The 53,564-nt window shown below is 47.7% G+C and carries 40 protein-coding genes; 21 read left to right on the top strand and 19 right to left on the bottom strand.

Annotated features, from left to right (window positions below; translation table 11 throughout):
- Positions 1 to 250: 250 nt before the first annotated feature.
- Complete coding sequence (locus DWU89_RS10840) at positions 251 to 1,288, bottom strand: FecR family protein (RefSeq protein WP_244205891.1); 1,038 nt, start codon at positions 1,286 to 1,288, stop codon at positions 251 to 253.
- Between the two features lie 293 nt (positions 1,289 to 1,581).
- Here DWU89_RS10840 and DWU89_RS10835 point away from each other — a divergent pair, with 293 nt between their 5' ends.
- Positions 1,582 to 2,133, top strand: coding sequence for an RNA polymerase sigma-70 factor (locus DWU89_RS10835; protein ID WP_115499665.1), 552 nt, complete (start codon positions 1,582 to 1,584; stop codon positions 2,131 to 2,133).
- A 229-nt stretch (positions 2,134 to 2,362) separates the two neighbouring features.
- On the top strand, positions 2,363 to 5,170 hold the full coding sequence (locus DWU89_RS10830) for a TonB-dependent receptor (protein ID WP_115499664.1): 2,808 nt from the start codon (positions 2,363 to 2,365) through the stop codon (positions 5,168 to 5,170).
- Positions 5,171 to 5,280: 110 nt separating this feature from the next.
- Here the strand turns inward: DWU89_RS10830 and DWU89_RS10825 are convergent, their stop codons facing one another.
- On the bottom strand, positions 5,281 to 5,874 hold the full coding sequence (locus DWU89_RS10825) for a rhomboid family intramembrane serine protease (RefSeq protein WP_115499663.1): 594 nt from the start codon (positions 5,872 to 5,874) through the stop codon (positions 5,281 to 5,283).
- A 156-nt stretch (positions 5,875 to 6,030) separates the two neighbouring features.
- On the opposite strand from DWU89_RS10825, the gene cls reads away from it, so the two are divergent.
- Positions 6,031 to 7,476 carry a cardiolipin synthase gene (gene cls, locus DWU89_RS10820; protein ID WP_115499662.1) on the top strand — a complete coding sequence of 482 codons (1,446 nt, stop codon included), beginning with the start codon at positions 6,031 to 6,033 and terminating at the stop codon, positions 7,474 to 7,476.
- Here cls and DWU89_RS10815 read toward each other — a convergent pair.
- Genes DWU89_RS10815 through DWU89_RS10805 form a run of 3 tightly spaced genes read right to left on the bottom strand, consistent with a single transcriptional unit; the run spans position 7,448 to position 9,459 of the window.
- Positions 7,448 to 8,005 carry an RsmD family RNA methyltransferase gene (locus tag DWU89_RS10815; protein WP_115499661.1) on the bottom strand — a complete coding sequence of 186 codons (558 nt, stop codon included), beginning with the start codon at positions 8,003 to 8,005 and terminating at the stop codon, positions 7,448 to 7,450. The two genes, cls and DWU89_RS10815, sit on opposite strands and share 29 nt — an antisense overlap.
- Positions 7,993 to 8,820 (bottom strand): DUF3822 family protein, encoded by an 828-nt coding sequence (locus DWU89_RS10810; protein WP_115499660.1) that lies wholly within the window; start codon positions 8,818 to 8,820, stop codon positions 7,993 to 7,995. Before DWU89_RS10810 ends, DWU89_RS10815 begins: the two co-directional genes overlap by 13 nt.
- Before the next feature lie 9 nt (positions 8,821 to 8,829).
- A complete protein-coding gene (locus tag DWU89_RS10805; RefSeq protein ID WP_115499659.1) occupies positions 8,830 to 9,459 on the bottom strand; it encodes a hypothetical protein in 630 nt (209 codons plus the stop codon).
- A 93-nt stretch (positions 9,460 to 9,552) separates the two neighbouring features.
- On the opposite strand from DWU89_RS10805, the gene DWU89_RS10800 reads away from it, so the two are divergent.
- From DWU89_RS10800 to DWU89_RS10780, 5 genes are all read left to right on the top strand, one after another.
- On the top strand, positions 9,553 to 10,968 hold the full coding sequence (locus DWU89_RS10800) for an ATP-dependent DNA helicase (RefSeq protein ID WP_115499658.1): 1,416 nt from the start codon (positions 9,553 to 9,555) through the stop codon (positions 10,966 to 10,968).
- Positions 10,969 to 11,551: 583 nt separating this feature from the next.
- Positions 11,552 to 12,310, top strand: a complete 759-nt coding sequence (locus DWU89_RS10795; RefSeq protein ID WP_115499657.1) for a hypothetical protein — start codon at positions 11,552 to 11,554, stop codon at positions 12,308 to 12,310.
- A 13-nt stretch (positions 12,311 to 12,323) separates the two neighbouring features.
- Positions 12,324 to 13,028, top strand: a complete 705-nt coding sequence (gene rsmI, locus DWU89_RS10790) for a 16S rRNA (cytidine(1402)-2'-O)-methyltransferase (protein ID WP_115499656.1) — start codon at positions 12,324 to 12,326, stop codon at positions 13,026 to 13,028.
- 18 nt (positions 13,029 to 13,046) lie between these two features.
- On the top strand, positions 13,047 to 13,919 hold the full coding sequence (locus tag DWU89_RS10785) for a Cbp1 family collagen-binding glycoprotein adhesin (protein WP_115499655.1): 873 nt from the start codon (positions 13,047 to 13,049) through the stop codon (positions 13,917 to 13,919).
- Complete coding sequence (locus DWU89_RS10780; protein WP_115499654.1) at positions 13,916 to 14,611, top strand: YjjG family noncanonical pyrimidine nucleotidase; 696 nt, start codon at positions 13,916 to 13,918, stop codon at positions 14,609 to 14,611. Before DWU89_RS10785 ends, DWU89_RS10780 begins: the two co-directional genes overlap by 4 nt.
- 14 nt (positions 14,612 to 14,625) lie before the next feature.
- Here DWU89_RS10780 and DWU89_RS10775 read toward each other — a convergent pair whose 3' ends face one another.
- The 5 genes from DWU89_RS10775 to DWU89_RS10755 all read right to left on the bottom strand — a co-directional run bounded on the left by DWU89_RS10775 (position 14,626) and on the right by DWU89_RS10755 (position 19,858).
- Positions 14,626 to 15,768, bottom strand: a complete 1,143-nt coding sequence (locus DWU89_RS10775; protein WP_115499679.1) for a 6-bladed beta-propeller — start codon at positions 15,766 to 15,768, stop codon at positions 14,626 to 14,628.
- 135 nt (positions 15,769 to 15,903) lie between these two features.
- Entirely contained in the window at positions 15,904 to 17,484 is a 1,581-nt protein-coding gene (locus tag DWU89_RS10770) for a peptide chain release factor 3 (RefSeq protein ID WP_115499653.1), read from the bottom strand.
- A gap of 28 nt (positions 17,485 to 17,512) precedes the next feature.
- On the bottom strand, positions 17,513 to 18,379 hold the full coding sequence (rfbD, locus tag DWU89_RS10765) for a dTDP-4-dehydrorhamnose reductase (protein ID WP_115499652.1): 867 nt from the start codon (positions 18,377 to 18,379) through the stop codon (positions 17,513 to 17,515).
- Between the two features lie 7 nt (positions 18,380 to 18,386).
- A complete protein-coding gene (locus DWU89_RS10760; RefSeq protein WP_115499651.1) occupies positions 18,387 to 18,935 on the bottom strand; it encodes a DUF4924 family protein in 549 nt (182 codons plus the stop codon).
- Positions 18,932 to 19,858 (bottom strand): Mur ligase family protein, encoded by a 927-nt coding sequence (locus DWU89_RS10755; protein ID WP_115499650.1) that lies wholly within the window; start codon positions 19,856 to 19,858, stop codon positions 18,932 to 18,934. The genes DWU89_RS10760 and DWU89_RS10755 overlap by 4 nt, the downstream gene beginning before the upstream one ends.
- 98 nt (positions 19,859 to 19,956) lie before the next feature.
- Here DWU89_RS10755 and DWU89_RS10750 point away from each other — a divergent pair, with 98 nt between their 5' ends.
- Positions 19,957 to 20,784, top strand: coding sequence for an MBL fold metallo-hydrolase (locus DWU89_RS10750; protein ID WP_115499649.1), 828 nt, complete (start codon positions 19,957 to 19,959; stop codon positions 20,782 to 20,784).
- A gap of 24 nt (positions 20,785 to 20,808) precedes the next feature.
- On the opposite strand, the gene DWU89_RS10745 is transcribed toward DWU89_RS10750, so the two are convergent.
- Positions 20,809 to 22,542 (bottom strand): helix-turn-helix domain-containing protein, encoded by a 1,734-nt coding sequence (locus DWU89_RS10745; protein ID WP_115499648.1) that lies wholly within the window; start codon positions 22,540 to 22,542, stop codon positions 20,809 to 20,811.
- A gap of 196 nt (positions 22,543 to 22,738) precedes the next feature.
- Between DWU89_RS10745 and DWU89_RS10740 the strand changes: the two genes are divergently transcribed.
- Together DWU89_RS10740 and DWU89_RS10735 are read left to right on the top strand one after the other, a co-directional pair.
- On the top strand, positions 22,739 to 25,057 hold the full coding sequence (locus tag DWU89_RS10740; protein ID WP_115499647.1) for a glycoside hydrolase family 20 protein: 2,319 nt from the start codon (positions 22,739 to 22,741) through the stop codon (positions 25,055 to 25,057).
- Positions 25,058 to 25,070: 13 nt separating this feature from the next.
- Complete coding sequence (locus tag DWU89_RS10735; protein ID WP_115499646.1) at positions 25,071 to 27,539, top strand: S9 family peptidase; 2,469 nt, start codon at positions 25,071 to 25,073, stop codon at positions 27,537 to 27,539.
- Between the two features lie 97 nt (positions 27,540 to 27,636).
- Here DWU89_RS10735 and ahpF read toward each other — a convergent pair whose 3' ends face one another.
- From ahpF to DWU89_RS21215, 6 genes are all read right to left on the bottom strand, one after another.
- The gene (gene ahpF, locus DWU89_RS10730) at positions 27,637 to 29,223 is read right to left on the bottom strand and encodes an alkyl hydroperoxide reductase subunit F (RefSeq protein ID WP_115499645.1); all 1,587 of its coding nucleotides are present in this window, start codon (positions 29,221 to 29,223) and stop codon (positions 27,637 to 27,639) included.
- 4 nt (positions 29,224 to 29,227) lie between these two features.
- The gene (ahpC, locus tag DWU89_RS10725; RefSeq protein ID WP_115499644.1) at positions 29,228 to 29,794 is read right to left on the bottom strand and encodes an alkyl hydroperoxide reductase subunit C; all 567 of its coding nucleotides are present in this window, start codon (positions 29,792 to 29,794) and stop codon (positions 29,228 to 29,230) included.
- A 232-nt stretch (positions 29,795 to 30,026) separates the two neighbouring features.
- Entirely contained in the window at positions 30,027 to 30,932 is a 906-nt protein-coding gene (locus tag DWU89_RS10720; protein ID WP_115499643.1) for a cation diffusion facilitator family transporter, read from the bottom strand.
- A 91-nt stretch (positions 30,933 to 31,023) separates the two neighbouring features.
- A complete protein-coding gene (pflA, locus tag DWU89_RS10715; protein WP_187574932.1) occupies positions 31,024 to 31,764 on the bottom strand; it encodes a pyruvate formate-lyase-activating protein in 741 nt (246 codons plus the stop codon).
- Complete coding sequence (pflB, locus tag DWU89_RS10710; RefSeq protein WP_115499641.1) at positions 31,761 to 34,001, bottom strand: formate C-acetyltransferase; 2,241 nt, start codon at positions 33,999 to 34,001, stop codon at positions 31,761 to 31,763. Before pflB ends, pflA begins: the two co-directional genes overlap by 4 nt.
- A 799-nt stretch (positions 34,002 to 34,800) precedes the next feature.
- Entirely contained in the window at positions 34,801 to 38,160 is a 3,360-nt protein-coding gene (locus DWU89_RS21215; protein ID WP_147292112.1) for a DUF6383 domain-containing protein, read from the bottom strand.
- A 721-nt stretch (positions 38,161 to 38,881) separates the two neighbouring features.
- Between DWU89_RS21215 and DWU89_RS10700 the strand changes: the two genes are divergently transcribed.
- The 10 genes from DWU89_RS10700 to DWU89_RS10655 all read left to right on the top strand — a co-directional run bounded on the left by DWU89_RS10700 (position 38,882) and on the right by DWU89_RS10655 (position 49,507).
- On the top strand, positions 38,882 to 39,130 hold the full coding sequence (locus DWU89_RS10700) for a hypothetical protein (RefSeq protein WP_115499639.1): 249 nt from the start codon (positions 38,882 to 38,884) through the stop codon (positions 39,128 to 39,130).
- 627 nt (positions 39,131 to 39,757) lie between these two features.
- Positions 39,758 to 41,089 carry a hypothetical protein gene (locus tag DWU89_RS10695; protein WP_115499638.1) on the top strand — a complete coding sequence of 444 codons (1,332 nt, stop codon included), beginning with the start codon at positions 39,758 to 39,760 and terminating at the stop codon, positions 41,087 to 41,089.
- Positions 41,090 to 41,119: 30 nt separating this feature from the next.
- Positions 41,120 to 42,373: an imelysin family protein gene (locus DWU89_RS10690; RefSeq protein WP_115499637.1), complete on the top strand. Its 1,254-nt coding sequence runs from the start codon at positions 41,120 to 41,122 to the stop codon at positions 42,371 to 42,373.
- A 15-nt stretch (positions 42,374 to 42,388) separates the two neighbouring features.
- Positions 42,389 to 43,825 carry a di-heme oxidoredictase family protein gene (locus tag DWU89_RS10685; RefSeq protein ID WP_115499636.1) on the top strand — a complete coding sequence of 479 codons (1,437 nt, stop codon included), beginning with the start codon at positions 42,389 to 42,391 and terminating at the stop codon, positions 43,823 to 43,825.
- A gap of 25 nt (positions 43,826 to 43,850) precedes the next feature.
- Positions 43,851 to 45,092: a porin gene (locus DWU89_RS10680; RefSeq protein ID WP_115499635.1), complete on the top strand. Its 1,242-nt coding sequence runs from the start codon at positions 43,851 to 43,853 to the stop codon at positions 45,090 to 45,092.
- A gap of 4 nt (positions 45,093 to 45,096) precedes the next feature.
- Positions 45,097 to 45,816, top strand: a complete 720-nt coding sequence (locus tag DWU89_RS10675; protein WP_115499634.1) for a hypothetical protein — start codon at positions 45,097 to 45,099, stop codon at positions 45,814 to 45,816.
- 12 nt (positions 45,817 to 45,828) lie between these two features.
- Positions 45,829 to 46,983 carry a Rid family hydrolase gene (locus tag DWU89_RS10670; RefSeq protein WP_115499633.1) on the top strand — a complete coding sequence of 385 codons (1,155 nt, stop codon included), beginning with the start codon at positions 45,829 to 45,831 and terminating at the stop codon, positions 46,981 to 46,983.
- 9 nt (positions 46,984 to 46,992) lie between these two features.
- The gene (locus DWU89_RS10665; protein ID WP_115499632.1) at positions 46,993 to 47,697 is read left to right on the top strand and encodes a hemerythrin domain-containing protein; all 705 of its coding nucleotides are present in this window, start codon (positions 46,993 to 46,995) and stop codon (positions 47,695 to 47,697) included.
- A gap of 12 nt (positions 47,698 to 47,709) precedes the next feature.
- Positions 47,710 to 48,318: a response regulator transcription factor gene (locus tag DWU89_RS10660; RefSeq protein ID WP_115499631.1), complete on the top strand. Its 609-nt coding sequence runs from the start codon at positions 47,710 to 47,712 to the stop codon at positions 48,316 to 48,318.
- Positions 48,319 to 48,361: 43 nt separating this feature from the next.
- Positions 48,362 to 49,507, top strand: coding sequence for a Rid family hydrolase (locus DWU89_RS10655; protein WP_115499630.1), 1,146 nt, complete (start codon positions 48,362 to 48,364; stop codon positions 49,505 to 49,507).
- A 73-nt stretch (positions 49,508 to 49,580) separates the two neighbouring features.
- On the opposite strand, the gene DWU89_RS10650 is transcribed toward DWU89_RS10655, so the two are convergent.
- Positions 49,581 to 49,886 (bottom strand): nucleotidyltransferase family protein, encoded by a 306-nt coding sequence (locus DWU89_RS10650; RefSeq protein WP_115499678.1) that lies wholly within the window; start codon positions 49,884 to 49,886, stop codon positions 49,581 to 49,583.
- A 251-nt stretch (positions 49,887 to 50,137) separates the two neighbouring features.
- The gene (locus DWU89_RS10645; RefSeq protein WP_115499629.1) at positions 50,138 to 53,467 is read right to left on the bottom strand and encodes a DUF6383 domain-containing protein; all 3,330 of its coding nucleotides are present in this window, start codon (positions 53,465 to 53,467) and stop codon (positions 50,138 to 50,140) included.
- Positions 53,468 to 53,564: the final 97 nt, after the last annotated feature.

Raw genomic sequence — 53,564 nt, 5'->3', positions numbered from 1 at the left:
AATACCAGATTTTCCTAAATCTGGTATTGGATAAGATATCTTATCCAGCCAGCCATCATCATTTTTAGCCATACTTGTAATTATTGATTTAAGATTAAAATTTAGTCTGGAAATACAGACTCTTAATTATTTTGGCGAAGGAAATCACGAATATTTCTTCGTCAGACTCTCTACTTTTACATCCTTTTTCTCTAATTTATCTCATAAGCATTAAATTTAAGTTCAACATTTATATTCAGAAAACTTATTATCATTTCATCTTTTGAAGTACCACCAGTTCTCGTTGTTCGGACAAGCTGTCATCCGCCTCCATTCGCTTTATCGAATAATTAATTCGAGAAGATATCCGTAGATAATCCAGGACTTGCGGTAACTGCCGATTATTAAAAGTACCTGTAAAACGGTATGAATTAAGTACCGAGTCCCGAATTTCAAAATCCACGTCATAAAAGTTAGCCAAGCTTTTCAATACATCGGGTAGAGGTGTCTCTTTAAAAATCAAACGTCCCTCTTTCCAAGCAATCTCACTTTCAACATCCACTTTTATAACGTCCAAAGTGTTATTCGACAAATCATAAATAGCTTTTTCAGCCGGAGACAAATTTCTTTCAATTGTCTCCCCATTTATATTTTTCGTTTCAATGTTAACCGATCCTGTTACTAAAGTTGTCTGTATGATATTATCATTTTTATAAGCCTGAACATTAAATTCTGTCCCGAGGACTTTCACTTTCATCTTGTCTTCGAACACACTAACGATAAAAGGACGCTCCGCATCATGTTTTATAGAAAAATAAGCTTCCCCTGATAACATTACCCGCCTTTCTTTTCCATCATTGGATAATGGATAAGAAAGTGTGCTTCCGGAATTCAAATAAGCGATTGAGCCATCGGGCAAGTCCAAACAAGTTCGCACGCCTCTATTCGCACAAACCGTTATTTGTTGCGGTGTAAGCATCGAAGACTTATGCAACAAAAACGAAATGACTGTCGACATGGCCAAAACACCCATAAAGCAAGCAGCAACAACTGAAGCCCGATATAGCCACTGTTTTTTTCTTCTATTATCTATTCGTTTTTTAACCTTCTTATAAGCCCACAAAGAATTACGTGAAGCAATACGTTCTTGAGTTTGATTGGCATAATAGATGCGGGCTATTTGCAATAAAGTTTTCTCATGCTCCGGATCTTCTTTCAACCAAATATCAATTTGTACCCGCTCCTCTTCAGAAGCAGTATTCCGGATGTATTTCAAAATAGCAGAACTCCCCGGATTATCAACCGTCATAGATGTCTTTTCTGATCTCATTCTATATATACGACAAATGCCAAGAGGAGTCACCCTAAACAGTTTTGCAAAAATATTCCGGAATTTTTACTTTGACCGAATTATATCTTTAAAAAAAATAACAAATCAATAGAGGAATAGCCAACTACATCGATTTTAAGAAAAAATGAACGCAAATTTTGGTACTGTTGACCTGGAAGATATAACCCGACATGGTAATCTATCTGTTTTTTTCCTACATTTGTCCAAAGATTATGAAAAAACGTAATTTTTAATTCATATGGTAGAGGGATATGGAAGAGAATGATCTGATAACTTTATTACAAAAAGGGGATGAAGATGCTTACAAACAACTATTTGTCAAGTATTACTCACCACTTTGTGAATATGCCTCCCAATATATTTCCGATGATGATTCGGAAGAACTTGTTCAGGAACTCATGCTCTTCATCTGGGAGACGAAAGAAAATCTCGTAATTGAGACGTCCTTGAAATCTTATCTGTTTATTTCCACTAAACACCGCTGCTTGAATGCAATCAAGAAAAACCAGTATCATGAACGCATCCATAACCAGATTTATGAAAAAATCAAAGATCAGTTTGAAGATCCGGACTACTATTTTGTCAACGAACTGACTGCAAATATCAGGAAAGCCATAGACGACCTGCCGGAGACTTACCGGGATACATTCATACTTAGCCGTTTCGGAGAAAAGACAAACGCACAGATAGCCGATAGACTCGGTATATCCATAAAAACCGTCGAGTATAGAATATCACAGGCTTTAAAAATACTCCGTCACAGTTTAAAAGACTATTTGCCGCTTCTCGCTTTTATCTTTTAATCAGCAGGGAGTCTATTTTCGACACCCTCATAAATGTTTCCGACGCCCCCATCAATATTTTCGAGGGTGGCAAAAATATTAATGACGTCCTCATTAACAAGTTTCCTGCTGGCCGAATGAAACACTTATTCGTTAATAAATCAAAATCCGCCCAAGTCTTGTTAAACTTCCGGGAGGCTTCCGCGTCTATCTTTTCGTACTTAATATCAGATAAGATAAAACAAAAGTTATGAAACTGGGAAGGTATTTTGCAATTCTGTTTTTAATTCTGTTGACTATGCCGGCATACGCACAGCGCGGCGGCGTAGATATCACCGGAGCGGTGGTTGAGGAGGGGACTAATGAACCGATCGAACAGGCGACGGTTCGTTTGCTTAGCGTAAAAGACAGTTCGATGGTCGGAGGTGTCGCGACTTCACGTAACGGGGCTTTCACTCTTAAGAATATTAAAAACGGCAGCTATCTGCTGCACGTATCGTTTGTCGGATTCGATCCGCTTTATCAACCCCTGCAGATTACGGGAAAGACAAATCCGGTCAAATTGGGTAAACTCGCCTTGAGCGACGGAGCGATCCAACTGGGTGAAGCAGTCGTGATCGGGAAAGCCCCGGAAGTGACGGTGCGCAACGATACGATGGAATATAATGCCGACTCTTATAAGGTAACGGAAGGTTCCATGCTGGAAGATTTGCTAAAGAAAATGCCGGGCGTGGAAATAGACAGTGACGGGAAAATCACCGTCAACGGAAAAGAGATCAAAAAAGTGCTGATCGACGGGAAGGAGTTCTTCTCCGACGACCCGAAAGTAGCTTCCAAGAACCTGCCGTCAAAAATGATCGACAAAGTACAGGTATTGGACAGACTGAGCGATATGGCCCGGATGACCGGATTCGACGACGGCGATGAAGAGACCGTCATCAACCTGACTGTCAAGCCCGGGATGAAACAGGGCTGGTTCGGGAACGCTTTTGCCGGCTACGGCAGCGAGGACCGGTATGAGGGGAACTTCATGGTGAACCGCTTTATCAACAACGACCAGTTGACCTTGATGGGAGGTATCAACAATACGAACAATATGGGATTCTCGGATCTTGCTTCCACCATGTTTTCAGGAATGGGCGGACCGCGCGGCAGGCGGGGCGGTGGCGGAGCCGGCAACGGTATCACGACTTCCGGCAATATCGGCCTCAACTTCAGTAAAGAGTTCAATCCGAAACTGACCGTCGGCGGCAACCTCCGGTATTCCCATTCCGACAACGATGCTATCAGCAAAAGTAACCGGCAGAATATCTTGCCCGGCGACAGCACCTCTTTTTATAATGAAAACAACAACAGCAACACTCGGAGCGACAATGTGGCCGCTGACATCCGTATGGAATGGAAGCCGGACTCGCTCACCCAAATCATCTTCCGTCCGAACTTCAGCTACAGCAACAGCCATAGCCGCGAGGGAAGCCGCTTCAACACCTTGAACGGCCTGCGAGACACAGTCAACGTCGGCGAATCGGACTACCTCTCCGATGGCGAAGGCTACAATGTCAATGCCACACTCGAATTCAGCCGGAAGCTGAACAGTGAAGGACGTGTCTTCAGCGGCTCTCTCTCGGGAGGCGCAAGCGATTCCTATAATAAGGGACTGAACTATTCCAATACGGAATACATGATGATGGCCGCCGGACAGGAAAACGAATTGATTGACCAGCGTTTCCGCTACGACAATAAAGGCTACAACTACCGGGCTTACCTTTCCTGGGTGGAACCGATCGGGCATAACAACTTTATCCAGGCGACCTACAGCATCCGCCAGAACAAACAGGAGTCACTGAAAAACTCCTACACGCGGGAAGAGGGCAGCGACGACTATAATCTGCTCGATACGGCCTACAGCAAGAGCTACCGGAATAACTTCATCAACCAGCAGGTCAGCCTTGCATTCAAGGCAGTCCGTGCCAAATACGATTACACGGTCGGTCTGACAGTGGACCCGTCACACAGCACAAGTGAGAATTTCGTAGGTGACACGACACTATCCAAACTGTCGCGCAACGTTGTGAACCTCTCACCGATGGTTCGCTTCAACTACAAGTTCGACAAACGGACAAATCTCCGCATTAACTACCGCGGCCGGACCAGCCAGCCCAGTATGACGCAGTTACAGCCCGTTGCCGATATATCCGACCCGCTGAACACGACAATGGGTAATCCGGACTTGAAACCGACCTATACAAACAACCTGTCCGCCCGCTTCCAGAAGTTCATACCTGAGAAGCAAACGGCTATGATGATGATGTTGAACTTCAACTATATAATCAATGACATCGTCAACAAATCCGTCTATGTCGGAAATACCGGTAAGAAAATGACGACGTATGACAACGTGAACGGAAATTACAACGGTAACCTCCGCATCCTGTTCAACACCCCGCTCAAGAACCGGAAATTCTCGATCAACTCGATGACGATGGGCTCTTATGCCAACAGTAACGGGTTCATCAACGACGAAAAGAATACGAATAAGAACCTTGTTTTGATGGAACGCGCCGGTATCGACTTCCGTTCCGACTATCTGGACCTTGGACTGAACGGCAACATCCGCTACAACGGGACGCAGAACTCACTTCAGGGACAAAGTGATCTGAACGCTTTCAACTATGGGCTGGGGGGGACAACTACAATCTACCTCCCGCTCGATTTCAAGGTTGAAAGCGACATCACCTGGTCGACAAACTCCGGATATTCAGACGGATTCAAGCAAAAGGAAGTGCTATGGAATGCCTCCGCCTCCAAATCATTCCTGAAAGGGAAGCAGGCAACGCTTCGTTTCAAGATATACGATATCCTGAAACAACGCAGCAATATCTCTCGCAGCGTAACCGCCAGCTATACGCAGGATACGGAGTATAACACGCTAAGCAGCTACTTTATGGTGCATCTCATCTACCGCTTCAGCGTCTTTAAAGGTGGTGCCAGCATGAACGACGTACAGGGACCGGGCGGAAGAGGCCCGCGCCATGGTGGCCCGGGTGGAAGGTTCTAATAAATCCGTTTCAAAAAGATGCCGTCCTTTTCTCAGAAAGGGCGGCATCTTTTATATAAATGGACAGCATCTTTTTCGTCAAAGGACAGGACGTTTTCAATATGCCATTGTCAGAAGTGAGAAAGGAAAACCCGAAGGAGTGACGGCTCGAGGAGGACGGGATAAATCAAACCGTAGAGTGCACCGTAGAAGTGGGCATTATGATTGATGTTATCACCTGCCCGCTTCGCCATATACTGGCAATAGGCCAGATAAAGCACACCGAAGATAATACCCGGTATCGGCAGCACGGCAAAAAACAGAATCTTCCCCCAAGGGTTTAATAAGATAGAGGAAAACAGAACAGCCGAAACTGCTCCCGAAGCTCCTATCGAGACGTAATAAGGATCATTGCGACGGCGGATCAGGTCGTAAATCGAAGCTGCGACCATTCCACCGAAGTACAGTCCCAAGTAACCGCCCGTACCGAGTCCCATATAACGGAAAGCACTCTCCATATACGTCCCGAACGACCAGAAGGTAAACATGTTCACAAGCAAGTGTGTCATGTCGGCATGCACAAAGCCATGTGTGATCAGCCTGTACCATTCATGATTATGAACCGTGCGGTAAGGGATGAAAGCCAACTTCCGGAACAACTCCTGGTTGCCGAAGCAGATGTAGGACACGACAACCGTAATCCCGATAATAATATAAGTAATCATAACCTGTTCAATATTTAATGGCGGCAAAAGTAGTAAAGATTAAACAATGTTTCCCCTATATAGGTTACAAAAACAATGCTTTAGCATTTGCTATTTCCGTTTTAGCTTCCTATCTTTACAAATTACAACATACTGACAGAAACAGAAACATCCGGAATGCTGGCACTTATACACATACATATACAATGGATAGTGGGGATAATATTTATCATATTATATTGCGTCACTATTCTGGGACTGGTGCTGGTTATCATCACTGAAAACCGGAACCCGCTGAAAACGATTCCCTGGGTAGTCGTACTGCTACTTGCCCCCGGCGTCGGGATCATCTTCTATTTCTTCTTCGGGCAGGACAACCGGAAACAGCGTATCATCTCGCGCCGCACCTACAAGCGCATCATGAAACGGCCTCAGGGAGGGAAACTCCCACAGGACAGCTGCTCTGTCCCCGCCCCCTACCAGCCATTAGTCACGCTATTGACAAACAGCAACCAGTCGTCCCTGCTCTACGGTAGCAACATCACGATCTATACGAACGGGACGGACAAGTTTCGCGACTTGCTGGAAGAGCTTGCCAAGGCAACACATCACATCCATATCCAATACTACATTTTCTGCGATGATGAGATCGGGAACAAAGTAAAGACGTTGTTAATGGAAAAGGCACGGGAGGGCGTCGAAGTACGTCTCCTCTACGACGATGTGGGCTGCTGGAAAGTAAAAGATAAGTTCTTCAATGAGATGAAGGATGCAGGTATCGAAGTTAACGCCTTCCTGAAAGTAGCGTTCCCGGTCCTGACCAGCAAGGTGAACTACCGGAACCACCGGAAGATTGTCGTCATAGACGGCAAAGTAGGTTTTATGGGTGGCATGAACATTGCAGACCGTTACACGAAAGGAACGGATTGGGGAACATGGCGGGACACACATTTCAAGATCACAGGAAGAGGTGTACACGGATTGCAGGCTGCTTTCCTGATCGACTGGTACGTAGTCAGCAAGAAACTTCTGAACGATAAGATATATTATCCGCTCGTCCCGGTCTATTCGGATGACAACATCATGCAGATATGCACCAGCGGCCCCGTCGGGCAATGGCGCACATTGCTGCAGGCCGCCATCTTCACGATTGCCAACGCCAAGAAGTATGTATTTATCCAAACGCCCTATTTCCTGCCGACCGAAGGACTCAACCAGGCTTTGCAGATAGCAGCCTTAGGTGGCGTGGACGTACGCCTGATGCTTCCCAAACGCTCGGACACGCGCACGGCAAACATGGCAACACATTCTTTTATCGATGAAATGGTAAAGGCGGGCGTAAAGGTTTATTTCTATAAACCGGGATTCCTGCATTCAAAGTTGTTAGTGACGGACGATGCGCTCACTTGCATCGGTTCCGCCAATATGGACTTCCGCAGTTTCGAACACAACTTCGAGATCAATGCATTTGTTTACCAACCTTCCTTTGCCCGGCAGATGAAAAAGGTATTCATGCACGACATGCACAGCTGCGAAAGACTGGTCCCGTCACGCTGGCTCAAACGCCCGCGCAAGCAACGCTTAGCCGAGTCGTTTATGCGTCTCTTTTCTCCTCTTCTTTGATAAATATAGAAAAGTTCACCGAGCCATAGACACGGTGCTGGTAGAAGTAAGGCAAACCGGAGAAGTCATTTGTCTTCGGATGCTCCATCACGAAGACTCCTCCGTCACGCAACAAGTCACGTTCAAAAACCAATCCCGGCACTTCCGGCAATTCTTTTAAAGCATAAGGTGGATCGGCAAAAATAAAATCAAAGCTCTTTGCCGGGGCGGAATGCAGATAACGGAAGACATCGCCCCGAATCAGGTGCAACGATTCCGTTTTCAATTCCTTGGCTACTTTGGCGATAAAAGAGGCATGCGCATTGTTCTTCTCGACAGCCGTCACGCTGCGACATTCGCGTGAAAGCAGCTCAAACGAGATACTCCCCGTTCCGGCAAACAGGTCGAGCGCATCCAACCCTTCAAAGTCGATATGGTTGGAAATAACATTGAAGATATTCTCTTTGGCAAAGTCCGTCGTCGGACGGGCACTGAACGTAGACGGGACATCAAAACGACGCCGTCCGTATATTCCACTTATAATTCGCATAATGATAAGGCAATTAGATCCAACGGAGCCAGTATCACCTCCGGCCCCATAAGATAGGCTTCGGAAGGAATCTCCAGCGGATCAATATATTGTAAATAATTCCGCAACGTATTCGTGATATTGCTGCGCAAGGCTGCTTCACCGAAAAGGCGCAACTGATCTTTTTGCTGATCCATTCCGGTCTGCTTCCATACATATAATATATAATATAAAATATCGTCCGGATGTTCATACTCGAACGAGTTGACGAAAAGCAGGTTCCCTTGTGCATAGCATGCCACATCCATCCTCCGGCGATGCAACACGGCATACAACTGGCGTGGCAGGCGCGTACGGCTCTGCTTCTTCCACAAAGAAAGCAGCGGGGTGACATGATGAACGAAACGGGGGTTGATCAACGAGCGGGAACAAAACTCATAGACTTCCTCATCTACTCCGAATATCAGTTCGGCCTGCTCGTCTTTCAGTTCATTACTCAGACAATGCCCTTCCGGCGAGGAAAAAGTAAACGCCAACAACTCCGCTTTCTGCTTTTCCAGAAAGACTTCTTTCGGGACAAGCGTATATTGGGGAGATGCACAAAGCACATTGACCTGCTTATAAGACCAGGTCAGGAAATCATTCTCGAAGAAACATTCCTTCAGGGAAGAGAAATACGGTTTAGCCCGGTCAAACTCAACGTCTCTATACAAGAAACTTTCGCTCACCGAAGGACTGTATGCGGAAAAAGAAAGTCCACCCGACCGAAGCCGGATGGACATTATATAACTTTCCGAATAATCTGCTGTTAACTTATCAGATACGTCGATAGCCATAGGCTGTCATTAATCTTCCCAGTTACCTGCGTTGTTATTGATTTCTTCAATAGAACCGACACGCAGACCCGGATATTTGTTCATCTTTTCGGCTTTATCCTTCAAGTTGTAAACCAACTGTTTGTCCAGATCGCCCAGATAGTCGTCATACAGAACACCGCACTGGAATACTTTCACTGTATATCCGGAACCGGAAGTCAGTGTAGCCGTATCCATTGAGAACTGCACGCTTGTTCCCGGCACGTTACGCATGTCGTCTACATTATAACTGCTACCAAACAATGTATCCACTGCAGTTACCCAGTTGGTATCACGTCTGATCAAACCTTTCTTCACGGCTTCTTTTTCTGTCATACCTTTCTCGAGCTGTTCGTCAGTCAATACACCTTCCTTAATCAAGAACGGTATTTTCTCGTTTTTTAAGAACTTACTCAGTTCATCGAAATTTGCTGCGTGCACCTTGTGAAGGTTCTTATACTCGATCTGAGCCTTACGGATATCGATCAGGCGCGCCTTGATTAAAGTTTCACGACGATCCCTTTCTTCTTTAAACTCGATCGGACCCATAATACTTCTGTAACACATGTACACAAGCAGTAATACTGCCACAGCCAATAAAATCTTTAATGTAACTTTCATGGTTTATATTGTTTTTTGAATTTATTTCGTTCGGCAAATTTAAAAAAGAATATTTAATACACTACCTTTATCGCGAAAATTATTGCGATCAAAATGATAAATAGTTATTTAAGCCGCCAAATTACACAAAATTTCCCATATAATCCGACCGAAGACCAGTTTTTAGCATTAAACAGGCTGACTGATTTCCTGCTTTCGGAAGAGACGGATTCGCTGCTATTGCTAAAAGGATATGCAGGAACGGGAAAAACTTCGCTGGTCGGCGCACTGGTGAAGACGATGGCGGAACTCAAGCAAAAAAGTATTCTTCTGGCTCCGACCGGGCGGGCGGCAAAGGTCTTTTCCGGTTATGCCGGACAGAAAGCCTACACGATCCATAAAAAAATATACCGCCAGAAAGCGTTCTCCAACGAACCGACAGGCTTCCATCCGGCTGACAACCTGCACAAAGACACGTTATTCATCGTTGACGAAGCCTCCATGATCGCCAACGACGGGTTGGACTCGTTCGTCTTCGGAACGGGACGTCTGTTGGACGACCTGATCCAATATGTCTACTCCGGCGAGAACTGCCGGCTGATCCTGATGGGCGACGTGGCGCAGCTCCCTCCTGTCATGCAGTCCGAAAGCCCCGCTCTCAGCCGGCAAGTCCTGCAGGGATACAATCTGAAAGTAGAGGAAATCACGCTTACCCAGGTGGTCCGCCAAAGTGAAGACTCCGGAATCCTGTTCAATGCCACCCGCCTCAGGGACGCCTTACGGAACGATGCGGTGGAAATATTTCCCAAGCTCCGGCTGAAAGGCTTTACCGACTTCAGGAAGGTGAACGGAGACGAACTGATCGAAGAGATATCTTCCGCCTACAGCCGGGATGGAATCGAGGATACCATGATCATCTCCCGCTCCAATAAGAGGGCTACCATATATAATAACGGCATCCGTAACCGTATCCTCTACCGCGAGGAGGAACTTTCGTCCGGCGACCGCCTGATGGTGGCCAAAAACAACTATTTCTGGACGGCGGATTGCAAGGAGATGGACTTTATCGCGAACGGCGAGATCGTGCAGGTGCTCCGCGTACGAAGGACGTACGAGCTTTACGGTTTCCGCTTCGCAGACGTACTGGTCCGTTTTCAGGACTACGATCTCGAGATGGATGTCAAAATCCTGCTCGACACGTTGCAGACAGACGCGCCTGCACTACCGAAAGAGATGAACGACAAACTGTTTTACACCATCCTTGAAGATTACGACGACATACCGACAAAGGCGGGCAAGATGAAAAAGATGAAAGCCGACCCGCACTACAACGTCCTGCAAGTCAAGTTTGCCTATGCCGTCACCTGTCACAAGGCACAGGGCGGACAATGGATGAACGTTTTCCTGGATATCGGCTACATCACCGAGGAGATGCTGGGCGAAGATTTTTATCGCTGGCTCTACACTGCCTTTACACGTGCGACTCACCGGCTCTATCTGGTCAACTTGCCGAAAGAGTTCGAAGAATAATAAACGACGAAGCCCCGGAAGTGTTACCATCTCCCGGGGCTTGTTTTTGTTTCGGCAGAGTCTGTTTGGTATTTCCGTGTGCATCGAAGAACACCCCGTTAAATCATCATTTGTTTCACATCTGGCAAAAAGTGAATCAATAACGGGTAAACATCGGTCCTCTATTGCATGTCACAGCTGTATTCTTTTCATGTTACAATTGTCTTCCTTCTATGTTACAGTTGGATTTCTTTTGTTTCACGGCTGTAACATGAATAGCGGGTAGGTATGGAGGGGGCACACATCCCGCATCGTTCATTCTATCTGCCGGGTTATTCTTTCCTTTACGGCACTATAAACCCATGAAGTACTGCAATACCATTTCGCAGGCGATCTTGACGAGTCAGGACCTTCACGCTTGTTTAAGTTTTAAGAATATTTGAACCTATAAATGATGATTTGTCGATGTGCATACAACGAAAGAGCTGTGAAGGAATAACAATATTTCATACAATAAACGCGTTACATATATAAGAAATACCTATTTTTGTTGCAATATAAACGAAAGCCGGCTTATTGGTTTTCATGAATGGTAAAAAAAGGAATGGCAAATAAAGAAAAAATAGATTATCTGCTTCTGGATATTCGGGAGCTTGAAACGTTGGTTGCCGGAATGCGGGATGCAGAAGTGTACCCGGTGTCTTTCTTCAGCCAGACTTTCGATCTCACGCATAAGATTCTGAAAGACCTCCACTCGCTGGAAGCTGCTCAGATCGAGATGCTGCGCAAACAGATGGAAGAACATCAGGCTTTGATACAGTCCATCCCTCCATCGGTTGCCGCCCCGGCAGAAACGGCACAGGAGCCAAAAATTATAGCTCCCGAACCAAAAAATATCGTTCCCGAACCAATTTCCGCAGTAGCCGACCCGGTTATTGCCGAACAGCCGGAAGAAATAGAAGCCACTCCGAAAGAGGTTGTCACGGAAGCACCCCGCGAAGAAATTCCGGTGAAAGAGCCGGTGGCCGTCCAGCCCGAACCGGTCGTCGAACCGGCTCCGCCCACAGTAGAAATACCGAATAAGGTGACGACGGCAGAGCGTGGAGGATTATTCCTGAACGATATCCTGGAAAAGAAAAACCTTTCCGACTTCAGGAAAGCTTTCAGCCTGAACGACCGCTTCCGTTTCCGCCGCGAGCTGTTCGGTGGTGACGAAGCACGAATGAATAAGGCTATCAACGACCTGAACGAGATTCATTCTTACGAAGACTCGATTACATATTTGAATAACGAACTAAAATGGAACATAGAAGACGAAGCGGTAGCCGATTTTATCAAGCTGCTTGAAAAACGCTTCCTCTAAAGAATAAAGGATTATGGCAAAATTAACAGTAGTACCCACTCCCGTCGGAAACCTGGAAGACATGACTTTCCGGGCGATTCGCGTGCTGAAAGAGGCCGACCTCATTTTAGCGGAGGACACCCGTACTACCGGCATTCTGCTCAAGCATTTCGAGATACAGAACAGGATGCAGTCGCACCACAAGTTCAACGAGCATAAGACCGTGGAACAGGTGGCAGCCCGTATCAAGGCGGGCGAAAACATCGCATTGGTGTCCGACGCCGGAACCCCCGCGATATCCGATCCCGGTTTCATGCTCGTGCGCGAGTGTGTACGCCAGGGTGTGGAGGTGGAATGCCTGCCGGGAGCAACCGCTTTCGTGCCGGCACTCGTAGCATCGGGACTTCCCAACGAGAAGTTCTGCTTCGAAGGTTTCCTGCCCCAGAAAAAGGGACGGCAGACCCGATTGAAAGAACTTTCGACGGAACCGCGCACCATCATCTTTTACGAATCCCCTTTCCGGCTGGTCAAAACGTTGACACAGCTTACCGAGTTTTTCGGGAATGACCGCCCCGTTTCCGTATCGCGCGAAATATCCAAGATACACGAAGAAACAGTGCGCGGCACACTCGAAGAGGTAATCGCCCACTTTACCGTGAACGAACCGAAAGGAGAAATTGTTATAGTTTTAGCAGGCTTAAAAGATAAAAAGGACAAAGAGACAGGAACAGAAGTTTAACGTAACAACAAAAAGAAAATGAAAAAGGTATTAATTGCAACAACGATTTGCGCAGCCATGCTGTCTTCCTGCGGACAAAATTCAGCGGAATACAAGAAGCTGAAAGCAGAAAACGACTCTCTGAGAATTGAAAACACGAAAGCAAACTCCGAGATGGACGAGATACTCGGCACACTCAACGATGTAGAGGCTGACATCCAGTCGATCCGTGATGCTGAAAACTATCTCAATATCCAACAGCAAAAAGGCGATCTGAACAAGAGTAACCGCGAACAGATCAAAGAAAATATGCAGTTGATCAGCGAAACGCTTAAAAAGAATAAACAGCAGATCAGCGAACTGGAAGAGAAGCTGAAAAAGAGCGGAATCCAGTCGGCAGCCCTGCGCAAAACAATCAGCCGCCTTTCTTCCGAATTGGACCAGAAGGCTAACATGATCGTCACCTTGCAGGAAGACTTGGCAAAGAAGAACGTACGCATCCAGGAACTGGACGAAATGGTCGCTTCGCTGAACGAAGATGTGGAAGGCCTGGCAACAACAACCGCCGCACAGTCTGAAAAGCTACAGGAACAGGACAAGGCTCTTAACACAGCTTACTACTGCTTCGGAACATCCAAAGAGCTGAAAGACCAGAAGATTCTTTCGGGTGGCGGCCTGTTCTCCAAGTCCAAAGTGCTGCAGAGCGGCTTCAACAAGGACTATTTCATCTCCATCGACGTGCGCGAAGTGAAAGAGATTCCTTTGTTCGCCGGCAAAGCAAAACTGAAATCCAACCATCCGGAAGGTTCTTATGAGTTTGTAAAAGATGAAGACGGCAACATCACGCTGAAGATTACAGACGAAAAAGCGTTCTGGAGCTTAGGTAAATATCTGGTGATAGAAGTAGGATGACAAGATATAAAAGTCTTTTTATAGATTTGGACGATACCCTTTGGGATACGTACCACAACAATAAAGAATGCCTCGAAGAACTATATGCCGCTCACCACTTTGACCGGTATTATGCCTCCTTCGAGGCTTTCTTCGACATCTATTGGCCACACAATAACCTGCTATGGGAACAATACCGTAACAATGAGATAGACCGCATGACACTGATCGTCGAACGGTTCCGCTACATGCTCCGCCCGATGGGAATAGAAGACAAGGATGCGGTATTGGCAATCAACAACGACTTCCTGCAACGCACTACCCGCAAGACACGCCTTGTGCCGGGCGCAATCGAGCTGTTGGAATACCTGCGTCCCTCCTACCGCCTGTATATCCTGTCCAACGGTTTCCGGGAAGTACAGTTCAAGAAACTCAGCAATTCCGGCCTCGCGCCTTACTTCGAAAAGATGATTCTTTCCGAAGATGCCTGCATCCAGAAACCGCATAAGGGGATATTCGACTTCGCCCTCAAAAACACCAATTCCCGCCGCAGCGAAACCCTGATGATCGGCGACAGCTGGGAAGCCGACATCGTTGGAGCCCACAACTCCAGGATAGACCAGCTATGGCTTAACCCGGAAGGGCTGCCGGCAAAAGGATTTACGCCGACCTACACAGTACGCAGCCTGGAAGAAATAAAGAGTATTTTATAAGGTTCGCAAATTGATCATTTTTTGTATTCCACCAACATAACCACCGGATTGTCATCTTCATTCAATCTCCCTGCGATCTCTTTCAATTTACCATTCAGTTTGCTATCTTTATTGGCCTCTATCAAAGAAGAAGCATCCATTACCGTTTGATATGCAATCTTATTACTCAGATTACGTAAGAACATATCCTCCTTTCTATCTTTGAAATCATTGTTGAGAAGAGAGTATTGGTATATCTTCTTTTCTTGCCTATCATACATCAGATCGGTAGAAGGGAATCCTTCATCTTTCCCGAAATCATATTCTTTCTTTACCGTCTGCATAAAATAATAACGGTCTGTAAGAACACCGGGGAAAAGAAAGACCTCCGGCTCCATGACTTGCACAGAAGGGACTCTTGCCATAAAAGGACGAACACCATTATCCGGTTGATACAGATATATAGTATCAGCGGAAGGTTCTGTCAATACCCAGCCGTTTTGGAAAGGAACAATAAACCCGTTTGGGGGAAAATTTACAAGACCGTCTTTCGCAATCACCACTGATTTTCTTTTCCCGTAAGTAATCTCAATATCCTTTATACTCCCATCCTGTTTGGATAATAAGAAAAACGAATTTGCTGGCCCCTCGTTTCCAGGTACGCCAATCTCCTCTGATAAAAAATAGTCTTCATTATAATCATAAAAAACAAATGCGCCCTGCTTATTATATGAAACGGTTCTTTTATAATTACCTTCCAAATCATAGACTTGTATCCTACTGGAAAAAGGGTCGTTCACAAACAACTCGTTCTTATCCTCGTTTAAAAGGACACTAAAAGGTAAAACATACTCTTCTGGACCCTGCCCCCTATGGTTAATATTCTTTACTCCCTTACCGGTCGCTCTGTCAAAAAGCAAGACTTCTCCCTCCTTTGTATTCACCACAGTTATAAGATCCTTACCAACATCCATCACTCTGCCTTTCACAAGAAATTCGTCAGTAGTTTCCAAAGGAACATATTCCACATCCATGAAGTCTTGAAGAATCAATTCCTTTTCCGGATAATTTGCCGTAACATCAACCGTGATGAGATCATCTACCGGTTGTCTATTAGCTTCTCCACATCCAATCAACAGAAATGAGAGCAGTATTGAAATTGTAATTCGTCCTTTCATATGAATATTATTATGGGTTAAGCCATAAATGTACATCTATTTCAGGACAATAAAAAGTAATCATATCTTTTTTCAAAGATATGGATACAAAAAAAGGCGATCCGAGAACCGCCTTTCACATGATATATCGATTTATTAAAACTCCGACGTAAAATGGAACTTAATATCCGGGAAATCTTGCTGAGCCATCGTCAGGACATATCCCGAATCAGCCAGGTAGACATCGCGTCCTTCCTTGTCGAGTGCCATATACTGGGCTTTGCGCCGTTTGAAGTTTTCGAGGGCGACGGCATTGTCGCTTTCGATCCAGCAGGCTTTATAAAGGCTGATCGGTTCCCACTTACACTGCGCGCCATATTCATGCAGCAAGCGGTACTGGATTACCTCGAACTGCAACTGTCCGACCGTACCGATAATCTTACGGCCGTTGAACTGGTTCGTGAAAAGCTGTGCGACACCTTCGTCCATCAGCTGCTCGATACCCTTGTTCAGCTGCTTTGCCTTCATCGGATCGGCATTCTCGATATATTTGAACATCTCGGGCGAGAAGCTTGGCAAGCCCTTAAAGTGGAGATCCTCGCCGGAAGTCAGCGTATCGCCGATCTTGAAGTTTCCGGTATCCGGCAAACCGATGATATCACCGGCAAAGGCCTCATCCACCACCTCTTTCTTTTGCGCCATGAAAGCTGTCGGACTACTGAAACGCATCATCTTGCCGAAACGGACATGCTTATAGTTCGCATTACGCTCGAAGCGTCCGGAACAAATCTTGACGAAAGCAATGCAACTGCGGTGGTTCGGGTCCATATTGGCATGAATCTTGAAAATGAAGCCGGAGAAGGTATCCTCTTCCGGATCGACCACACGCTCCACTGCCGCAACAGGACGGGGGGAAGGGGCGATGTTGATAAAACAATCCAGCAATTCTTTCACACCGAAATTATTCAAGGCAGAACCGAAGAACACCGGCGCGATATCGCCCTTCAGATAGGTAGCGACATTAAATTCCGGATAAACGCCTTCTATCAGTTCGATATCGGAACGAAGCTTTTCGGCCTGTTCCGGTTCGATATAAGTTTCCAGTTCCGGGCTGTTGATATCCTTAAACTCTACGTTCTCCGTCACATATTGCTTGCTCGGCGTGTAGAGGTTCAGTTTCTGTTCGTATATATTATAGACGCCACGGAAGCGTTGTCCCATGTCGATCGGCCAGCTGAGCGGGCGGACGTTGATATGCAGTTCTTCCTCGATCTCGTCCAGCAGGTCGAACGGGTCTTTACCGTCGCGGTCCATCTTGTTGACGAAAACAATCACGGGGGTCTTACGCATACGGCAAACTTCCATCAGTTTGCGGGTCTGCGCTTCCACACCCTTTGCGGTATCGATCACGATGATAACACTGTCTACAGCCGTCAGCGTACGGAACGTATCTTCTGCAAAATCCTGGTGACCGGGAGTATCGAGGATGTTGATTTTATGACCGGAATAGTCGAAAGCCATCACGGAGGTTGCGACAGAGATACCACGCTGCTTTTCAATCTCCATCCAGTCGGAAGTTGCCGTCTTCTTGATCTTGTTGGACTTTACGGCACCTGCCACATGAATGGCACCACCAAAGAGCAACAGTTTTTCGGTAAGAGTCGTCTTACCGGCATCCGGGTGGCTGATAATAGCAAACGTTCTTCTTCTCTCAATCTCTTCTGAATACTGACTCATTGTTATTTATCTTATTTCGTTTTGTTACTTATTTGGAAAGCGTATTTATACACCTACGCAAACTCGCTTCCCAATGCGGGATATCGATTTTGTATGTCGCTTTAATCTTCGCTTTGTTCAGGACGCTGAAATGCGGGCGGGCTGCTTTTGCCGGATAATCTTTCGATTCGATCGGGAGGACATGGCAGGGAGCATTTCCCAACTCCATGATCTTGACCGCAAAATCGTACCAGCTGCAAACGCCTTCATTGGAGAAATGGTAAATACCCGGAACAAAAGCGCCTTCCTCAGCCTGCACCAACACAGCCAGGATAGCCACCGCCAAATCACCTGCATACGTCGGCGAACCAACCTGGTCGAAGACAACCGACAGCTGTTCACGTTCACCACCCAACCGCAACATCGTCTTGACAAAGTTATTCCCGAACTCGGAATACAACCATGCCGTACGGATAATCACCGCATCCGGACAAACCGCTAACAACGCCTCTTCCCCCGCTAACTTCGTACGCCCGTAGACAGAAGCCGGACAAGTCGCATCCGTTTCCACATACGGAAGATGGTTCGTTCCGTCGAACACGTAATCCGTAGAGACATGTATCACCCTCGCCCCTACGGCACGGGCCGCTTCGCCCAGGTTCTTCACCGCATCGCGGTTGATGCGGAGGCAAAGCGCTTCGTCATCCTCCGCCCTGTCGACAGCCGTATAAGCGGCGCAGTTCAGGATATAGTCCGCTTTCTTTTCACGCACAAACGCATCCACCGCCGGAGCGTCGCAGATATCGAGCGTGTCCACATCCGTAAACACGAATGCAAACTGCGGATAGCCGGCAGCCAGCAGACGGATCGAGTTGCCTAATTGCCCGTTAGCCCCTGTTACTAATATCGTCTTCATCTTGTTTTTATTCTTCTAATTTCAGTTCCCCATTCATATCTTCACGATACTTCTCGGCCAGAAGCGCCAGGAACGAACTGATTTGTTTGATACCCTCCATCGTCTCGGGACTGATCTCCTTGCCCTGCATCTTCAGCATTAGGAAACCGTAAATGGCATTAAAGCAAGTCTCCAGTTCAGGCAATTCTTCGCCGCCCGATTTGGCACGGAGCTGGACGATATAAGGGAGTGTTTTATAATAAGCCGCGCCGTAGACCATCTCTTTCGGCGATTTCAGAAGCCGCAGGTGCAGGTCGGTCAGGGCGATAATCACATTCCGGTTCAACTGGATGTGTCCCTTCTCCTTCACCCCTTCGGAACGCATCATCTCGATCAGTTCCTCATACCAACGGGCAATCTCTTCCTTCACCTCTTCCGGCTGGTCGTAGCGGTCTACCACCATGCGGCGGATAGAATCCATATCGAAGTTGTTGGCACGTATCAGGTCTTCCACCTGCCACATGTACAACAGATATTCGGCTATATTTTCTTTTCTTTTTTGTTTCGCAATAATCATGGTTGCAAAGATACACTATATTCGGATAATGCCTGATAAAAATCCGCATCTTTTACACCTAACTGGCGGCAGGCCAGGCGGGCAGCGTTCAGATTAATCAGGAAAAAGCGGTCCGGAATATAGACGGGAAAATCCCCGTAGCGAGTTTGCAGGAAGGTCTTTCCCTCTTTCTCGATCACGACATGCTCGTCATAGGGCATGGCCGTAATATCTTCGCGTACCTCCTGCGCAAGCTGTTTCACGACTGGGTCGCCATCGAAATAGATCAGCTTGCCTTCGCGCTCGATGGACGAGGCAAACGTACGGAAAGTCGTATGATAGGCTTCCGGCGTGGCGTGGTCGGTGGCGGAAGTCCACATCAGGTTTGTCAGGATTGCAATGTGAGGGCGATAGAACTCGAGCTGGAAGCGTTTCTCCAGGGCAGACGTGACATGCTCATCGCCCTCGATAATCGCGATCCGGGCTTCATAGCTCAGATGTACACGGTTAGGCAACAAAGGCACTTCGCTGGTCAACGCATAGTCGAACGCAAGTTTTTGCCGCTTCAGGGCGCAGACAATCATCGAAATGATTGTTTTCTTTCCCCGGCTGCCGGCAACAACGACCCGCGTCTTCTCTTTCGTCCGTTGAAAAATAAATTCAGGAATCGAAAGCACTAATAATCCCAGTTCCTTTGCACGTATCAGTTCGAGATTGTCCTGCCGGACCGTAGCCCCCAATACGACAAATTGTATATCTTTAGTTAATCTCTCCGGAAACCATCCGTCTCCATGGCAGGTACAACCTTCTTTATCCAGTCTGGCAAGCGTCGCATCGGCCAGCCCGTCACCGGATACACTGACTTCGTACCCTTTTTGGTGAATAGCCAAGGCCAAATCAAACAACAGAGGCTCGGTTACGGAGATTAAATGAACTTTTCGCATCACTCAGATTTTGCTCGCAAAGGTAAACAATTTCATTTACCCGTTGTATGGGAACGGAAGAAAAAACTTCCCTATATTTGTATCAAAAAGTATAATTTATGGATATTCAACTAATAGACACAGGTTTTTTCTACGCTGACGGCGGTGCCATGTTCGGCGCCATACCCAAGACAGCTTGGAGCCGGCGTTATCCAAGCAACGAGCAGAACGGCTGTGTCTTGGCAATGCGTAGCGTCCTGGTCCGCGACGATAACGGGCGCATCATACTGATCGACAACGGAGCGGGCGACAAACACCTGAAACAGCTCAGCTATTACAACTTCTTCGACCTTGCCGATCTGGGTGAAGAGCTTCAAAAGCGGGGAGTCGCATGCGAGGAGGTTACAGATGTCATCCTTACCCACCTCCATTTCGACCATTGCGGCTACACCACCCGGAAAACACAACAGCCGGGCTACGCGCTCTCCTTTCCCAACGCCACGCATTGGGTGAGCCGCCGGCAATGGGAGAATTTTCTCCACCCGAATGCGCTTGAAAAGGATTCTTATTTCATTGAAAATATGCAAGCTGTCGAGGAAAGCGGCAAACTATGTTTAATAGATGGAGAAACACAGCTTTGCTCCGCCGTCAACCTACGTCTTTTCGACGGACATACGCCCGGACAGATCGCACCTTACATCACGACATCCGAACGCACCTACGTCTTTGCCGGCGACGTCATCCCGCTCGCCGCCAGCGTGTCACCCGAATGGATTTCGGCCTACGACACCTACCCTGTCCTCTCCTACCGCGAAAAAGTCCGTATGCTGGAAGAAGCTGCTCGCGAGAAACAGGCGCTTATTTATTGTCACGACGCCTATACGCGTTGCAGCACGGTAAAAAAGGTTAACGATTTCTACAGGAAAGAGGATGTAATTAAGATATGAAGCCCTATATTGGGATAGCAGTTATCAGTTCTGTTCCGACAAGGCAATCTTCCGATATTCCGCAGGAGTGATACCATAATGTTTGCGGAAAAGGCGATAAAATGTTTCGACCACATTGAAACCGCAGTTCAACGCGACAGCTTCGACAGTCAGTTCAGGGTGTTTCTCCAACAACCTGCGAGCCTCGTCGAGTTGCATCGTCCGGACATATTCCATCGGAGTTTTTCCAATAACGGTCTTTACTGCTTCGTTCAGTGCGTTCTTGTTCGTACCGAGAGCCGAAGCGATCTCGTCACGGGCGAGATTTGCGTTAAAAAGGTTATTATCCTTAAGCAGATACTCCCGCAATTGCGCAACCAGTTTACGCTGCTGGCTGCTGCCGGGCAGTTCTTCGGCAGCAGCCAAACTCGTATCCTCCACCGGTGGAGGCGTGACGGACAGCAATGATAATTCGTTCGCCATCCGGTCTTGCTCTTTGATTTGCCTGTACAGGTTACGGTTCTTAGCGGCAATGATACGGTTATAGTAGACAACCCCGGCAAGCAGCAGGACGAGGAAGAGACAGAGGCCAAGTGCAAAGAGGAAATAAATCCGGTTGCGTTCTTTCTCGGCAACATATTTGTCCACCTCATACTGTGTACGAATCTCATCGAGCTTGGCGTTATAGTCCCTATTAAAATCCGCATTCCGCTCCTCAATAACTTTGTAAAACAGTTCAACTGCTTTCTCCGGCTCATCCATCTGGATAAGAGTCATCAGTTTCAAGCCTTTCGATTCGATCATGTTGGGGGATTGCTCTATTGCTTTGTCTAACATTTCGAGCGCTTCGCGATAGCGCTTTTTCCCGTAAAGAACGTGTCCGCGTTCCTTGTATAGTTTGACACTACCTTTCGTTGCACTGTCTACTTTATTAATGTAGAGCTGTGCCTTGTCGAATTCATTCATTTGGCGGTATAAATCAATGTAGCTAAACCAGAGGTTGCACCAGGCAGACGGTTGCGGAGACTTTGCCGCTGCTTCGAAACGGCGGTTCACCTCCTCGGTTTTGCAGGCAGCCTTCAGGGCTTCGTCATAGCGCTTCTGTGCGATGAGATTCATCACAAGATGGCAAGAAACGGTAGCCAGCATATTTAGATAGGATGTTTGGTCTTGCAGCATATCGATACTCTCACGCAGACATTTCTCTGCTTCGGGATACCGCCACTGAAAGGTATATATCCTGGAGATGTCGTGCAGTATTACTCCCATTCCGGCACGGTTGTCCTGTGCTTTTGCGCAGTTATAAATACTGTCGGCCTTGGCAAGGGCTTTTTCATACTCTCCCTGGCGAATATAGGCATTGATAAACAGACTACACACTAAGTAATAGTTTTTCCACAATTCATTCCTGGCAAGAAAATCGAGGGTGGCAGGGGCCTGACAGATCACTTCGTCATAAAGACCTTTGCTACTGATTGCTGTCAGGCGGTTGTGAAGGATAGTTCCTTGCTTCCTCAGGTCCCCAAGCTTCCGGGCATCGGCATTCATGGCATCGTAAATGGCAAGGATCGTATCGAGCACCTGGTCTTTGTTTACCTCCAACTGATAGAGGCCAACCAGTTTCTTATTGGCTGCCAGCCGCTCGGCTCCTTCTGTTTTTGAAACGACAAGCCGCAGAGAATCTTTTGCCCGCTGACGGGAATTTTGCGCCGAGAGGGACGAAAAAAGGAACAGGAATAGGGTTCCCCACAGAACAACCGGGCTGACGATGTTTTTCATAATGTCACTTATTTACTTTGTTCTCTACAAATATACTGCTTTATCCCATTAAAACAATCAAAAACAAGAATTTGCTTCTCCTTGAATTGACAAATCGCCATATTACATCAAAAGAAGAAATATAAACTTGGTCAAGGATGGTTTGCCGGTTTTTCACTATCTTTGGCAACATCATTCAACTTAATTTTTTAAACGCATGAACAAACTAACGAAGTACGCATGTATCCTGACAGCTATTGCCGGAGCAGTAGCCTGTTCGGATGGTCAGAAAGCACAAGGCGATTACGCCGTCATTCCGCTGCCGCAAGAGGTGGCTGTACAGGGGAGCGCCCCGTTCCTGTTGAAACCCTCCACGCCTATCACCTATCAGGAAGGCGATGCGGAAATGGAACAGACCGCCCGTTTCCTTGCCTCCTATATCAAAGAGGTAACCGGTTATGAACCGAAAGTAACGGCGGGAGATGCCGGCAAGGGGATCCACCTGTCCATCGCCTCCGACATCCAAAACAAGGAAGGCTACCGCCTGCTGGTGAGCGAAAACGGTGTCGAGATCGCAGGCGCTTCAAACGCCGGTATTTTCTATGGCGCACAGACGTTGCGCAAATCGATTCCTGCGGCGGCCGACGGCATGCTGGTCGAACTGCCGGCAGTCAGCATCAACGACTATCCGCGTTTCCCGTATCGTGGGATGCACCTCGACGTTTCGCGCCATTTCTTCCCGACGGATTCGGTCAAGAAGTTTATCGATATTCTTGCCTTACACAATATGAACCGTTTCCACTGGCATCTGACAGACGACCAGGGTTGGCGCATCGAGATCAAGAAATATCCGGAACTGACGCAAATCGGCTCCAAGCGTAAAGAGACGGTGATCGGACGTAACTCCGGAAAGTATGACGGCCAGCCTTACGACGGCTTCTATACGCAGGACGAGATACGCGACGTCATCGCCTACGCAAAGGAACGTTTCATCACGATCATTCCCGAAATAGATCTGCCGGGCCACCAGTTGGCAGCCCTCGCTACTTATCCCGAATTGGGATGTACGGGAGGTCCGTATGAGGTATGGACACAATGGGGTGTGTCGGACGATGTGATCTGTGCCGGAAACGAGAAGTCCATGCAATTCCTGGAAGACGTGCTCGCCGAAGTGATCGACCTCTTCCCCTCCGAATATATCCATATCGGCGGTGACGAATGTCCGAAAGTACGTTGGCAGAAATGCCCGAAATGCCAGGCACGCATCAAGGCGGAAGGTATCAAGGGAGACAGCAAGCACAGTGCCGAAGAGTATCTGCAAAGCTACGTGATCTCGCGCATGGAAAAGTTCGTCGAAAGCAAAGGACGCCATATCATCGGCTGGGACGAGATACTGGAAGGCGGACTGGCTCCGAACGCAACAGTGATGAGCTGGCGCGGTGTCGGCGGCGGCATCGAAGCTGCCAAGCAACAGCATAACGTGATCATGACTCCGAACTCTTACCTCTATTTCGACTACTACCAATCGACCGACACGGAACATGATCCGCTGGCGATCGGCGGCTATCTACCTCTCGAACGGGTTTACTCGTTTGAACCGACAAACGGAATACCGGAAGAATACCAAAAGTATGTGATCGGTGCACAGGCAAACCTCTGGACGGAATATATCCCGACATTCAGCCAGGTGGAATATATGATCATGCCGCGTATGGATGCTTTGGCGGACGTACAATGGTCGAATGCCCCGAAAGACTATAAAGCGTTCCTGCCCCGTCTCGTCCGCATGACGAAGCTGTACGACCGCCTGGGCTACAACTATGCCAAACATATCTTCGACATCCGCGCTTTCTTCGCCACCGACGGCGACAAAGGCGAAGTGGTTGTCACACTTGAAACCGAGGGCGATGCCGATATCCATTATACGCTCGACGGTAGCGAACCGAACACGGCCAGCCCGAAATACGAAGCGCCTCTCCGCATCAAGGAGAACGTAGAGATCAAAGCGGTCGCTATCCGTCCGACCGGCAACAGCCGCATCTTCTCCGAAAAGATCGACTTCAACAAGGCTACGGCCAAACCGGTCACCTTGCGGGTAGCCCCCAGCAAAGGCTACGACTTCAACGGCGGTCCGGAACTGACCGACGGCCTGAGCGGCAACGATAACTACAAGACCGGACGCTGGCTCGGCTTCCAAGGCAAAGACGTAGATGCAGTCATCGACCTGAAAGAGCCGACCGAGTTCAGCCGGGTTGCTTTCAACACGAATGTCGTAAAAGGCGACTGGATCATGGGAGCTGCCGGCATCACCGTGAAAGTATCTGACGACGGCCAGACCTTCAAAGAGGTAGCCGCCAAGACAATCCCGTCTTTAGGCAAGGACGACAAAGACGGACTTTACCCGCAGGAAATCACTTTTGCCCCGGTTAAAGCCCGCTACGTCGAAGTCATCATCAAGAGCGACAAACTCCCGGCATGGCACGGCGGTGTTGGCAATCCGGCGTTCTTGTTTGTGGATGAGATTAATATTCAGTAATAACACATATTCCATGAAAAGAAACATTCTTATCCTATCTGCACTTTGCGCCTGTTGCAGTCTGTTTGCTGAGGAGGTGACGGTAAAACAATTCAGGTATGCAGGGCCATACGAAATAAAGAAACCCTTCCTTGCCGACAGCCTCGACGTGAACAGTAAGAAATTCACAGAGATATATCTACTGAAGACTGCCGTCCCGTTCGACAACGTGCGGGAAAGCGCACAAACGCTGGATGCCGGAACAGCGACCGGACAAGCAGGTGCCTACTCCGTCAGCCTTGTTTCGTTCTATTTGAACAGTGACCGCTATACCGACGGAACTTTGTTGATCAGCGGACCGGAGACATACGAAGTCTATCTCGACAATGCGAAACAGACACCCGCCAACGGCGAAATCAAACTGACACTCGAACCCCGCCGCTACGAAGTCGTTATCAAATATCTCGCGATTCCGGGCAAAACGAACGACGCACCGAAAGCTACCTTTAAAACAGATAGCAAAGCGGTCGTCACGGCTACAACCAGTCCCGAAAAGCGATATACCCTGAACGACGTTTTCGACGGGACACGTCTTCGCTCCGTCAGCCTCTCACCTAACGGGAAATACCTGTTGACGGCTTACCAGACAACTTACACCGGCGGCGAAACCGAATCGTTCCAGCAAGTGACCGACCGCGCCACCGGACAAGTTCTGATGGAAAGCGGCAGCAACCATTATAGCTGGATGCCCCGCAGCAACCGCCTCTACTACACTCGTAAAGGGATGCAGGGTAAAGAGCTGGTCACCGTCGACCCGGCAACAAAGGCGGAGACTGTCCTTGCCTCTAACCTTCCTGACGGTTGGTTCAGCTTTGCCCCGACAGAAGACTTCCTGCTCTTCAACGTGTCCGAAGAAGGGCCGAAAAAAGGAGAGGACCTGCAGGAGATCCTTGTACCCGACGATCGTCAGCCAGGCTGGCGCACCCGCTCGTTTATCCATAAGTACGACCTGGCTACCGGCCTGTTCCAGCGCCTTACCTACGGACATACATCCACTTCGATCAACGACATTTCGGAAGACGGACGCTACATACTCTTTACGTGTAGCGAACGGGATTTGACAAAACGTCCCTTCGCCACCACCCTGCTCTACCGGATGGATTTGCAGACGCTCGAGACGGAATTGCTGCTGAAAGATCCGTTCATCAGCTATGCCCAATTCTCGCCCGACGGTAAGCAGCTCGCAATAGCGGGTTCCGGCGAAGCGTTCAACCGGATCGGTTTGAATATCGCTCCGGGACAGACCTCTAATATGGGTGACGGGCAACTTTTCCTCTACGATCCCGCAAGTAAACAGGCGACAGCTGTCACCAAAGACTTCGACCCGTCTGTCCAGAGCTTCGTCTGGAGCAGGGCCAACAAACAAATCTACCTGCAGGGAGAAGATAAGGATTGCGTGCGCCTTTATGTCCTGAATCCGGCAAACGGGTCGATCAGCCCTATACCGTTGAAAGAGGATATCCTCTCGGATTTCACACTGGCCAACACGGCGCCCGAACTGGTCTACTTCGGTGAAAGCGCCTCCAACTCGCAACGTCTCTACTCCGTCAACCTGAAGAAGAACACTTCCGTTTGCCTGAAAGACCTCTCTGCCGGTATCCTGAAAGATGTGACGTTAGGAGAAGTGCACGACTGGAATTTCCAGGCGGCTGCGGGGGATACGATCTACGGACGTTATTACCTGCCTCCTCATTTCGATGCGAACAAGAAATATCCGATGATCGTCAACTACTACGGCGGCACCAGCCCGACGGAGCGTTCACTCGAAAACCGTTACCCGTCGCACGTATATGCCGCATTGGGATATATCGTTTACATCATCCAGCCCAGCGGGGCAACCGGTTTCGGACAGGAATTTGCTGCCCGCCACGTGAATGCGTGGGGTAAACGTACGGGAGACGAAATCATTGAAGGGACAAAGAAATTCTGTGCGGAACATCCGTTTGTCGATGCCGGAAAGATCGGTTGCATCGGCGCTTCCTACGGTGGTTTCATGACGCAGTACCTGCAAACGAAGACGGATATCTTCGCCGCCGCTATCTCGCACGCCGGGATCAGCGACATCACCAGCTATTGGGGCGAAGGCTACTGGGGATATTCCTACAGCGCCTTAGCAAGCGCCAACAGCTATCCCTGGAATGCACGGGATATGTACACACAGCAAAGTCCTCTGTTCAATGCGGACAAAATCAACACGCCGATCCTATTCCTCCACGGTTCGGTCGACACCAACGTGCCTATCGGCGAAAGTATTCAGATGTTTACTGCGCTGAAACTGTTAGGTAAACCGACTGCTTTCGTCCAGGTCATGGGACAGAACCACCAGATATTCGACTATAAGAAACGGGCCGAATGGAATAAAACAATCTACGCCTGGTTCGCCAAATGGCTGAAAGACCAGCCGGAATGGTGGGAGGCGATGTATCCGGAGAAGACACTTTGAGAATTAAGAATTAAAAATTAAGAATTATAAAAGAGGGTGTGGCGGAAGTCCTGTAAGGACAACGGTCACACCCTCTTAATCATAGCAAGTACTAATACTAACTTAACAAACCTCTCATTCTATCTTCAAAAGCAGACAAAGCTGCTTTTGCCCCTTCGCCCATTGCTATGATAATCTGTTTATAAGGGACGGTCGAGACATCGCCGGCGGCATAGATGCCAGGAACATTTGTCCGGCAATGCGCGTCGATCACAATCTCTCCCGGTTTATTCGTTTCGACAACATCACGGAAGGCGCCGCTGTTGGCTGCCAAACCGATCTGCACAAATATTCCGTCCAGGTCGATCACCCGTTCCGCTTCTGTCTTACGGTCTTTTACACGAAGGCCGGTCACTTTCTCACCGTTACCGATCACTTCTAAAGACTGGGAGTGCAGAAATACTTCTACATTCGGCAGGCTTTTCAGTTTTTCCTGTAATACCTGATCCGCTTTCAGTTCGTCCATAAATTCCAGTACCGTCACTTTCGAGCAGATACCGGCCAGGTCGATCGCAGCTTCGATACCTGAATTGCCTCCACCGACTACTGCGACATGCTTGCCTTTATAGAACGGACCGTCGCAATGCGGACAGAAAGCGACACCCCGCCCGATATATTCCGCCTCACCGGGAACATTCAGTTTACGCCAGCTTGCCCCTGTAGCAACGATAACGGCAGGAGCTGAGAAACGTTCACCGGTAGAAGCCGTTAATACCGTTGACCGCGATGGAGACAGACGACCGTCTGTCTCTACGGACACGGAAACAATGCGCCGGTGTTCCAGTATGTCGATCGGGTAATCGTTGATATGCGTGCGGAGGTCATTCGCCAACTGTTCGCCTGTCGTATGGGGAACAGAGACGAGGTTCTCGATGCCGACCGTCTCCTTGACCTGTCCACCGACACGTTCGGCTACGACAGCGACACTCAGGCCCTTACGCGCCGAATAGATAGCAGACGCCGCACCGGCAGGACCGCCTCCCACTACTATCACATCATAGTTCTTAACAGGTTTTTCAACAGAGTTATCAACAGTCTCTTCATTAATCCCATACTGGGCTTCGAGTTTGGAAAGCAGTTCGCCGAAATCGCTACGGCCTACGTGAATCAGTTTTCCGTCGGCAAAGACAGAAGGGACGCCTTGCACCTTCATCGCCTCTACCTCTTTCTGGTTGATAGCGCCGTCTACCGTTTCATGTGTAATCTGGCTGTTGAGCGTCGTCATGACGTTCAATGCCTGCACTACATCCGGGCAGTTGGTACAAGTCAGCGACACATAAGTGGTCAGCTTGATCGGGCCGTTCAAGGCGCTAACACGGGCGCGGATGCTTTCATCCGGTATATTTTTACCCTTTCCGTCACTATTCAGGATAGCTAATAGCAGGGATGTAAATTCATGTCCATTGGGCACTGCACGAAACCGGATACCGGTGGGCGCACCATCTTTTACGATTGTAAACTGAAGCCCCTCACCATCTGAGATGCGGCACGACAGATGATCCGAACAAGACGCCACATCACCTAACAGTTCGATCAGCTCCTGGCGGCTTTCGTGATTGGGAGATACTTCTATCTCAAATACATATTGGGAAGCCAGCCCGGAAAATATTCCGGAAAGCTGGCTTTTCATTGCAGAATCTAACATAGCTTTAGATCTTACCAACCAAGTCGATGCTCGGTTTCAGAGTTGCTTCACCTTTCTTCCATTTTGCAGGACAAACTTCATTCGGGTGGGAAGCTACAAACTGGGCAGCTTCAACCTTGCGAAGCAGTTCGTCTGCGTTACGGCCGATGCCGTTATCGTGTATTTCGGCAATCTTGATCTTGCCTTCCGGATTCACCAGGAATGTACCGCGGTATGCCATACCTTCCTCTTCGATCATCACACCGAATGCGCGACTCAAAGCACCTGTCGGGTCTGCCAACATCGGGTATTTGATCTTGCGGATTGTTTCGGAAGCATCATGCCATGCTTTGTGTACGAAGTGGGAGTCTGTGCTTACGGAATATACTTCAACACCCATTGCCTGGAATTTATCGTACTTGTCGGCCATGTCTACCAGTTCGGTCGGACAAACAAAGGTAAAGTCGGCAGGATAGAAGAAGAAGATGGCCCATTTGCCTTTGATATCTTCGCTGCTTACAGTCTTGAAATTACCATTCTGAAATGCCTGTACTTTAAACTCGGGTGCTTGTGAATTAATAATCGGTTCCATGATTTTTACTATTTAAATTTGTTACTACTATTTTTTGATTACAGCACAAAGGTAAATCGTAAGCCCCTGATTGAAAGAATTTTTCAAATTGATAATTTTTATCCGCCGATAGATGAGTTTCCTTCTCCCCGCGCTCGACGCGGGGCCGCAAAAGAGCAGGAAGTATCAAAATCAAGTGTTTCTGCAGCCTGTATCTTTGCGATCCCGCGTCGAGCGCGGGAACGAGTGGTTCCTATTCGCAACAGGGCTCTGTGCAGCAGGCGCCTGTTGTTTCAAACTCTAACGTAGCATGTTGCACCCCGACGTGTTCGAGTTCGTGTTTGATTTCATGTTTGACCGTCTCCATTTGGTTTGTATCCTTGATGACGATATGAGCCGTAAGGGCTGTCTCGGTCGTACTGATCGCCCAAATGTGCAGGTGATGGACATCCTGTACACCGGGAACTTTCCGGATCGCATTTTCCACCTTCCCGATATCCGTTCCCATCGGGACGCCATCTAAGGAAAGACGCAGACTGTCCCGCAACAGTCCCCAAGTCGAATAGATGATAATCAGCGCGATCAACAGCCCGATAACCGGGTCGATCACATACCACCCCGTCCGGGCAATCACCAACCCCGACACTACAACACCCACCGACACCAGCGCATCGGCAGCCATGTGCAGGTAAGCTCCTTTCACATTCAGGTCTTTGTCTTTATCCTTCATAAACAGCCAGGCGGTAACGGCATTGATGACCACCCCGATTCCGGCAACCCACGCGATCGCATCGCCTTCCACCGGCTGCGGATGAAACAACTTGCCAACACTCTCGCCGATAATAATCCCGACAGCAACCAACAAGATCACCGCATTGAGCAAAGAGACCAACACCGTGCTCTTCTTATATCCGTATGTATAGCGGGAAGTGGGTTGTACCTTCGCCAGCCGGAAAGCCAGCATCGCAAGCACCAGGCTCGCCACATCGCCCAGGTTATGTCCGGCATCAGACAGCAAACCGAGCGAATTATACCAGAACCCGGCCAGAAACTCGGCTACGACAAATACTAAATTCAAAGAAATACCAATGATAAAGGCTTTATTCAGAGATGTTATTTCGTGATGATGATCATGATGATGTTCGTGACTATGTCCCATATTCGTGTACTTTTTTAATTGATAACAATACGGTACAAAGCTATGTTTTTTCAAGTCACGTTGTTATACCCATTTATAGGTATTTCACAATCTAAAGGCCATATTTCTTGAAGATCGCCTTGGCATTAGCCAAACGTTCGGCGGAAAGAGGCTCGACGCCTTTTAAGGGATATTCCATACCCTGCGCCTCATATTTATAAGCGCCCATCGTATGGTAAGGAAGGAGTTCCGCTTTCTGTACCATCTTATAACGGCTGATATAGCGGGCAAGCGCTTCGAGCGAAGCGTCATCGTCAGTCAGGCCGGGAACAACGACATGGCGAATCCAGACCGGAATCTGCCGGCGTTCAAGTTCATCCAGGAAATGCAGAGTGTTTTCCCCTCCGACTCCGGTCAGGCGGGGATGCAGTTCGGCATCTATCGTTTTGATATCCAGTAAAACCAGGTCCACATATTCGAGAACTTCCAACGCTTTCGCTGAACAGATATAGCCGGACGTGTCCAACGCCGTATGGATGCCATTCTCACGGCAAAGACGGAAAAACTCTTTCAGGAAAGCCGGTTGCAACAGAGGTTCGCCACCGGTTACGGTAACACCGCCTTTGGCTATGAAATTCTTATAACGCAACACCTCGGCAAGCAGGTCACCAGGTTCACGAAAATGGGACGTGTCCCGATTTTTTTCGCTCCCGTCCCGTTTTTTTTCCCACGTGTCCGGATTATGGCAATACAGGCAGCGAAGCGGACAGCCCTGCATAAAGACGACAAAGCGAATTCCGGGACCGTCGACGGTCCCGAAACTCTCTATTGAATGTATTCTTCCTAACACTATAAGGCGCTGTTGATTGTTCGTGAGATGACATCGAGCTGCTGTTCGCGGGTCAGTTTCACGAAGTTTACGGCATAACCGGAGACGCGGATCGTGAGTTGCGGATATTTTTCCGGGTGTTCCATTGCGTCCAACAGCAAGTCTTTGTCGAAGACGTTCACGTTCAGATGCTGTCCGCCGTCGGGTGTGAAATAACCGTCCAGCAGGCTCACCAGGTTGCTCACCTGTACGGCGCGTTCCTTCCCTAAGGTTGCAGGGGAAACGGCAAACGTATAGGAGATACCGTCGTGCGCATGTTGGAAAGGCAGTTTGGCTACGGAGGCCAAAGCAGCAATCGCCCCTTTCCTGTCGCGTCCGTTCATCGGGTTTGCACCCGGAGCGAACGGCGTACCACCCGGACGGCCGTCGGGAGTCGCACCGGTTTTCTTTCCGTAAACCACGTTCGAGGTAATTGTCAGGATAGACTGTGTCGGCGTAGCCTTACGGTATGTCTGGTGTTGGCGCAGGTACTCCATGAACTTCTCGGTGATCTCGACAGCGATACTGTCGGTACGATCGTCATTGTTTCCGAAAGGCACATATTCGCCTTCACGTTCAAAATCGACAGCCAGACCGCGTTCATCACGAATCACTTTCACTTTCGTGTCACGGATAGCGGCCAGCGAGTCGGCAACAATGGAAAGGCCGGCGATACCGGTTGCACGGATACGCTGCACATCCCCGTCATGGAGGCCCATCTCGAACGCTTCATACGCATATTTGTCGTGCATATAGTGGATTATCTTCAACGCATTGACATACACTTTGGCAAGCCAGCGCATCATCTGCTCATATTTCTCCATCACTTCGTCATAGTCCAGGTATTCACCGGTAATCGGTTCGAAGCGGGGAGCCACCTGCACGCCCGATTTCTCGTCACGCCCGCCATTGATGGCATACAGCAGACACTTGGCGAGGTTCGCACGTGCGCCGAAATACTGCATCTGCTTACCGATCTTCATCGGAGAGACACAACAGGCAATGCCGTAGTCGTCACCATAGTCCGGACGCATCAGGTCGTCGTTCTCATACTGGATAGCCGAGGTGTCGATCGAGACTTTCGCACAGAACTGTTTCCAGTTCTCCGGCGCATTATTGAACCAAAGCACTGTCAGGTTAGGTTCGGGTGCCGGACCTAAGTTGTATAAGGTATGCAGGTAGCGGTAAGAGGTTTTTGTCACTAACGAACGACCGTCGACGCCCTGTCCGCCCAGCGATTCGGTCACCCAGACAGGGTCGCCCGAGAACAGGTCGTTGTATTCCGGTGTACGCAGGAAACGGACAATACGCAGTTTGATAATAAACTGGTCGATCAGTTCCTGTGCTTCTTCTTCCGTCAGCTTGCCTTCACGTATATCTTTTTCGATATAGATATCGAGGAAAGTCGATGTACGTCCTAAAGACATGGCAGCCCCGTCCTGATCTTTCACCGCAGCCAGATAAGCTAAATACAGGAACTGCACGGCTTCGCGGGCATCCCGTGCCGGACATGTCACGTCGAAACCATAGGCGGCACACATCCGTTCGAACGCTTTCAGTGCATTGATCTGTTCGGTTATCTCCTCACGGCTCTGTATGATTTCTTCGGTCAGTTCCTGGATGTCAAGACGTTTCTGGAAACGTTTCTTTTCTTCGATCAGGATCCGGGTTCCGTAGAGAGGCACACGGCGGTAGTCACCGATAATACGTCCGCGTCCGTAGGCATCAGGCAAACCTGTGATGATAGCCGAGCGGCGTGCAGCAACCATTTCGTCCGTATAAGCGGAGAAAACACCTTCGTTGTGCGTCTTTCTATATTTAGTGAAGATTTCTTTTGTCATCGGGTCCAGATGATACCCATAGGCTTCCAAGCTGTTTTCAACCATGCGGATACCGCCTTTCGGAAAGATTCCGCGTTTCAGCGGAGCATCCGTCTGTAGGCCTACAATCACCTCGTTTTCCTTATCGATATAACCGGGACCATAGGTATCGATCCCCTGAGGAAGTTTTGTTTCGGCGTCATATACTCCTTTTTCCCTCTCAACCTTAAACATTTCGGTCAGTTTGTTCCACACTTTCTTCGTTTTCTCCGAAGAGGGTACGAGGAAGCTGTCATCTCCGTCGTAAGGCTTGTAATTGTTCTGGATAAAGTCTCTTACATTGATCTCCTTTTTCCAGGTTTCTCCTTTGAACTGCGCCCAGTTCTCGTTTTCAAACTTCATAAGCTTATCTTGTCTAATTCGGTTTAGGCGTGCAAAGATACGCTTTTTCCTGCTATCAGGGAAACACTCTCCAAGCAGATCGGTGTTAAAAGGGGGAAAATACCTATAAATGGGGATAAGAGGGAATAAAAGAATAACTATCTTTGTCGCATTGACTTTCAAAGAAGTAAAACGAGAAAGTCTTTTGTTAGTGACAAGGACTAATATATAAAACAAAAACCCTGAAGTTTGTCTTGCGACAGGGACGACAGGGTATTACATTGCAAATGTAGATATAAGTTAGCATATTTCCCAATAAAGCACATGGATTAAACCAAAAAGACATTTATGACCAATTAACAACCATCCGGGAATTCAGAAACAGAATAGCGCATTATAAACCTATTTGCTTTGATACCAACCGCTCTGTCAGTACTGTATATGCCAGGCGACTTTACAGTTTAATCCAAACTTATGTAATATATATGGGATATAATCCCGATTCTATTTTTCAAGGCATAGAAAAACCTGAGAGTATTTTGACCAAAATTGATAATTTACAGAATCCCCCTTCAAGTAAGTTATAATAAAAAATCAACGAAGCCCCGGCAGCATCTAACTGTCGGGGCTTGTTTTTTGTCTGCATTCGGTCTTCACAGAGGGAAAAGCAGATGAACTTTTAATTTCATTACTTTAGTATTATTAATATTAAATCTGACCGCTTGTTCGCCTGTCGCAGGGTAATTGGTGTTGATCGAGACGGACGGCCGTCCGTCTCAACAACCCCGCGCGGTCGAATTATTTGATTATAAATTCATTCTTATTTTACGATTGCCTTTACAGCTTCTTCGCCTTCGATAGCAACTACAACTACACCGGCAGGAGCAGCGATGGTTGCGTTGTCAGAAGTGATAACTGTGTTAGCAACTGTCTGGCCTAAGATGTTAGTGATAACAACCTTCTTGCCGGCAGCTCCGATGATCTGAACATTACCTTCAGCAGCGATCACTGTCACTTCTGTTACAGAAGGAGCAGATTCGTTGGCTGTCGGAGCTTCTGCTGTTTCTACAGCGACCTTCAAAGCATCAGCCTGGTTGCTGGTAACAACCAATACACCGTTTACATTCTGAACATATTTATTAGCGTTCAGGATGTTGTAGTAGCCTTCGCTGTCTTTGTCTACCAAGAAATTGAAACGGTAGATTTCTGCCTTAGCTTCCTTCAATGTATCTGCCTTTGCAATATTATTGACGATCAAAGAGTCTGCACCGTAGCGAACAACGTTGCGGAACTGGATTCTTGTCTTATTGTCATAAGAATATTGTTCAGGATTAACCTTAGCAGCACTTGCAGAGTCAGAAGCAACACACATATACAATCTGTAAGCATCAATCTTAGCTGTTGTATCAGCGGCAAAGCCTTTGGTTACATAGTAAGTCGGAGTTACCAGATCCTTACCTTCATTGTCTGTGTAGCGAGCTGTATCCAGATAGAATGTGAAGTCTACCTTTTCGTAAGCAGCTTTCAAGTCACCTTCACGAGCAACAGCACCGAAGTTGTCTTTACCTACAGCAACCATGTCGCCGTTGATAGCCTTCAACTGTACGTGTTTCGGAGCTGTGAACAGGCTGGCAGGAGTCGGTTCGGTAGCTACGTAGAACAGGTCGTTCTTAACAGTAACTTCAGATGATTCTAAAATACCGGTCTGGGCATTTACGGTTGCTTTCTGATCGTTAACATCATAAACAAGAGATTTAACCTTAGCACCAGCTTCGTTTTCCGGAGCCAATTCCTGCATTACATAAGTATCTGCATTGTCTGTTGCGATGAAATAGAAGGCAGTTTTGATAGCATTGTATTTCTTCTCAGCGCTCTCTGCATCTGTATAAGTAATTTCTTCATACAGTTTGCTTGCATCCTTCGTCAGGATATAACCGTTTGCAGCTTCGTTAGCTACCAGGTATTCACCCTTAACAGTCTTAATATAGTAAGCCTGGTTTTCCAGTGTATCGATACCGGCAACCTTTGCTCCATATTCAGCAGCACCTGCTACAGGTTCCAATTTATAGAGAACTTCGTCAGCAGCAACCATTACAGAAGAGTCGCCCTTCATGTGCAGGAACAAATCCTTCATATAAGGAGATGCAGAGTGAATCATAAATGATTTGTTTACAAGATCATATTCGGAAGCGAACTTGTAACCGATCTGTTTTGCTGAATCCTGTCCTGTGTAAGCGATCTTAGCGTCTACCAACAACAGAGAGTCAGTACCGATTACGATGCTGTCACCTGACAATACGTCTGTAAGACCGGCGAAAGAGCCAGTGTTATCAATATCAGGCTTTGCACCTGTTGCACGGTTCACAATTGAATAGCTACCCTTTGAAGTTCCTGCAGTCTTTACAAATACATACTGTGCATACGGATTGAATGCCTGACCTTCTGCCAGATACTGGCTCTGTGCAACCGGGCTTTCATTAAAGAAGAAGCCTTCACCTTTGTTTTCAGCATTGTTACGATATTTGTTCAGGTCTTTCAGATAATAAACCTTTGTAACATCAATATCAGCAGTTCCACCAAAGTCAGGAGCTGTCTTATACGGCTGTACTAACGGCTTGATATACTCATCAATGCTAGTAGCAGGAGCAACTGTCAGAACCTTTGTGTCGCTCAATTCACGCAAAGCGACAGTGGCAGCAGTTGTTGTATTAGCAGCACGTTGAGGCAAGCCTTTGATGAAGAATGCTGTACCAGCAGCATCTGCAGCTACGCGTTGCAGTTTTTCTGCGGAAGCTACGAATGCGGAGATCTTAGCGAGATTCTTATTGTTTTTATTATCAGCAGCTTTAACCCAATCTTGGGCTGCTTTTAGGACACCGCCTTCAGCATTAGCAGCGGTACCACCATCAGCTAATGCTTTGGATGTAAATAAAGATTCTGCGAACTTGGCATTGTAACCGTCTGCAGATCGAGTGTCTTTTACAGCCTCTGCAAACCAAGCAGCAACTGCTGTTGCAAGACCTGCAATATCTCCAGTTTCAGCACTTGCCTCTACATACCCCGGCATACCTTTAAACAGATCAGTACCTGTAACAGCTGCATTATCTGCAACCTGAGGGCCATACTGCTTGCTACCATCGATAATAGCAGACTTATAGTTCATAGTCGGTTCACCTGCTACCGTCAGCACGAGAGAGTCGTTCATCGGGTAATACTTACCTGTAAATGTTGCAGCACCGATAGGTCTTGCATACTTAGTCAGGTCAGTAGGATTGTATTTGCTTTCATCATAAGTACCACCTGTTAAAGCTTCCATATCATCCAAAGACAAAGTCAATGTATCAGCAACCAATGCATGATACTTACCTGCTGCTGTGTCATAATAAGTAGTATCGACCATCAACAAGTACGGGTTACCGCTCTTGGTTTCTTTGTCCTTAACAGCCAGGAAGAAGCTATTAGCTGCATTAGCAGCATAAGCCACCCAAGCATTATCCGTCAGAATGTTTTTCGCATTCTTTACATCCTTACCATTGTTAAAGTAAACTTTACCGTCTTTCAGGATGGATTCAAAGTCTTCAGCAGCCAAATCGACTTTATTAGACTCTGTCAGCGGAACATAAGATACCAAAGCATCATTCTTTTCCACCTTATCAACACCGCCTTTAACAGCGCACAAACTCATGTCTGCAGCAAAGTAGAAAGTAGAGTCCTTAGTCTGTGCGTACAAACCTACTCCGTCTTTCCAACCCCATTGAGAGTTTCCTGTACCATCAATTTTAGCGGGAGCAGTAGATTTACCCTTATTATCTGTTACCAGTTTCACTGCCAGAACCTGACCGGCAAATTTGTTGGTAAACGTGTAAATAGGATTACCAGCAACAACTCCAGTTTCCGGCATCTTTACAGATACGGCCCAAGTTAAATTCTTGTAGTCGCTAATAGATGTAAGAGCAGTTCCTGTGGTTAAACCACCGTCGTTAATCTTCAAATAATTTGTAACAGATGAAGCGTTACTTGCTACAATACCCAGCAACACCTGTTCTTTGTCTGCCGGAGTAGACTTTGTCCCATCGGCTGCCGTATACGTCGGCCCATTATAAGCAGGGTTCGCTGCATACGCCGACAAACTTCCGGTTACCAAAGCAACCGCCAAAAGAGTAGAAAATCTTTTGTTCATAATTCTAAAATGTTTAATTAATAATAATGTATAGTATATTGAATTTCTATATCGTTCTTACACTTCGTGTTCAAACATTGAATTTCTTAATCGTTGTAAAATGACGAGAGAAAACGTACGTTTTTTTTAGTCATTTATTTTTGCGATCTTTGCACTTCGTGTTAAGAACAAGCTTTTTCGTACTCGTTAAGCTATTCTGTTGATAAGAAAGGACATAGAAATAAGAAAATTCTTTGAGGATATAGTTGCAGGTTTAAAACTTATGCCTATTTTTGTACCTGAAATATGACGAATCTAAACGTACGTTTTCGTTAGTCATTCTATCCTTCCTACATAATCTACTATACTTCAATTATTTACAACTGCTTTTCACCCGGTTTTCACGTGAAAATTTAATGATTCTTTCGTCGTCCTGTTTTTATTTATCCCTCTGTTTGTCAATGTTTTATATTTTTTGGTTTTCTTTGATGTAAAGGCCATTTCCAGGCGTTTTTCGAGAAACGCAAACGTAAGTGTCCTTTTTTGTTAATTACCAGCACATCTATTTAGCTTTTTTAGATCCCAAATTTCCAATAGCAGATTCCATGCCCATGAAAATCTGATTGCATGGGCATGGAATTTCGGATGGATGGGCATGGAAACTATTTTTGATTTCCAGAGAGGGAAGGCTTATTGTATAAAACGCTTTTTTCATCTTCGGAAGAGGTCCGAAATCAAATAAATGTTAATCCACTTTTCAGCCGCCAAAAAGGGGCTTTTTCCTCTTTTCCGGGAGTTTTTTGCCGGGAAGTCAACCTTTATTTCATTTTCGCGGTACTTTATCGCCCTGAAGACGGTCGTCATACCCAATGAAGACGGTCATCATTCAAATGAAGACGGTCGCGAGGGCGATAAAGACGGTCGTCGTGGCGACAAGCCCCCAAAACTTCTTTTGGATATTTGGAGCGCGGTCCGTTTTATTTTGAAATAATCGATTCTCCGGGAGTTAAGGTTTATCACATTGTCAGCGTTTCCGATTTCCGGTAATCAAATTGCACGTTTTCCGGAATAGGCTGCGCACCTCATTCTATCTGTTGTCATCCGTAAAGGCCAAAAGCGCGAAAAGAGTCAATCCAAAATCGATCAAGATTTCGGACGAAATAGAAAAATGGCCCAAAAGGGGGTTATTGTATTTTGCGTTTAATATATAAAGAAAAATAAACACGTGAAAAAAGCGGAAGCCTTATAACAAAAAAGAAGCCTTTCTTCACAGAGAGGCCTCTTTTTTATACTGGAAATAACCAATAAAAACTTTCCAATACGTTTAATCATCTTATATGCTTACATAATTAGCAAAAGGTTTTGATACAGCGATTATACTAATAGTGTTACTTTCTTAATGACATTGCAAAGATACGGCCACTTTACAGCCTCCACAATACCTATATATGAGTAAAAAAACGCCATTGTCTACCTACTCGAGGTGATATTCAAACAAAATGAAGACTAAAAACCGGATAATACCTACAAATAGGTAACAAGAAACCCTTTTTACCTACTAATTGCGATTGCGCACCGTCCGTAACCCCTCTAATTTTGCCCAAAATTTTAAAACGCAATGAAAAGATTAGCAAATTTTCTAACTTTAGCAATCTGCGCCTGCGGCCCGTTGATGGCACAGGAAAGCGATATGAGCTCTACCGTTAAAGCAAAAGAACTTTACAACGATTACCAGAAATTCCGTTTCGGCGGCTACGGGGAAATGGCGGCAAGTTATATGGATTATGACTTCAACCGTTTCAAGAACCCGGACGGTTCGCAGCGTTATAACAGGGGAAGTATCTCGATCCCCCGCTTTATCCTTGCTTTCGATTACAAGTTTTCGCCCAAATGGGTATTGAGTTCCGAAATAGAATTTGAATACGGAGGGACAGGAACAGCCCGCGAGATCGAATGGTATGAAGAAAACGGGGAATATGAAACTGAAATAGAAAAAGGCGGGGAAGTGGCGTTAGAACAGTTCCACATCTCTTACCTGATGGATAAGCATTTCAATATGCGGTTCGGCCACATGATCGTACCGGTCGGACTGACCAATACGCACCACGAACCGCTTAACTTCTTCGGCGTTTACCGCCCGGAAGGAGAAACAACAATCCTGCCCTCCACCTGGCATGAAACGGGTATCGCTTTCTTCGGCGACTTGTGGAATTTCGACTACGAACTGCAAATGGTTTCGGGCCTCGACCCGCAGGGATTCCGTAGCGAGGACTGGATCAGCAACGGCAAACAGGGCGCATTCGAAGTCAGCAACTTCACCAGCCCGGCATTCGTGGCACGCCTCAACTACAACGGGACAAAGAAGATACGCGGCCTGCGCGTAGGCGCATCCGTCTACTACAACCAGACAGCCAAGAACGGTTCGAAACCGACACGAAACATCAACTCGGCAACAGGCAAACACTACAAATTCCCGGTAACGATCGTGACGGCGGATGCCGAATACAAGAGCCCGAACCAGAACCTGATTGCACGGGCAAACTTCGTGTGGGGGCATCTGGGTGAAAGTGCGATCCTGTCGGAAATCAACCGCAAATCGTCATCCGCATCCGGCTACCCGACAAAACCGGTTGCCGAAAAGGCGGTAAGCTATGCAGGCGAAGTCGGCTACAATATCGGCTCTTTCTTCGGAGGCAAGGCACCGCGCATCTATCCGTTCGTACGGTATGAATATTACAACCCGATGGAAGATGTCGAGCCGAACAAAGGACAATTGGCAGACAAACGTTTCCAGTCGTCCGTGATCACAGCCGGCCTCAATTATTATCCGCTGCCGAACCTGGTCGTCAAAGCGGACTATTCCAACCGCAACATCGGATGGGGCGACTACAATGCAGAAAATACAGTCTCCATAGGAATCGCCTATATCGGTTGGTTCATTAAGAAATAAAGCGTGTTAAATCATTTAATTACAGACAAAATGAAAAAAAGTAACTTTTTTACCTTAATGCTGATGGGATGCAGTTTGTGTTTCCTGCCCGCATGCAGCGACAACGATGATCCTGATAACGGAAAAACAGAACCTCCCGTAGGAGGTTGGACAATCAAAACGATAGACCAGTGTCCGGATTCCGGCGAAAAGCTGACGGATGCACAGATGGATGCGGTTGTGGAGACCTTCGTTGACGAAGTGGCACTTCCTACCTATAAGACAATGGTCGACAATATGAACAAGTTGCAACAGGCCGTAGACGCTTTCGCCGCCAGCCCGAACGACAATGCGCTGGAAGAGGCTTGCACCGAATGGCGTAACGCCCGTATCTATTGGGAGCAAAGCGAAGCCTTCCTTTTCGGTCCGGCAGACCTGGAATCGTTCGACCCCAGTATGGACAGCTGGCCGTTGGACAAGAACGGTATCGACCAGATCATCAAAAACGGGAACTGGGATGCGATCGAAGGAAGTGTCGATGAATCCGAAACGGCAGAAAACCCAGCCCAGAACCTGCGCGGTTTCCACACCGTCGAATATCTGCTGTTCAAAGACGGAAATGCCAAAAAGGCTGCCGACCTGTCTGCAAACGAAATTATCTATCTGCAAAAAGCGGTAAAGCACCTGGCGAATGACGGTACAAACCTCTACAAAGCATGGAAAGACGGTCTGGGAGACGAAGATGTTCCGACCTCTTATGCCGAAGCGATGAAGAAGCATGACGGGACTTACACGTTGTCGAGTGCAAATGCCGCACTGGAATTGATACTGAATGGAGGCAACGGCATGGCAGCCATTGCCAACGAAGTCGGTGAATCGAAAATCGGCGTTCCGGTAGACGATTATGCCAAAGATGCGGCAGCCGGAAAGTTCGGCGAAGACAACAGCGGCGTGCTGGGCGTCGAATCGTGGTACAGCTGGAACTCATTGGATGACTATGAAGACAATATCCAGAGCATCCGCAACTGCTATTACGGCGGACACATGACAACTTCATTCGGAGAAGACGATCACTACACTTACGACGAAGAGAACCCGGGCGGCATCTCGAAACTGGTCAAGGTGATCAACCCGGCACTGGATTCACTCGTTATGGTCCAAATCGACAAGACAATCGAGGCGATCCGTGCGATCCCGGCTCCGTTCCGTAACAACCTGGATGCTCCGGAAGTAACGCCGGCCCGCGAAGAATGTGCAAACCTGAAGATATTATTGGATAAAGTGAAAGCTAAGTTCCAAGATTAAGAGCCCGTAATCAATATGACAAGATATCAATTTCTTTCGGGTAAATTGACTATCATCCTTGTATTCGCTTTCTGTTGTTTCGGGTTGTGCCAGAGCTGTACGACCGAAGACGACGTCAGCGAATACAGCGGGATAATCAAACCGAACGGGAAAGCCGCCTTGGAAAAGGAGCTCTCGGCAGGCCGTTCCACTATTTTCTCCAATGCGGCGGACGCCTACGACACCGATTCCTACTGGGTCAGCGAAAACCAGGAACTGTCGAGGCGTTTCAACAAGGGAGATGACTTGTATGACAGCGCTTACGGCATCGACGATGGTTTAGGCCCTCTCTACGGAGGATATTCATGCGGCAGCTGCCACAAAGGGACGGGACGCACACGGCCGGCTATTGCCGACGGCGGTTCCGGCTCGGGCTTCTCTTCCATGCTGATTTATATCAGCCGGAAAACAGGCGGGTATATACAGGAATACGGACGTGTCCTGCATGACCAGAGCATCTACGGGACGAAAGCCGAAGGGAAGCTCAAGATTACGACAACAGCGCAGAAGTACAGCTTTCCCGACGGGGAAGAGTACGAGCTGGTAACCCCTCACTACCGGATAACCGAATGGTCGGCAGACAGCATCGCGCCGGAAGACCTGCGCATTTCTGTCCGTATGCCTCTGCGCCATGTCGGGATGGGACAGATGATGGCACTGGACCTCGACCAGTTGCAGGAACTCGCCAAGCAAAGCAACTATCCGGAATATGGCATCAGCGGACGGCTTAATTACGTCACGGAAAAAGGGCGGTACGGCATCGGACTGTCCGGAAACAAAGCCAACCACCAGGATTTGACAGTCGAGTTGGGCTTCTCGTCCGACATGGGTGTCACCAACGACCGTTTTCCGCACGAAGTGGGCGAAGGACAGCCGCAGATGATGGGGAATGCCTACTCCAGCGTAGAAGTATCGACGGAAGATATGGCAAACGTAGACCTCTATATGCACTGCGTCGGAGTACCGGCACGGCGTAACGTGACCGACCCGGTCGTCATCAAAGGCGAACAGCTGTTTTACCAGGCCAAATGCCATTTATGCCATGCCGTGACTTTGCATACACGGCCCAGAGGCGTATCTCTGCTGGACGGCTGGACGGAACTGACGCAACTCGGCAACCAGGTCATCCACCCCTATTCGGACTACCTGCTGCACGACATGGGTGTCGAACTCGGTGACGACTATCCGGCCGGACTGGCAAGCGGCAACGAGTGGCGCACGACTCCGCTCTGGGGGCTGGGATTGCAGGAGGTTGTCAACGGGCATACCTATTACCTGCACGACGGGCGCGCCCGCAACCTGACAGAAGCAATCATGTGGCACGGAGGTGAAGGAGCCGCTTCGCGCACACTGTTCTCACGTATGTCGAAAGACGAACGCGCAGCCCTGCTCCAATTTCTAAAAAGTTTATAAATACAGACGCACACATACAAAGACGATGAAACAAAAAAAGATACTTACATTGGCGACAGCCGCACTATGCAGCCTCCTTGCCCTTCCGGCTATCGCCCAGGAAACAGAAAAGAAGATAGACGACAAATATGTAGAAAACGACGTCGTATCGTTAGCCGGGAAAAAAGGGTTCTCCTTCACGACCAAGGCGGGCGACTTCTTGCTGAAACCATACGTTTTGGTACAGACTTGCGCCACACTGAACGAATATGACGACCAGGGGCTGGAAAGCTATTATGCCAAAAACATCGCAAACACGGGCTTTGCCGTTCCCAATGCCATTTTAGGATTTACAGGAAAGGCGTTTGACAAGGTGACGTTCAACCTATCCATCAATGCGGCTAAAAGCGGCGGCGCACTGCTGCAACAAGCCTGGTTCGACATCGCTCTGAAAGACGAATTCCGCATCCGGGCCGGGAAATTTAAAACACCGTTCATGCACGCTTACCTGAGCACGCTGGGCGAAACGCTTTTCCCCGTATTGCCTTTTTCCGCATCGGCTTCCATCCTGCTGCCGTATGACATCAACTATGCCGTGCCGGGCTTTGCCACCGGTTTCGATCTCGGCGTACAGCTGCACGGGACGCTCGACAACAGATGGAACTACCAGGTCGGCGTCTTCAACGGAACAGGCATCAACGTCAACACGGCCACCAAGACGAACACCGACGACCATAGCTGGCTGCTCTCCCTGCTCTACGCCGGACGCCTCGCCTATATGCCGATGGGACAGATGCCGGCTTCGCAGGGAGATCCGGAAAACCTGAACGACAACAAGATGCAGATCGCCGTCTCGGCCTCCTACAACGCAGAAGCCGAATATCTCAGCAGCAGCGACACACGTGTCGGACTGGAATTTGCCTGGATGATCAACCGCTTCTATTTCGCCGCCGAAGGATATTTCATGAATATGCATTTTACCAAGATCATGAACAAGGCCGACGAGAACTTCTGGGCCGCATACGTACAGGGCGGATACTTCATCACCCCCAAACTGCAAGGCGCATTGCGTTATGACTTCATGGACCGTAACGGGACGAAGAAGGGCGGTTTGCTGAACATGCCGGCCGTCGGCGTAAACTACTACTTCTTCAATAATAACCTGAAGTTGCAACTTATGTACCAGTACCTCGGACGTTCCGGACACGACACGCAAGCCGACCGCGACGCCTCTGCTATCGGACTTGCCCGCAACAGTGCTACCGCCATGTTACAATTTACATTCTGACAAGATGAGACGAATGATATCCCTAAAAAACGGAGTCCTGCTTTTCCTTGCCGCCCTCTTGCTGGCAGCTTGCGACGAAGGGAAAATATATCCGGAGGAAACACCGGTCGACCTGGGCCGGACGGCAACCGTAAACGTCCGGTTCAAAGGACTGGGGGCATGGCCAAAAAAGAATTACCTGTCGCTCGTCGCCCTCGGAGACAATTCGGATACGCCGACGCAGAACAAGCGTTTCTCCAAACCGGTCAACGCAGACAAGACGATCTCCGTCACACTGAACAACCTGAAGGACGACACGCGGAAAATCTGCATTGCCGTCGTCAGCAACGGGTTGGACATCGTCTATACATATTATACGTACGAAGTAGACAAGTCCGGCGATAATATCGTCATCGACGTGGACGCGTTGGAGTTGGCCAGCTACGGCAGAATCCAGGAGCAGGTGTTCGATGCGAACTGCATAGCCTGCCACGGAGGAAGCACACAGGTCGCCGGAAAACTGAACCTGACACGCGATAAGTCCTATGCGGCACTGGTGGATGTGGAAGCACCCCTTTCGCCGGACAAGAAGAAATATGTAGACCCGGGCAATCCGAACAACAGCTATCTGCCGGAAATACTGGAAGACAACGACTATCATAAGGACATGTTCAACAGTACCGGCAAACAGGAAGTATTAGCGCTTATCAAAACCTGGATACAGGAGGATGCCCCTGATAATTAAACGTACCGACACATGACATTGACAACAAAAACATACGAACACGACACCATACACGTTCAAATTTGTTCTTTCACAGGAAAAGGAGGAGTGGCGGAATATCAGTTACTGATGTCCGTCACCGATCCTTGCCTGCCTTTCCGCAGCCAGTTGGAAAACCTGCAAAAAGCATACGCCAAAGCAGTGACGGAAGAATTGCCGGCCCACGCAATGGCCGTATTCCGCCGCTACTTCCTGAGCGATGCAGCCAACCAGGCCGACCTGGTCACGGAATGGGAATGCGAGAGCTCGTGCTGCCCGCTCTCGATCGTGCAGCAGGCTCCCCTGAACGGCAGCAAGATCGCGCTCTGGGCTTATCTGCAGACGGAGATGAACGTGCAGAACTGCAATAACGGACTGGCGGAAGTCTCGCACAACGGCTACCGTCATTTCTGGGAAGGCGGAGCGGCCAACAAGGCTTCCAACTCCGAATATCAGACGCGTCTGCTACTCAACAATTACATCCTGCAACTGACGGAAGAACATTGCACGCTCGCCGCCAACTGCATCCGCACCTGGTTTTTCGTCCAGAACGTGGACGTCAACTATTCCGGCGTAGTAAAAGCGCGCAAAGAGGTATTCATCACCCAGGGATTGACGGAGAAAACACACTATATTTCCAGTACAGGAATAGAAGGACGCCATGCCGACCCGAACGTATTGGTTCAAATGGACAGCTACGCCGTCGACGGCCTGCAACCGGAGCAAATCCGTTTCCTCTACGCCCCTACCCATCTCAACCCGACCTACGAGTATGGGGTGACTTTCGAACGGGGGACAGCCGTAACCTACGGTGACCGGAAGCAGATATTCATCTCCGGAACGGCCAGCATCGACAACAAAGGCGAGATCGTCTATCCCGGCGACATCATAAAGCAGACGCAGCGGATGCTGGAGAACATCGAAGCCCTGTTGCAGGAGGCCGGAGCCGGAATGGATGATATCACGCAGGCAATCGTTTACCTGCGCGACCCGGCGGACTACCAGGTGGTCAGCCAATACATAGAAAACCACTATCCATCACTCCCCCACCTGATCGTACACGCACCTGTCTGCCGCCCGGGCTGGCTGATCGAGACGGAATGTATGGCGGTCATACCGGCAGATGCTCCGCAATTTGCATGCTTATAAAAACCTAAAATGATAAAAGATATGGGAAACATGAAGAACGGAAAATACAGGGAAGCGGACAAGATGAGCGACCTGATATGCGAGAATTATCCGATGGTTCTTGTGATGAGCCGCTTCGGGATCGACCTGGGGTTCGGAGAGAAAAACATCGGGGAAGTATGCCGGCAGAACGAAATCGATACGCCTACTTTCCTGACTGTCGTCAACTTCCTGACGGATGCGGAAGCGGTTCCGGTTGCCGGCTACAACAAGGATATATCCATCTCCTCGCTGATCACGTACCTGCACAATGCGCACGACTACTTCCTGAACTTCCGACTGCCCCATATCCGCCATAAACTGACAGAAGCGATCGCGAGCTGCCCGAAAGACGTGGCCTACGTGATCCGCCGCTTCTTCGACGAATATGCAGAGGAAGTGCACAAGCATATGTCGTACGAGGAAAAGACCGTTTTCCCCTACGTCCGCAACCTGCTGAAAGGGGAAAAGGACCCGAAATATAACATCTCCATCTTCCGTAAACGGCACGACCAGATCGAGGGAAAGATTACGGAACTGAAAAACCTGCTTCTCAAATACTATCCGGGGCCGGACAGTAACCTGCTCAACAGTGTCCTGTTCGATATTTTCGCTACCGAACAGGATCTGGCTTCTCACAACCGTGTAGAAGACTATATCTTCGTACCCGCTATCTTGTCTTTGGAAAAACAATAAAAACAACCGATCATGTCCACAAATATAAAAATAGCGATAGCCGAACCCTCCGCCATCATCCGGTGCGGACTGGAAACGCTGCTGAAACGATTGCCAGGATTCCGCATCCAGATATCGGAAATAACAGCGGCAGACTGTCTGACGGAAGGCTTACGCATCTATAAGCCGGACATTCTGATTATCAATCCTTGCTTGCCGGGAAGCACAAACTTCCAACATCTGAAAGAGGAATGCGGATGCCCGGATATGAAATGTATTGCCCTTATATATAACGTATGCGATCCGGTTCAACTCCATGCCTACGACGACCAGATATCGGTCTACGACAGCGCCGACGAATTGAGACATAAGCTGGAACGGCTCAACGCCGAAGAGATTCCGGAGACAGAAGGGGAAAGCGACGACCAGCAGACGCTCAGCGGACGCGAAAAGGAAATCGTGGTCTGCGTAGTGAAAGGCATGACAAACCGGGAGATAGCCGACAGGCTTTATCTCTCTACGCATACCGTCATCACCCACCGCCGGAACATAGCCCGTAAACTGCAGGTACACAGTGCAAGCGGCCTGACCGTTTACGCGATCGTCAACAAATTGATCGAGCTAAAGGATTTGAACAACTGATATTTTCCTTATCTTTACGATCAACTGCAAAAACACAACATTTATGGACCTGATAAGGAAAACATACGACACTACAGAGGTGCAAATCACCTCTTTTCAATCAACCAAAGGTATCACGGAATACCATCTTCTTTTCCGGCAGACGGATTGCATGGAGGATTTCCACGCTCAATTACAACAGATACAAGAAGCCTACGCGCGTTGTGTAACCGAACTGCCGGGTAATCCGGTTGCCATTTTCCGGCGTTATTTCCTGAGCGACGTGACCAACCAGACGGACGAACTGATGGAACGGGAACGCCTTTCTCCCTATTGTGCGCTTTCTATTGTGCAGCAGGCGCCGATGAACGGGACAAAGATAGCTTTGTGGGCCTGGCTGCAAACGGGTGTGCAGACACAGGTCTTGCCAAGCGGGTTGTTCGAAGCGCGCCACAGCGCATACAGCCAGCTTTTAGGCGCCAACCAATGCAACAGAGCCGCCAATTCGGAATATCAGACGCGCCTGATTTTCCGCGATTACATCATGCAACTGACGGATGCCGGATGCACACTGGCAGCCAACTGCCTGCGGACCTGGATATTCGTTCAGAATGTAGACGTAAACTATCCGGGCGTAGTCAAAGCCCGCAAAGAGGTGTTTGCCACACAAAACCTGACGGAAGAGACGCATTTCATTGCCAGCACGGGAATCGAAGGGCGCTACGTCGACCCGATGGTATTCGTCACGATGGACACATATGCTGTTTCGGGTATCTGTCCGGAGCAAATCCAATATCTATACGCTCCCGATCACCTGAACCGCACGTATGAATACGGCGTCACCTTCGAGCGGGGAACCGCTGTCACGTATGGCGACCGCCGCCATATCTTCATCTCCGGCACAGCCAGCATCGACCGCTACGGCGAAATCGTCCACCCCGGCGATGTCATGCAGCAAGCTTCCCGCATGATCGAGAATATCACCGCCCTCCTGCAAGAAGCCGGCGCCACCCTCGACGACATCATGCAAGCCGTCATCTACATCCGCGACACGGCGGACTATGCACGGGTTAAGCAATATCTGAATAAACATCATCCGAATCTTCCCCATATCATCGTCCGCGCCCCTGTCTGCCGCACCGGTTGGCTGGTAGAGATGGAATGTACGGCGGTAACGGACAAAGGGGATGAAAGGTTTGCGGCGTTATAAGTAGTATTAATGTCAAAGGATCGTCTGCTGGTTTAGCAAGGTATTTACTTGCTTTTCCAGCTTTGGCAAATCCTTACTGATATATCAATTTCTTACTTTGTTCTATATCTGCAATAAAAAAGGGATTGGAGAGAGAGCGCTGGGTGACCAAATCTATTTTTCTCTTAAACAGTTCAACAAGTTTCTCCCTCAAAGAGAAATAGTTATCTGTATATTCTTCAATTGAAATATCAGACTCAAACTCTATCAGTAAATCAATATCACTATGTTCCGTAAATTTATGAGTATTGACAGACCCAAAGGAATACAAACTCTTCACTTTGTATCGCCGGCATAAATCTTTTATGGCTTCTATTCGATTTTGTAAGATAGCATTCATATTTCCTTCTGTCTTTAAACGCATTAGCAAAGATATAAATAGTTTTTCAATATTCCTATTACGAAATAAAAAACGAAGCCCTGGCGGAATATTCCGTCAGGGCTTGTTCTTTATCTGCTCTCTTTCTTCACAGAAGTACGGGCAGCATACTTATTTTTTTACTTTAGTATTAATGTACCACTTGTTCGCCCTCACGGGTTAATTGAACGGTCGAAAGGACCGGACGCATGGTCATTATTGATTATATTTTCTTATTTAACGATAGCTTTAACAGCTTCTTCACCTTCAACAGCTACAACAACTACACCGGCAGGAGCAGCGATTACAGCGTCGCTTGAAGTGATTACTGTGTTAGCTACTGTCTGGCCTAAGATATTAGTGATAACCACTTTCTTACCTTCGGCGTTAGCAATTCTTACAGCGCCATTCTGAGCTATTACTGTTACTTCAGATGTAGCGATTGTTTCATTGTCTGTAGCCAGCTCATCGTTTTCTTTGTTTTCAACATTGAATACCAATGCACCGTCACCGCCAGTCTTAGCGTTAGAGAACAAAGAAGGATCTTTTGTCAGAACAACACAACCGTTCTGGATCTTCAACCATGCTGCATTTTCAGGAGCGATATTTTCGCCGTCATAGTTGTTAGATTCGAACAGGAATGAGTTTTCTTTACCTTCTGCTGTAACGTTAGCTGCATTTTCAGGATGTACATAACGGAATGACCAAGTATAGTTCTTGTGCTTGTCCTGAGACAACAGGTTCTTAATATGTACGCCTTCATCTGCGAACAGTGTAGAATCAGCTTTTTCCAAAGCCTTGAAGTCGATCTTATCATTAGCTACGCTTCTATATTCAGCCGGTAAAATCCACAATGTATCAGCAACACGGATACCTTCTACGAAACCTACGCGAGTGTAACCACCTGCGATATCGGCATAAGGTTTATCCTGACCGTAAACATCAACAGAATCCTGGAAGCTTACCAGATATTTAGCTCTTTCGAAGCCCGGGATTGCCGGATGAGCATGTTTACACAACATAGGATCGTCAGTGATCTGTCCGTCAGGAGTGATGTGCGGACCATCTTCTGTACAAGGAGTACCTTCTACACCTTCGAAATCATTATGATTTACAGAGATCAGGTACTGCGGTTTGATATAACCACGGCCACGACCAACCCAAGCTGTATCGATCTGGAATGCCAAGCCTGTTGCTTTATCGGCAGTCCACATACCTGCATAACTTACATTAGCATCCATCAAACCACCTTCGCGGTTGTTTTCGTCCATCAAATATTCTTTACGAACATTTTCGAAGAATCTCAGGCTATCACGACCATCAGTTGCGCTTTCGCCAAGATTTACGTTGTTGAAGCGACGATACAGAGGAGTGTTATCCGGGTTGATAGCAAATGCAGAAGTTCTTGTTTCGCCCAGCGGCTGAACCTTAACGGTTGCATCCAGGATATCATCTGTTACACCGGCTTTGTAATCACCGATAGTCTCATCATCAGCCTTTACGATTGCATAGAAGCATTCGCCTTCATAATGGTTGTTTTCTTTGAAGAAGAAGCTGTCAGCAGGAGCACCGAAGTATTTAGACATTGCATATTTAGCTTCAGCAGCTTCACCCATAAAGGCATCTTTCAACTGGATAGAATAAGAAACTCTATACAGTTTCTTGATACCGGCTCTCTTCAATTCAGCAGCAGTACCGGCATAACCATAATTAGCCCACTTCTTTTCAACCAGACGGAACGCATCCTTACCATTCAATACATTCAACAGAGAATCTTTTCCAGCACCCTTAGCCAAATATTTGCTATTTTCGCCAGTTGCATACGGATGCAGATATTTGAATGTGTATTCATCTAAGAAGAACTTAGCATCTTTGATGTTCTTGAAACCAAGTAATGTATCCTGATAAGCTTCAGCAATCAGATCAGCGTTACCCTTAACACCTGCTGCTTCTTTTACCTGTACAAAGATCAGAGAGTCTTCACTTGCATAAAGATCGTCAGAAGCAGTCATATATTTTGCACCTTCAGCCTTCATCAACTGAGATACAGTTGTCTGATTAGGATATTCACGGTTCGTTACAGTAACAGGAGAATATTTTTCTACTTTCTCACCTGTGTTCTTCTTCAATACAACCCACTGGTAAGCCGGCATATGAGCAGGAAGCTGTTCGTCTGCTTTAACTGTAACCCATTCCAAATCACCATTCTTATGGATCGGAGAAGCCAAATATTGGCCTTTCTGGTTCATGATGAAATACAAACCATCATCAACGGAAGTACGACCATTGTAACCAGCTTCACAACCTGTGAAACCTAAAGTAATATCGGTTTCTTTCTTGTCATAGATCGTTACGATACGAACTTTGTTTTTGATCAAGTCCTGAACGGTTACGAAGTTGTTTGCACCAGCTGTTTCATCGCCATCTGGCTGTTCTGCAAGTGCAGGCAAAGTTGTTTCCGAACCATCAACCCAGCTTGAACCATCTTCACCGTTTATCGGATCATAAACTTTTGCTTCTTTTACCTGAATAACCAAGCTATCTTTTGAAGGATAGTAAGAGAACGCAAATTTGTACTGGCCTGCAATATCTGTATTACCAATAGAGTCGGCAGCTGAAGTCGGCTTCGTTTCTGCCGTACTTGCCTGACGTTTAGCATAGCTCAGATCAGACCACTTGAATGCACGGAATCTTTCGCCACTTGCATTAACGATAGAAGTATCGACACGCAGATAAGAACTGTCTGTAGTCAAGATAAATACATAATCGTCACCATCTTCACCTTCAATAGCTTCTGCCAGGAACTTGCCTGCATTCTTTCCATTGAACGGGTTAGCAACCTCAACCTTTTCACCCTGTTCGTCCGGAGTGAAATTCAGCGCAACACCTTTATCGGCAGTCTGCAAACCTAACATCGTATTGATTTCGGGAGCTTGCAAACGGATCATGTCGGCTTCAACCAGAGAGAACTTAAGTAATTCTGATCCAGCAGCAGCATCTGCGTAAGCATCGGCTGCGCCTAATTTTTTAACCATGACTTTTACAGACTCGTCAGCAACAGTCTCCACATCTGCTAAACACAACCCTATTACAGAGTCAGCCTTGAAATAAGAATACAGCGTCTTACCTTCTTGTTCTGCTGTCGGAATAGAAGTGTACTGGTTCAAAAATGCCCAACCGGAAATTTCACCGCCTACACGAGTAGAATCTTCTTCTGTATAAGAAGCTTTTTCTTTTTCCAGTCCTTCCAACAGCGTACCTGCATATTGGATATCCAAACGCTGGCCGGTAGCCTTGTTTGTAAAGTCGAAGATAGGAGCTTTACCATAACCTTCTTCGGTTACTTCGATGCACCACAATGTACTTGCTAAATTTGCAGAAGAAATATCGGATTCCAGTACCAAAGCGCCATTCGGAGTCATAGTAAGAACTCCTTGCTCAGCTTTCAATTGGTACAAGCCGTTACCCGTCTTCTTCAAGGATGTCACAGGGTCCCCTGCGTTGGCATTCATCGCACCTAACAATGCAACTCCTGCCAAAAGAGTAGAAAACTTTTTGTTCATAATTCTAAATTTAATATTAATACTAATGTTTATAAAAAGTTCAGTTCATACCGTACGTTTGTTAACTTTTGTATTTTGTATGTGAATACGTACGTTT

This window comes from Parabacteroides acidifaciens (assembly GCF_003363715.1).
GTDB lineage: Bacteria > Bacteroidota > Bacteroidia > Bacteroidales > Tannerellaceae > Parabacteroides > Parabacteroides acidifaciens.
Note: the sequence above shows the minus strand (reverse complement) of the source record. Positions and strands in the feature narration are given on the sequence as shown.

What these genes read in the sequence shown, in the direction of transcription:
- DWU89_RS10840 (WP_244205891.1), bottom strand. Translation starts at nt 1,288, where the DNA reads ATGACGGTTGATAATCCGGGGAGTTCTGCTATTTTGAAATACATCCGG.
- DWU89_RS10835 (WP_115499665.1), top strand. Translation starts at nt 1,582, where the DNA reads ATGGAAGAGAATGATCTGATAACTTTATTACAAAAAGGGGATGAAGAT.
- DWU89_RS10830 (WP_115499664.1), top strand. Translation starts at nt 2,363, where the DNA reads ATGAAACTGGGAAGGTATTTTGCAATTCTGTTTTTAATTCTGTTGACT.
- DWU89_RS10825 (WP_115499663.1), bottom strand. Translation starts at nt 5,874, where the DNA reads ATGATTACTTATATTATTATCGGGATTACGGTTGTCGTGTCCTACATC.
- cls (WP_115499662.1), top strand. Translation starts at nt 6,031, where the DNA reads ATGCTGGCACTTATACACATACATATACAATGGATAGTGGGGATAATA.
- DWU89_RS10815 (WP_115499661.1), bottom strand. Translation starts at nt 8,005, where the DNA reads ATGCGAATTATAAGTGGAATATACGGACGGCGTCGTTTTGATGTCCCG.
- DWU89_RS10810 (WP_115499660.1), bottom strand. Translation starts at nt 8,820, where the DNA reads ATGGCTATCGACGTATCTGATAAGTTAACAGCAGATTATTCGGAAAGT.
- DWU89_RS10805 (WP_115499659.1), bottom strand. Translation starts at nt 9,459, where the DNA reads ATGAAAGTTACATTAAAGATTTTATTGGCTGTGGCAGTATTACTGCTT.
- DWU89_RS10800 (WP_115499658.1), top strand. Translation starts at nt 9,553, where the DNA reads ATGATAAATAGTTATTTAAGCCGCCAAATTACACAAAATTTCCCATAT.
- DWU89_RS10795 (WP_115499657.1), top strand. Translation starts at nt 11,552, where the DNA reads ATGGCAAATAAAGAAAAAATAGATTATCTGCTTCTGGATATTCGGGAG.
- rsmI (WP_115499656.1), top strand. Translation starts at nt 12,324, where the DNA reads ATGGCAAAATTAACAGTAGTACCCACTCCCGTCGGAAACCTGGAAGAC.
- DWU89_RS10785 (WP_115499655.1), top strand. Translation starts at nt 13,047, where the DNA reads ATGAAAAAGGTATTAATTGCAACAACGATTTGCGCAGCCATGCTGTCT.
- DWU89_RS10780 (WP_115499654.1), top strand. Translation starts at nt 13,916, where the DNA reads ATGACAAGATATAAAAGTCTTTTTATAGATTTGGACGATACCCTTTGG.
- DWU89_RS10775 (WP_115499679.1), bottom strand. Translation starts at nt 15,768, where the DNA reads ATGAAAGGACGAATTACAATTTCAATACTGCTCTCATTTCTGTTGATT.
- DWU89_RS10770 (WP_115499653.1), bottom strand. Translation starts at nt 17,484, where the DNA reads ATGAGTCAGTATTCAGAAGAGATTGAGAGAAGAAGAACGTTTGCTATT.
- rfbD (WP_115499652.1), bottom strand. Translation starts at nt 18,379, where the DNA reads ATGAAGACGATATTAGTAACAGGGGCTAACGGGCAATTAGGCAACTCG.
- DWU89_RS10760 (WP_115499651.1), bottom strand. Translation starts at nt 18,935, where the DNA reads ATGATTATTGCGAAACAAAAAAGAAAAGAAAATATAGCCGAATATCTG.
- DWU89_RS10755 (WP_115499650.1), bottom strand. Translation starts at nt 19,858, where the DNA reads ATGCGAAAAGTTCATTTAATCTCCGTAACCGAGCCTCTGTTGTTTGAT.
- DWU89_RS10750 (WP_115499649.1), top strand. Translation starts at nt 19,957, where the DNA reads ATGGATATTCAACTAATAGACACAGGTTTTTTCTACGCTGACGGCGGT.
- DWU89_RS10745 (WP_115499648.1), bottom strand. Translation starts at nt 22,542, where the DNA reads ATGAAAAACATCGTCAGCCCGGTTGTTCTGTGGGGAACCCTATTCCTG.
- DWU89_RS10740 (WP_115499647.1), top strand. Translation starts at nt 22,739, where the DNA reads ATGAACAAACTAACGAAGTACGCATGTATCCTGACAGCTATTGCCGGA.
- DWU89_RS10735 (WP_115499646.1), top strand. Translation starts at nt 25,071, where the DNA reads ATGAAAAGAAACATTCTTATCCTATCTGCACTTTGCGCCTGTTGCAGT.
- ahpF (WP_115499645.1), bottom strand. Translation starts at nt 29,223, where the DNA reads ATGTTAGATTCTGCAATGAAAAGCCAGCTTTCCGGAATATTTTCCGGG.
- ahpC (WP_115499644.1), bottom strand. Translation starts at nt 29,794, where the DNA reads ATGGAACCGATTATTAATTCACAAGCACCCGAGTTTAAAGTACAGGCA.
- DWU89_RS10720 (WP_115499643.1), bottom strand. Translation starts at nt 30,932, where the DNA reads ATGGGACATAGTCACGAACATCATCATGATCATCATCACGAAATAACA.
- pflB (WP_115499641.1), bottom strand. Translation starts at nt 34,001, where the DNA reads ATGAAGTTTGAAAACGAGAACTGGGCGCAGTTCAAAGGAGAAACCTGG.
- DWU89_RS21215 (WP_147292112.1), bottom strand. Translation starts at nt 38,160, where the DNA reads ATGAACAAAAGATTTTCTACTCTTTTGGCGGTTGCTTTGGTAACCGGA.
- DWU89_RS10700 (WP_115499639.1), top strand. Translation starts at nt 38,882, where the DNA reads ATGTTAATCCACTTTTCAGCCGCCAAAAAGGGGCTTTTTCCTCTTTTC.
- DWU89_RS10695 (WP_115499638.1), top strand. Translation starts at nt 39,758, where the DNA reads ATGAAAAGATTAGCAAATTTTCTAACTTTAGCAATCTGCGCCTGCGGC.
- DWU89_RS10690 (WP_115499637.1), top strand. Translation starts at nt 41,120, where the DNA reads ATGAAAAAAAGTAACTTTTTTACCTTAATGCTGATGGGATGCAGTTTG.
- DWU89_RS10685 (WP_115499636.1), top strand. Translation starts at nt 42,389, where the DNA reads ATGACAAGATATCAATTTCTTTCGGGTAAATTGACTATCATCCTTGTA.
- DWU89_RS10680 (WP_115499635.1), top strand. Translation starts at nt 43,851, where the DNA reads ATGAAACAAAAAAAGATACTTACATTGGCGACAGCCGCACTATGCAGC.
- DWU89_RS10675 (WP_115499634.1), top strand. Translation starts at nt 45,097, where the DNA reads ATGAGACGAATGATATCCCTAAAAAACGGAGTCCTGCTTTTCCTTGCC.
- DWU89_RS10670 (WP_115499633.1), top strand. Translation starts at nt 45,829, where the DNA reads ATGACATTGACAACAAAAACATACGAACACGACACCATACACGTTCAA.
- DWU89_RS10665 (WP_115499632.1), top strand. Translation starts at nt 46,993, where the DNA reads ATGATAAAAGATATGGGAAACATGAAGAACGGAAAATACAGGGAAGCG.
- DWU89_RS10660 (WP_115499631.1), top strand. Translation starts at nt 47,710, where the DNA reads ATGTCCACAAATATAAAAATAGCGATAGCCGAACCCTCCGCCATCATC.
- DWU89_RS10655 (WP_115499630.1), top strand. Translation starts at nt 48,362, where the DNA reads ATGGACCTGATAAGGAAAACATACGACACTACAGAGGTGCAAATCACC.
- DWU89_RS10650 (WP_115499678.1), bottom strand. Translation starts at nt 49,886, where the DNA reads ATGAATGCTATCTTACAAAATCGAATAGAAGCCATAAAAGATTTATGC.
- DWU89_RS10645 (WP_115499629.1), bottom strand. Translation starts at nt 53,467, where the DNA reads ATGAACAAAAAGTTTTCTACTCTTTTGGCAGGAGTTGCATTGTTAGGT.